The organism is Micromonospora alfalfae, from assembly GCF_022230925.1.
GTDB classification, from domain to species: domain Bacteria; phylum Actinomycetota; class Actinomycetes; order Mycobacteriales; family Micromonosporaceae; genus Micromonospora; species Micromonospora alfalfae.
On record NZ_JAKKFH010000011.1, the window covers coordinates 284,999 to 342,669 of the forward strand.

Sequence of the window (57,671 nt, forward strand, 5' to 3'; positions counted from 1 at the left end):
CGGAAGCCGACACCGCGTTGGCCACGTGGTCGGCTGGGCATCCAGGCACCCAGGTTCTCGACGCCGCCACCCGTACCCGCCTGATCGGCACCGATCTGGCGCTCGGCGCCTGGCTGAACCGGCTGCTGATCGGCGTGATGGTGGGCTACGCGGCCCTGGCCGCGGCCACCACGATGGTGATGGCCGCACTGGCCCGCCGCCGCGAGTTGGCGTTGCTCCAACTGGTCGGTGTCACCCGCCGTCAGATCCGGCGGATGGTCCAGGCCGAACAGGCCGGATTGCTCGGCACCGCTGTGCTGATCGGCGCGACGATCGCCGCGCTGACCCTGAGCGCGATCGTCAACGGACTGACCGGAAGCCCGATCCCGTACGTCCCGCCGCTCGGTTGGATAGCGGTGCTCGGCGGCACGACACTGCTGGCGCTGGCAACCACTGTGTGGCCCGTCCGACGGCTGCTCAGCGCACCTCCGATCGACAACATCGGTGTGAAGGAGTAGGCGTCGAGGCTCGAATCTCGGAGACCGTGCCGCCTCCGCGGACATCGCTGAGGCGGCACGGTCTCCCTGGTGTCTCAGCTACGGACCGGCCCAGGGCTGCGGCGAAGTCGCGGCGGCGGCTTTGGCCGACGCCTGGGTGACAGGCCGGGCACCGGTCCACGGCGCGTACCCGGCGTGAGTCGCGGCTGTCGGGGTGGCAGGACCTTTTCGAGTACGCCGACTCAGATCGTCTACGCCTTCCTGCGGAGACGGTGACGATTGCTTTCGGCCCCTGTTGGACCTGACGCGGCTGGGCAGGCGGCCACCATCGGACCGCGGCGTCGAGTCGGCACAACCGTCGAAACCTCGCGCGACGGTGGCCTCTCGATGCTGTCCCGCAACGACCGGTAACAGCTGACCAACTAACCAGAGTCTGCTCGTGCCGCGCCTGGCGATCGGGTCACCGCGCCGGCCCGGCCGGGAGCCGATGCCGGCGGATCAGCCGCTGCCCGATGAAGGTCCGCCAGACCCGGTCCGCGACGGTCGGTTCGACGATCCAGAGCCGGCGCTGCGCCTCGGCGAGGGTGAGCGGCGCGCTGAAGAGATCCAGGAACAGCCGGCTGCTGCGATTGAGGGCGAACACCTGACCGTCGACTCGGCGGAACAGGTGCCGGTTCGCCGGCAGGTCGCCCGGGACGCCGTCCTGCTCGTCGGAGCGGATTCGCCGGTACGCCTCCCAGACCTGCTCGTCGTCGCGGTCCACGAAGGAGCCGTTGGCGAGGAACTCGGTCTGGTCGTCGGTGTCGTGTCGTAACCGGTCGTGGGCGAGGACGCCGCGAACAGCGGTGCCGTACCGGTCGTGGTAGAAGAACGTGTGCGGGGTGTCGGTGGCGCCCAACCACGGGCGGTGGTAATGCCCGGGGTTCAGGCCGGCCTTGGCCTGGGCAACCTCGGCCTGCGCCGCCTCGGTGACCGGCTCGTCGTACTTGAGCATCCGGACGATGTCCGATCCCTGCACCGGCCGCACGTTGGTGATGCCGAACCGGTCCGGCTCCTTGGCGACGATGGCGCCCGGCGTCAGCATGAAGTCGCCGAGCCCGCCGAGGGTCCACAGGTCCGGGTTGTCACGCAGGAAGTTGACGCTGTCCAGCGCCTCTTCGCGGGTCTCGGTGGGGAAGCCGGTGAAGCCCATCATCTGCACACCGATGTTCGCCTTGGTCATCGCCATCATGGTGCGTCGTGCCTGTTCCGGCTTCGTGCCCTTGTCGATCAGGTCGAGGACGCGCTGGTTACCGGACTCGAAACCGACCGAGATGGCCACGCAGCCGCTGCGCCTCAGCAGGTCGCAGCGCTCGTCCGACCAGTACTTCTCCAGCCGGATCTCGGCACCCCAACGGAAGTCCAGCCCTCGCTCGACGACCTGCTCGGCGAAGCGCAGGATGGTAGCGGGAGCGAGCACGTCGACCGAGAAGTAGATGAACTTGGCGAACTTCGACAGCTCGGTGACGTCCGCGATCATGGTGCTCACCGTGTCCTGCCGCCATGGGCTGGTGGGACCGTCGGTGTTCAGTCCGTAGTCGCAGAACGTGCACTTGTTCCAGTAGCAGCCTCGGGTCGGCGAATAGTAGACGAACCGCTCCGGGCTGAGGTAGAGATCCCAGGGCAGGCCGGAGAAGTCCGGGACCGGCACCTGCGCCAGGCGTTCATAGCGCAGGGGCAGTTGACGCTGGCGGCCGTACTTGGGGTGCAGCCGGACGTTGGGATGCCCGGCCGGCAGCGTGCCCGCCGCCACCGCGTCCAGGATCTCCGTGTACGCGCTCTCCCCCTCCCCGACCACTATCGCGTCGAAGTCGGCCAGCACCTGGAAGACGTACTCGGGTTTGCTGGCGCACTTCCAGACGTCGGAGATCTCCGTGCCACCCGCGATGAGGAAGACGTCCGGGCACGCCTTCCGGACGAGTCGGGCGATCCAGAGGGCGAACGGCAACTGCCACTGGTAGGTGGCGCTGATGCCGATCACCTGGTGCCCGCCAGCGGCCAGCCGTGGAATCAGCACATCCTCGTAGTAGGGCAGGAAAGGCCGGTTGAGCCGAGCGAGCAGCGCCTCGTCGGTCAGCGCGGCCACCGAGCCGATTGAGATCATCGGCGGCGGGTGCAGCCGGAAGCCGGCGTGGAACTGCCCGGGGAACCCGACAGTGCCGAGCGCGTCCATCCAGGAGATCACGCCCTCGACGGCGTCCTGGTAGTGCCGGTAGTCGTAGAACAGGGTCGGATCCTGCAGCACCCCGATCGACCGACGCAGCCGCTCCGGATCCGGGTCGGGCACGCCGAGCTGGTTCGCCCGGGCCATCAGCGCGTCCGGGCCGCTGAGATCCTCGGTCGAAAGCCGGGACAGCTCCCGCCGCAGCCACTCGTACGCCGACGGGGTGTACGAGTGGTGGAACGCCTCGATGTTGGCGTCGATGATCTCCGCCGGCCGGTGCCCCTGTGCCCGGGCGTACGAGTCGAGGTAGTTCAGGGAGTGGTATCCCGAGGTGGGATCGGTCAGCGGGGGGTAGATCAGTGCTGCCTTCACGGTGCCGCTCATCGACTCCTCCTCAACCGACCCGGGCCGCTGAAACGGCCAGGGTGTCCTCCTGCGCGCGCGTGCCCACCGCGGGCAGTCGCGGGGCACCGAACGCCTTGACGTAGGCGACAAACGGTTCGGCGGCGTACCGGAACGCCGCGAGGTCGACGAAGCCCCGGTCCCACGCCGCCGCTTCCAGCCCGTCGGCGGCACAGCCCCACAGCCTCGCGAAGCACGCGTCGACGATCTCGGTGCGGAAGTGCAGCCGGGCACCCGGGCGGCGACGCCCCGTCGTACGCGGGACGAGCGTTTCGTTCAGCGACGCCGCTGTCGCCGCGACCTGCCGCGCGGCGGTGAGTAACGCGGGAGTTCGCAGCGGTGCCGCGACCATCCACAGCGCCAGGCTGCGGTACGGCGTGGTGCCGAACGCCCGCACCAGCACCCGCAGCACCGCCTCGTGGTCGTCGAGACCCCGTTCCCGGTCGGTCAGCCAGTCCCACCCGCTCGGCGGCGCACCGGTCAGCCCGCGTCGGCGGGCCACCTCGCTGGCGCGTTCCTCAACCATCGGGTCGCCGATGTCGACCTCGGCCAGCCCGGCCAGCACCGACCGCCGGTGCCAGGTTGCCGACTCGGGATGCAGCAGCATCAGCACCGCGGCGGCCTCCCGGTCGCTGGCCCAGTGCCCGCCGACCGACTCTCCGGCGAACCGCGAGCGCCAGCTGTCGAGGAAGCGGGTGTGCAGGTTGTCGAGCGGCTGGTCGCCGGCGTTCGCCGGGCACAGCTCGGGCGCGTTGTCCGCCGCCATCGACAGCAGCATCCGTGCGTCGGCGCCCTTGGCGTCGTGGGGGTCCCGCCGGTGCCAGGTCAGGAACCGGCCCATCAGGGCCGCGGCCTCGGGTGGCGCGGTGCGCTCCAACGCCTGGTACGACCGCCGCCGGAAGGGCAGGTCCCGGCCGATGTCCAGCAGCAGCACAGCCTCGGTGTCGCTGAGCACACCGGCCGCGACGGCGCGGCGCAGCGCGACCCGGATGTTCACCAGCGGGACGCTCAACGCACGGTGGTCTTCCTCGGCGGGCCCGTGCACGACTGCCACCTCGTCGTCGCCGGTGACGATCCCGTCGCGGTAGAGCCGGAACACCTCCCCCACGCCACGCATACCGAACGGCCACAGCTCGGCGGCGCGCAGCGCGCCCATGCTGGCGGCGCCGGCCACTGTCACGCCGCGGTCGAGCAGGTCGAGGATCTCCCGGTGGCGGACCGGCGGGTGTTGCAGGAAGAACCCGTCGATGATGAGGACCCGGTCGCCGGGGACGACGTCCAGGCGGAGCAGGTCGCCGTGCGCGACGGGCGGCAGCACCACAGCGTCGGGCAGCAAACGACCGACCTCGTCGGCCGGGAGGCTCGGACCTATGAAGACGACGTCAGTCACGGGGCACTCCCGGTCGGGTACTGAGGGCACGCTCGTCGAACATCCGCAGCCCGGGGGCGAACACCTTGCTCACCGCAATGCCGATGTCGTCGTGCGTCAGGTCGACGCTGAACGGCTCGACGCCGGTGACCCGCTGCACCCGCGACGCCAGCTCGCGCAGCACCTGGGTCACGTCCCCCGCCGGTGGCGAATCCCGGCGGACCGGCCGGACGGGCCGGTCGACGGTGGGCGGCGGCACCGGCGGTCCGCCCACGTCCTGGTACGCGGTGGCGTCGATGTCGTCCCGGGCTCCGGAGACCATGACCAGCCGCGATTGCGCTGCCTCCGCCATGGCCCGACCGACGGCGATCTCAGGGTCCACGTGGCAACCGAAGCCGCCGAAGGTGACCGGCATGTCCTCCGACCAGATCGAGGCGGCGTAGCAGGGGACGTCGACAGCGTTGGTGATGTCGCAGACCTCCACCCAGCAACCGGCCCGCACCAGCGCCTCGTACACCGTGCGGGTCATCACGTTGGTGGCGGTGCCCGGGTCGGCGTAGGTGCGCTCGGCCAACGGTGCGGTGCAGTACGGGGCGATGCAGTCACGTTCGATGACCTCCAGCAGAGCGTGCAGGCTGGCCTCGGCGAAGGTGTTCCCGGTGGCCAGCCCGTTGCTGCTGGGTGTGAACAGGGCGCGGTCCCAGCCACGCCGGATGGTGAAGTCGAGTTCGATGGTGGCGCGGGGCACCAGGCATTCCGCACCGGTCACCAGCCCACGGCCAGCAACCCAGTCGAGCTCGACGGCAGGGGTCAGTGGTGACCGTTCCGCCAGGTGCAGCCACCGGACGTCGTACGGCAGGTCGAGCGCCTCGGCCGGGGACCGGACGACGGTCCCCGGCCGGAGGTTCTCGGCATGCCAGGACTCGATGCTCTCCATGACCGCGCTGACCCGGGCCTGCGTCGCCGTGGCGCCGGTGCCGACGCTCACCGCCATGGTGGCGCCCACCGGCCGGTAGGCGACGTGCACCGGCAGGCCGATCTCGTCGAGCCGGGTGATGTCGGCGACCCGGGTGATCCGGAAGCGGTCGAGCAGACCCCCGATCCGTTCCCAGGTCTGCTCCACGGTGGCCGTCCGGTAGGTGCCGGATCGGAACGCGATGGTCTCGGTCGTGTCAGTCATCGAGGCTCCCGGCTGCGGGTCAGGAACTCAGAGGATGAGGACGGCGATGATGTTGACGTTGTTGTCGGCGATCGGGGCCACGCCGCCGGCGACCGTCTCCAACTCGGCCTCGGTCAGCTCGTTGAGGTCGACCAGCGGCACCTCGGGCACGTGCAGCACGTGCAGGCCGGGCGTGCCGGCCCAGTCGGCGACGATCTGGTCCTTGGTGTAGAGCGTGGCGGGCTGGGCGCGGTCGACCTCGACCCGGGAGCCGGCGGCGACCGGCAGGCCGGCCGCCGTCGCGTAGCCGGTCGGGTCGGCGAGCAGGCGCTGCAGTTCCTCGTCGCTGCGCCACACCGCGGTGACCAGTTCCGAGTACTTGGTCACGAACCTCGCGCCATATTCCTGGTCGTCGTTGCTCATCGTTCGGTCCTTTCCTCGGGGGTCGCTGCAAGACGGGGGTGATCGTCGTGGCGAGAACGCTACGAAAATTGAGGTTCGACAATCAATGATTCCGTCTGACTGCCATCAGAATCTGCCGCGCCAGCTAATGGGTGGCTGACTTCGGTGTCAGGTGCAGCAGCACGGGCAGCAGCAGGCACAGCTGGGGTCCAGGCCAGCGACGACGCTGTCCAGTTCGTCCTCGGCCAGTTCCGTCTGAGCCACCGGCAGCAGCGACGGCACGAAGAGCACGAAAGTGCCGGTGGTGCCCGCCTGCTGCCACGACTCGACCTGCGCCTCGAGATCCGGATCGGCGTCGGCGACGTCCCGAACCACCCGGACCTGCACGTCCTCGGACAGTTGGAGCCCGTAGCCGGCGAGGAACCCTCGCGGGTCCCGGTCGAGCGCCTGTTCCTTGGCCGGGTCGGCCCAGACTTCGGCGACCAGTCGGCTGTACGCGGCCACGAAGACCGCTCGATCGACAGGTGTCACACCCTGCTCCCTTCGATGGTCGGCCGCCGGCGGCGGGCGACAGGCAGCGCGGGAAGTTCCGGGCCACCGGTTTCGCTTCATCGTGGGTCACCGGTGGACCCGGTCCGCCCAGAGAGCGGGAATTTCATCGAATGTGGCCGCGAAAAGGTCGCGCTGCGGCGAAAGCCGGGTAATTGGGAATCAGCAACTTGCGGCGGACGGCGATTTTAATCAGTTTCACCACTGTGGACAAGTAGCAATTCCCCGCCTGTCACCCGCCCGGTCCCCACACCTACGCTGCGATCGGCGGACCGTTCAGCGTGACAGCGGTTCGACGGGGTTGCCGTGTTCCGCCACCGAGTGCTGCCGGAGGCCACCGTGACCATCGACGAGGTGACGACGACGCCCGGCGCCCCGGTCGGGTACAGCGTGGACGAGCTCGCCCGCAAGGTGGGGATGTCGCCGCGCAACATCCGAGCCCACCAGGCCCGGCGGCTGCTGCCCCCGCCGGTGCGGCGCGGTCGGGCCGCGCTCTACGACGACTCCCACGTCCGCCGACTGGACGCGATCCTCGCCCTGCAACGACAGGGTTTCAACCTGGTGTCCATCGAGGCGATGCTCGGGGTCCGGGCCAGTGACGAGGCGCCCGACGGGCTCACCGCGATGCTGCAACGCCTGACCGCCGACCGTCCGGCGCTGGCCCACGCGCTGACCCGCCACGGCGTGATCGGCCGGACCACCGACGGCACCGTCCGCACCGTCCGGCCACGCCCGCTGCGCGCCGCCCTGGACCTGCATCGGGTACGAGTGGGCACGGTGCCGGCACTGCAGACCCTCAGCGAGGTGCTGGACAGCCTCCGGCCGGTGGCTGACGAGCTGGTCGCCGCCGTCACCGCCCGGCTGCTGACCCTCGCTCCGGAGCTGGTGCGCAGCGGCGCCCGGTCGTCCTGGGCCGACCTCGACCGGGAAACCCTGTTGCTGACCCAGGGCGTGGTCAACGTGCTCACCGAGGCGTTCCGGCTCGCCGTGGAGAACCAGTCGGAGGCGCACATCGCCGAGCTGCTGGAGAACCACCTCGACGCGGACGTGTGCCTGGAGGACAGCACTGTCATCGACAACGGGTGACCGGGTCGTCAGCCTGTCGCGGGCTGCCCGTCCGCCTGTCGGCTCTCCGGCACGGTGTCGGACCGTTCCGGTTCAGTGAGCAGTTGCCGCCGCGCCAACCGGTGGAACAGCCCGTCGGTGTCGTCCATCAACTCGTCGAAGCTGCCCCGCTGGACGATCCGCCCTGCCTCAAGGACCACGATGGTGTCCGCCGCACGCACCGTGGACAGCCGGTGGGCGATGACCACCCGGGTCGCGGCCAGGGCCGCGGTGCTGCGGCTGACCACCTCCTGCGTCCGGTTGTCCAGAGCGCTCGTCGCCTCGTCGAGGAAGATGATCCGGGGCAGCGGGGCCAGCGCGCGGGCGATCAGCACCCGCTGCCGCTGCCCGACGGAGAGCGTCCCGCCGCCGAACGGCACCATCGTGCTCATCCCCATCGGCAGCGCCTCCAGGTCATCGGCGAGGCCGGCCATCCGCGCCGCCTCCCAGACCTGGTCCAGTGGGAAGCTGCCGGCGCCGCAGATGTTGTCGCGTACCGAGCCAGCGAAGAGCTGGCCATCCTGCAGGACCACTCCGCACTGCCGGCGGACCGCGTGTACGTCAAGTTCGGAGAGGTCCTGGCCGTCGTAGAGCACTGCGCCCTGCTGCTGGCGTTCAAAGCCGAGCAGCAACCGGAGCAGTGTGGACTTCCCGCAGCCGCTCGGTCCGACGATGGCGACGAACTCACCCGGTCGGACGTGCAGGTCGATGTCGACGAGCACCGGCGGCTCGTCCGGCTGGTAGGCGAAGGTGAGCCGGTGCAGCGCGATCTCGCCGCGCAGCTCCCCCGGGTCCACCCGGTCCGGCCGCGCCTCGGGGTCGGCGCGCAGGATCTCCCGCAGGCTGCCCAGCCGGGGCACCGCCGCGATCACTTCGACCCCGGCCGACACCAGCACCAGCAGCGCGCCCAGTAGCATCGCGAAACCGACGTTGAGGATGAAGAAGTCGGCCGGCGCGACCCGGCCGGCCATCGGCCCCATCAGCACGGCGAACAGGACCAGTTGGCCGGCGACCGGCAGCACGGTGCCGAAGGCGACCAGGCCCGCCTGACTCTGGCGGACCCGTTGCAGCGCCGCTCGGGCCGTCGCGGCGACCTCCGACCAGCGCGCGTGGGCACGGGTTTCGGCGGCCGCCAGTTTGATCTTGATGATGCCGCCGAGCAGTTGGTTGGTCATCGCAGCCGCCCGGTGCTCGGCCGGCAGCGCGGCCCGTTGCTGACTGACGATCAGCCCGGCGAACGCGCCGAAGGTCAACATGGTGACGACGACGATCCCCACTCCCCACAGCCCGAGCACGGGCTCGACCACCAGGAGCATGCCGAGGGTCACCGCGACGGTCGCGGCCGCCGAGACGAGCTGCGGCAGCAACGCGCTCAGCGCCTCACCGACGAACGAGATCCCCAACATCGAGTTGGCGATCTCCCCGCTGCTGCGACCGGCGAAGAACCGGGCCGGCAACCGCATCAGGCGGTCCCAGATCGCCAGCTGCGCGCCGGACTGCATCCGGCCGTCCAACCGCAGCAGACGCAGGTTCTGCACCACCCCCACCAGACCCGCGACCACCGCGGCGCTGAGCATCAGCGCGAGGAAACCGCCAAGGCCGTTCACCTCGCCCTGCCGGGCCAGCTGGCCGAGCACCTCGCCGGTGGCCAGCGGCACGCCCAGGCCCAGCAGTGCCACGCAGGTGGCGGCGAACAGCAGACCCCGCACGTCGCGGGACGCACCGACCAGCCCGGCCCGCAGCAGGTGACGCATCCGAGCGGTCGGCGGCAGCGGCGCCTGCACCTCGGTCGCCTCGGCAGCGAACGTCGCGGCCACCGTCGCGTCGATCGGACCGTACGCCCGGGTGTCCGGGTCGACGTGGTGGTAGCGGCCTCGACGGAACACCAGCGGCACCGCGACGGCGCGCTCCGGATCATCGCCGGCCCGCCACCCCACCAGTGGCCCCAGGTCCCGCCGCCACCAGCGGTCCGGCAGCCGCACCTCACGCAGGAACAGGCTGGACGCTCGGGTCACCGCGTGCACCGCCGCCCGGTCGTCCAGCGGCGCGCGGCTGCGGTCAGCCGGCTCGTTGATCGGGCTGCCCATCCCTTCGGTGACCACCCGGACCACCGAGGCCGCCCGCCCGTACCGGTCGAAGCCGGGCTCGCCGTCGGGAACCGGAACCGCACCGCCCGCGCCGATCACCCCGATCGACCGTCGGGCCGCCGCGGCGAGCACCGCCGCGTCGGTCTCCCGGCGCCGCTGTACGGCGCTCAGCAACGCCTCGTCAGCCTCCTCGATCCGGGTCTCCACCATCCGCAGCAGCCGGGCCACATGCTGGTCGACGGCCGACCGGAGCTGACCGTTGACCAGCAGGTCCCAGCTACCGTGGCTCTCCACAGCGCACGGCGACTCGGCCACCACCCAGTCCCGCTCGGCGACCAGCAGCAGCTCCCGCTCCCCCGACATCTCCGCCGGGCCACCGTCGTTGCGTCGCAGTTGTCCACCGGCGCTGCGCAGCCACCACGCGCCGCCGGTGGAGGTGAGGGCGCTCCCCTGCGCCAGCGAAATGATCTCGCGTCCGCGGAGGGTGGACGCCTCCCGGGGCGCCTGCCCGCGGCGCAGCGCGTCGGCGACGGTGACCAGCACCAGGTCGAGCGCCGCGACCAGCTCCGTCGCGGCAGTCCGCGCCCGCAGCGACGCCCCGTCGTCCGCCACGCGGCCGAGCCGAACATGCCGCTCCAGCAGGGACAGGTGACGCCGGGACAGCCCGCGCAGCTCCGTGCCGGGCAGCGGCACCAGGATCAACTGCCACGCACCGATCGCGGTGGACGTCGGCACCAGGCCACCCGCAGGCAGCCGCGCCACATGGTGACGACGCGAGGGGCTCATCCCGGCCCGGCGCACCGCGAACAGGTCGGCCTCGCCTCCGGTCACCAGCCAGCTGGCCGCCGGGCCGTCCAGGCGGCAAACCTGGCGTACGCCGTCCGAGCAGAAGTCGATCAGGCCGCCGGCCGGGGCATCCTCCACCGCGCCACTCATCAGCGTCTCCTCGGATCGTCGTGGTCAGTGGTCCCGGACCAGGCGCGCGTACGCCCCGTCCCGGGCGACGAGCTGCTCGTGGGTGCCGCGCTCCACCTCCCGGCCGCCGTCCAGCACGACGATCAGGTCGCAGTCGCGGACGGTGGACAGGCGGTGGGCCACGATCAGGCAGGTGGCCCCACGCCTCCGCAGGTGCCTGTCGATCTGACGTTCGGTCTCGGCGTCCAACGCGCTGGTGGCCTCGTCCAGCACCAACACCCGGGGGTTGCGCACGAGCGCCCGGGCGATCTCCAGCCGCTGCCGCTGCCCACCGGAGAAGTTGCGGGCGTTCTCCCGCACCGGGCTGCCGAGGCCACCCGGACGGGCCGCGACCTCGTCGTAGAGGCACGCGTCGGTCAGCGCGCCGGCGACGTCCTCGTCGGCGACCGTGAGGTCCCACATGGTGACGTTGTCCCGGACCGTCCCCTCGAACAGCCGTTGGTCCTGGTCCACCATGGCGACGGTGGCCGTCCAGAGCCCGTCGTCGGCTGCGGCCCGCTCGAGCCCGTCCACCGTGACCTGACCGGTCCAGGGACGGTAGAGCCCGGCGACCAGCCGGCCGACAGTCGACTTGCCACTGCCCGAGCGACCGACGAGGGCCACCCGGGCGCCCGGTGGCAGGTCAAGGCTGAAGTTCTCCAGCAGTGGACGGCCCAACGGGTTGTAGCCGAAGGTGACCTCCTCGATGCGCAGGTGCCCCTCCATCGGCGTCACCGGGCGGGAGGACCGGTGCTGGGCCGACGGCAACGGGTACCGCTCCACGTCCCGCAGCCGGTTGAGGTCGGCGCTCATGTCCTGCAACCGCGAGCCCAGCGCGGTCAGGTTGCCCAGCGGGCGGTTCATCGCGACGGCCAGGCTCTGCATGCCGACCAGCACCCCGACGCTCATCGCCTCCGCCACGACCTGCCGGCTGCCCAACCACAGCAGCACCCCGGTGGTCACCGAGGCGAGGAGCACCGGCAGGACGGAGAGCACCGCGCTGGGCACCCCCAGCCGCTGCTGACGGCTGGCGACGGTGGCGTGGCGCGCCGCGAACCGGGCCACCGCGCGTTCCTCCTCACCGCCGGCCTTCACCGTCTCGATCATCTGGACGGTGGTGTACACAGTGGTCACCAGCTTGCTGCGGTCCGCCTGAAGACCGGCGACAGCGGTGGATCGGGTCGAGGCGACATAGCGCAGCACGCTGACGTTCAGCCCGGCGAGGACCACCGCGCACAGTCCGAGCAGCAGGTCGTAATGGCAGAGCAGAGCCCCGTACGCCAGCACGAGGCCGGTGTCCACCACTGTGGTGGCCGTCCGGCGGGTGAGCACCTCGGCGACCACCTCGTTGCCGCGGACCCGCTGGCCGAGGTCGGCGGCCTGCCGCTGGTCGAAGAAGGTCGGTGGCAGCCGCAGCAGATGTCGGAAGAACCTGGCGGCGCTGGCGAGGGCGAGCGCCGTCTCCGCGCGTACGGTCAGGCGTTGCTGAAGCAGGCTGGCCAGGAAGGTGAGCACGGTGGCCACCGCCACCGCCGCCACCAGGCCGGCGAACGCGGCCCGATCCTCCTGCAACAGCACCCGGTCGACGAAGACCTTGGCCATCACCGGAATGGTCAGACCGACCACGGCGATCAGCAGGCCGAGCAGCAGCATCTGCGCGATCGCCGAGCCCGGGCCGCGCCACCGCTCGGCCAGCGCCCGCACCAACCGGTAGCGGGTGCCGCCGGGCCGGAACTCCGGGCCGGGCTCCATGGTGAGCACGATGCCGGTGAAGGCGCCGTCGAACTCCTCCCAGCTCACCGCACGGGGACCGGTGGCCGGATCGTTGATGAAGACCTTACGGCCGAGCCCTTCCAGCACCACGAAGTGCTCGAACCGCCAGAACAGCACCGCCGGCAGCGCCACTGTGGCCAGGCCCGCCAGGTCCATCTGGAAACCCTTGGCCACCATGCCGTAGCGGCGGGCGCCCTTGAGCACGGTGGCGGCTGTGGAGCCGTCCCTGCTCACTCCGCACACCCGGCGCAACTCCTCAAGGGGCACGTGCCGACCGTGGTGCGCGAGCAGGATCCCCAGCGCGGCGGCGCCGCACTCCACCGCCTCCATCTGGATCAGGGTGGGCGTACGGACCCGTCGACGCCGGATCCTGGGCAGCTCCGGCGCACCGCCTACGGCGGTCGTCGGCGCGCTCATCGCCGCAGCAACCAGTCGATCGGGTGTTCCCGGTCCACTGTGAACCAGGCGGTGACCTCGCTGGCCGAGTTGAGCTGGAACGGCGGCGGAGACCTGGTCCAGCGCAGGCCGCCCGGGGCGGCAGGGTCGGGCTCCAGGGCGACAGTCACCCGCACCACGCTGCCGCGGGCGAGCAGACGCCGGACGTCCGGCCCGGTGCCCAGGAAGGCGCGCAGCGACGCCTCGGTCTCCGGGAACGCGCCGACAGTGGTCACCTGGCCGGCCAGGGTGCCGAACACGTTGCGCGGCGCGGCAGCGGCGGCCACCTCGACGGACACGCCGGGTTGCAGCAGCGGGGCGGCGACGGCGGGGGCGTAGACGACTGCCTGCAACGCGTCCCCTGCGGCGTCGAGCCGTTCCAGGTCGGCCAGGTGGGTGCCCGGGGTGACGATCTCGCCCTCCGAGACCAGCCAGGCGACGACGTACGCGTCACCCGGCGCGGTCTCCACCCGTACCTTGCCGTCGGCCGTGCGAAGGCTGTAGAGGGGGGTTCCCTTCGGCACCCGCTGGTGCGGTGACGCCCACACCTTGGTGACCTGGCCGCTGTCGAGCGCGTCGAGGGCCGAGATCCCGTTCGAGTGGATCAGCACTCCGGCGGCCTCGACGGTCCGGGGCACCACAGTGCGCACCGACCACACACCCGCGGCGACGACGACGATGACCAGCGCGGTGGTGGCCAGCCAGTTCGGCACCGTGGTCAGCCGGACCGCCCGGTCCAGTTGCTCGGGCGCCTCCAACTGGCGCAGCGCCTGCCGCCGGAACTTCATGGCCGGGCCTCCGCTGCGGCCGGACCGGTGGCGCGGCGCGAGCCGAGCAGGAAGTCGGCCACGCTCGGCTCGACCAGCGGGTCGAGCCCGGACAACTCGGCGAAGGCCTGCGAGTCCCCGGCGCCGAGGGCGCACGGCGCCAACCCCATGGCGGTGGCGACGAGATACATCTGCTGGGTCAGCACACCCGCGTCCTTGAGAATCATGGCGTAGCTCATCCCTTCGTACTTCCACATGAGCCGCTGGACCCGGGCGGTGACCACCAGGACCGTCTGCGGCGGCCGAGGCAGAGCGCCGGCCGCCCGGGCGTACGCCAACAGCCGGTCGGCGGCCGGTCCCCAGCCGGCGACCGGTTCCAGCCGGTGCCCGACGGCGTCGTAGTGGTAGAGCCCGGGGTCGAGCCCGACGCAGCGCGCGACCAGTGGGTAGATCTCCAGCTCGTAGACGCCGCCGCCGCCCGGGTAGGGCCGGTGACCGATCTCCTGCCCGCCGGCCTCGCCGACGGCGCTGGTGTGCTGCGACCGGTGCAGGAACTCCGCCAGCCGCTCCAGCGGCAGCGGCGCGGCGTCGTCGTGTTCGCGCACGCTGCGCCGGTCCGAGACGACCTGGCTGAACGCGGGATCCGCCTTGGCGATCATCGCCAGGTCCGGCAGTGGCAGGTCCACCGCCCGGCCCCCGTCGTACGGGCGGCGCAGCGGAAGCGGTGCGAAGCTCCCCCGCATCCGGTAGGTGCCGCCCACCGGCAGCGCGTGTCGCCCGGCCCGGGATCGATGATGCAGCCGTAGCTCCTCCGGTGACCAGTAGGCCAGCGGCGCCTCGTCGCACTCCGCCTCGAACTCGGCGTCGGTGACCAGGATCCGGGCGGTGGCCAGCTCGTCGAGCACCCGTCCGGCGACGTCCGGCGGCACGCCGAGCATGCGGGCCACCGCCTCGGGTCCGACGCCCGGGGCGGCGGCGGCCAGTACCGCGCCGAGGGCGGCGTCGGCGCAGCCGACAACGAGGGTGCTCAGTGGTGATGCGGCCACCAGCATGCCCCGTTCGTGCTGGAGGGCGGCGAAGCGGGAGAGCCGGTAGCGGACCCCGGGGGTGTGCAGGCGACTCTCCGGCAGACTGCCTCGCCCCAGGCCGGTGGGCACCAGGTCGAGCAGCGGCCGATCGTCGACCTGGACGCGCCGCTCCAGCCAGGAGTGGGCGAGCAGCCGGCGCAGCAGCAACTGCGCGGGCAACACCCGGCTCTCCCCCTCCAGGCCGCTGATCAGCCGGCCGACCTCGACGTCGTTGACCCAGTCGGCGGCGAGCCGCAGCAGCAGCGCCCGCCGGCCCATGCCAGGTTGCTCCAGGATGAGCTGGAAGCGGGTCTGCCGCAGCGTCAGCGAGCCGTCCTCGCCAAGCCGCAGCTCCGCGTCACGGCGCAGCCGGTACGACTCCTGAATCGGCGGACCGCCGACGGAGCCGCTCACGACGACCGCCGACCGACCGGGTCCACCACGGTGGTCATCCCCACATCCTTCCCACGGTCCCGGTGCCCCGGGAGCGCCGGCTAGAAGAAGACGTTCAGCGGGTTGGCCGACGTCTCGTCGACCGCCAGCGGGTCCCGACCGAGCCGGGCCGGCACGTCCCACAGTCGGCCGGGACCGAGCCGGCGCCAGAAGTGCCGCAGGCCCGGCACGACGACCTTCACCACCGCCAGATCGACATCCGGACGGGACTGGTCGACGACGATCACCTCCAGGCCGGCCCGCTCCGCCCGGTGTACGCAACGGCGCACGTCGTCCCCGACGTCGCCGGTGGTCAGTGGCGGGTGGTCAGTGGCGGTGCGCTGCGGCCGGGTGGGATCCGGGGTCAGCCAGGGCTGGGCGGCCACCCGCACGGTGCCGAACCAGCGCGCCGTGTCCGGATCGTCGACCCCGTACCGGTTGCCGGCGGAGGTGGGACCGGCGACGGCGGGCAGGAACTGGTTCACCTCGGTGAGCGCCCGGGTCAGCGCGACCCGCGCGTCCAGGTGCGCGCCGAAACCGACCAGGACGTCCTCCGGCCCCCGGTCGACCCGCCGGGACACCGCGGCGAACGTGGGCACACCCAGGTCGGCGGTCAGGTCGAGGGCCCACAGTTCACGGCCCAGCGCGGTGGCGTGATGGTCGACGCAGGCGGCCGTCCACGGCTCGCCGAACGAGGCGAGGTCCACCCCGGGCATCCGGGATCGGTGGTACCACCACAGGGCCACGCTGTCGCGCTCCACCAGTTCGCAGAAGCCCTGCAGGATCGCCTCGGACAGGTTGCCGCCGGCCGCGCAGCCGTTCGAGTCGGCCGAACACACCCCCAGCCCGGTCAGCTCCGGATGCCCGTACCAGCAGTGCGCGGCGGGCAGCTCGCGCGATGTCTGCCGGGTCAGCGACCAACCCGTGGTCCAGTCCAGCTCCACGTCGTCGGGCAGCGGGCGGGGAATGCGGTGCAGGTGGCCCAGGTCGCGGTTGAGCCGGTCCCGGTCGGCGTACTGGCGTTCCGAGAACAGCAGCAGCTCCCGCAGGTGTACCGCGCGGTCCGGACCGAGCTGCCGGTAGGTCGCCCGGTGGACAGGGCGATCGCCGCGCCACACCCCGCAGTAGCGTTCCACCGCCTCCCCGACCGCGCTCATCCGGGCCTGCAGGTCGGTGCGGCCCTTGCCGCCGCTCTGCCCGCGCAGATTGCGGCGCAGCGCGGCGACCTGACGGGGCTGGGCGAAGTTGTGCCCGGCCGAGTACGTGTGGGTGACGCCGTTGTCGGTCGCCTCCAGCGGGGTCAGCCGACTCACCACGCCCAGATACCGGCTGACATGGTGAACGAGCGAGGCGTACGCCTCGGCGGGTTCCCGGATGCGGGAGTCCCCGCCACGACTGGGCTGGGTGCCGCTGGGTGGCAGGTCGATCCGGGGTTCGGCCTTGCGGACGAGGTCCGGGTCACCGCAGGCGGGGCACTGCGGCTGGCGTACCAGTTGGTGGCTCTCCGTGCTCAGGTCCCTGGTGTCCAGGGCGACCATCCGGCCGGTGAGGCGGGGCGACGCGCCCCGGACGGCGAGCACGGCGAGCTCCGCGGCCAGCAGCCCGGCCGCCATGGTGGCCAGTCCGGGCAGGACCGCGTGACCGGGCTGCGGCAGCGGACCGGCCAGGTCCTGCCCGTCGAGAAAGGCGTTCACCTGTTCGTTCTCCTGCCAGCGTTGGCGCAGGCAGACCCAGCAGCCGGTGCGACCCGGCACGAGGTGCGGGCCGAGGAAGACGACGTTGCCGTGCGGCCGGGCCAGCGTCCACGCGCGACCGGCGGCCAGGTGGCGGTCGTTGAGCAACGCCAGCCGGGGGTCGAGCATCGACGACGGCAGCACCAGCACCTGGGCGGTGCCCGGGCCGGGGTCCGGTGCGTCCGGCCCGACCACTGTCGGGGCGAGCCCGAGGGCGCGCAGCGCGTCGGCGGTCTCGGCCACCCGGGGCGCCCCCAGGTCCACGATGGTGACAGTTCCCCCGGCCATCCACCGCCGCCCGGCGTCGGGCGGCACACCCCGGGCGTCCCAGCCGGCGGCCTCGGCTGGCGAGGTGTGCGTCGGACCGGACACCAGAAGGCCGTGGTCGCGCAGCCGGGCGAGGGCTGCGGCGACGGCGGCGACCGGGTGTCGGGTGGCCAGCCGGGCCACCACGTCGGCCAACGGGGCGGCACCGTCGAGCTGGTCGGCCAGGTCCGCGGCGACCGGGTCGTCGATGAGCAGGCTGCGGGTCTCCCCCAGCACCACGAGCGGACCGTCGGGCAGCCGCACCGGCACGTAGTCCGATCGGAAGCGCGGACGCCACATGGGTTCCTCCCGAGCTTCGTGGTCGGACCGCGGTACCGCCGGCCCCGCCGGCGATCACGGCTGCTGTCATCGTCGCGGTCCGGTGGCGTCCGATCCGAGTGATGCCACCGGTTTCTGCCGTCGCCGACGCCGAGGACGCTCAGCGGCAGGGTCAGCCGGCGGTGACGGTCAGCGCGGTGTCGTTGAGCCCCAGCACCGATGTGCCGACGCTCTGTGCCGGCACGAGCAGCACGAAGGTCTCCACCCGGGTGACCCGGATCGACTTTCCGCTGACCGCCTTGAGGTGACCGGTGGCGATCAGATCCGGGCTCTGCGGCTCCAACCGGACGGTGGCCGGGCCGCCGGGCGCCGGGCGCAGCGTGTCGGTGGCGTGGATCGTCAGAAAGGTGAGCGTGCCGGTCGGCACCGCGACCGCGCAGTCGGACCATTCCGCCCGGTCCATCGTCCGCTGCACCGCCCCGCCGACGCCGGCGAGCTGCTGCCCGTAGACCTCCCAACCGCCGGCGAACTGGCCGTCGAGCAGCGGGCTCGACACGACGAGGGACCGGTTGCCCGTCGTGGACCCGATGCTGCGGGAGAACACCTCGGCGGCGAGGGCCCGACGGCTGGTCTCGTCCAGGGCGGCGCCGCCCGCGGTTGCCGGCCGGCCGTCGATGCTCCGGGCGACCACCAGCGACGGTTGGGTGACCTGAACGTTGTGGCTGAGCTTCCACTGGCCGTCGGCACCCAGCACGAACTGGCTGACGTCGGTGGGCGCCAGCTCCGAGCCGGTCAACCGGAGAGTCGCCGTGGCGAGGAAACAGGACGGTTCCCCGGGCGGCACCGCGAAGACCGGGTTGATGTGCTGGAAGGACGGTTGCGGACGCTGGTTGTACGCGGCCCGACGCACTGCGGCGATGCTGAGGTCCAGCGAGGGCGACACCTCCTGCGCCCGCAGCGCCTCCACGTCGCCGGCCACCGAGGCGGCCGAGTCGGCCTGGTCGAAGGCGGTGAGCACGAGCGCCGCCCGGTCCCGACCGAAAGTGGCCGAACCGTGCGGCGCCGGGGTGGCAGCGTCCACCGGCTCACCACCACAGCCGGTCAGCATGAGCAGCGCCACCGTGGCGGCGGCGAACGGCATGGCCGGCACCGGCGCGGCGAGGGTACGCGGGCTCCTGACGGATCTTCTGCCCAGCATCTCGTCCTCCATCCACCACCGGTGCACGGGAATCGCGCCCGACGCAGTCGAGTATGTGAGCGGCTGTCGGGCTACGACGGTGGCGGCGCGGCCTCGTGCTGCCCGGCCTGTCGACCTTGCACCGAACGACGTCATCCGGCCTGGAACGCAGTCATCGATCGGTGTCATCGAGCCGAGCCACCCAGGCGACCAGGCCCGACCGGGAAGCGACGCCCGTCTTGCGGTAGAGGCGGGTCAGGTGCGCCTCCACAGTCCGGGGGCTGATGTTCAGCTGCCGCCCGATCAGTCGGCTGGTGGCCCCGGTCGCCGCCAACCGCGCGATGTGCCACTCCCGGTCGGTCAGGGCGGCGACCCCGATCGGGCCGACCGGACGGGCCAGTCGCAGGCCGACCCGCTCCGTTCCGCACCACCCGGCCAGTTCCAGCGCCCGACGGCGGGCCCGTGCCGCCAGGCCAGCCTGGTCGGCGGCTTCGGCCGCCCGGGCCAGGGAGGCCAGGACAAGACTGCGCCGTAGCACCATCCCGCCGGCGCGGAACAGGTCGGCCGCGGTCTCCAGGTGCGGCAGCGCCGCCCGGACCTCGCCGCGGGCGAGCAGCACCTCGCCGTACGCCGACTCGGCGAACCCCCGCTGCCCGGGCAGCCCGACCTGATCCGCCTCGGCCAGTGCCAGTCGCGCCTGCCGCTCGGCGTCGGCCACGTCGCCCGCGACGAGCGCGGCGGCGCAGAGCAGCTCGTACCACCTGGGTCGGAGGGACGCCTGAAGACGGCTCAGCCGGCTGTCACCGCCAGCCGAGCGCACCAGGTCGGCGCAGGTCGCCGGATCACCCGACAGCAGCGCCGCGGTCGCCAGCGCCGTCGCGGCGGTACGACCGCACCAGGTGGCGAGGTCGGTGGCGATTCCGGCGGCGCTGCGGGCCAGCGCCACCGCCCGTTCGTCGTCGCGGAGGCCACCACGCCACGCCGTCGCCTCCGCCTCGAACGCCAGGGCGAAGCTCAGCAGGTGGTGACTGCCGATGCGCCGGGCGACGATGCCCGCCTCGGTGGCCAACCCGATGGCGGTGTTCAGCTGCCCGCCGTGGTAGGCCACCTGACTGCGACCGAGCAGCAGTTGGCACAGTCCGTCGTCGCGGTGTGCGGCACGGCCGAGCGTCAGCCCTCGGTCGAGGTGCCGCACCGCGTCGGCCTGCCGTTCGAGGTACAACTCGCTCAGGCCGAGTGCGGTGAAGCAGTCGGGATGGTCCCGCAGGTCCCGGTCCGGCAGCGAGTCGACGATCCGCGCGCCGGCATCGAGCAAGCCCCGGGCGTCGTCTAGTGCGCCGTCGAGTGCGGCGGCCAAACTACGCACCGCCAGCAGGCTGGCCCGGTCCGCGCCGGAGCCGCCGAGATCTCCGCTGAGCACGTCGGGCAGCCCGGTCACGGGGCGGCCGGCCAGGATGCCGGCGACGCCGATCTCGGTGGCGAGGCGGTAGCCGTCGCTGGGTCCGGCATCGGGTGGCAGGACGGACAACTCCCGCCGGCTGATGGCCGCCGCCTCCGCGTAGTTGCCGAGCAGACGTTCCACGCGCGCCCACAGAGCTACTGCCTGCGCCCGCCGTCCCTCCGGGTCGGCGGGGAAGAGCGGCACGATCTCCTGGAGCAGGGCCCTGCTCTCGGCCAGATCCCCCGCCTCCCCGGTGATCTCGGCCAACGCGAGCGACACGTCCTGGCGACGTTGCGTCAGACCGGCCGTCGGCCGCAGCGCACGCAACGCCAGCCGCAGCCAGCGGATGGCCAGGTCCGGCGTCTCGCGTCGGACCTCCTGCGCCGCCCGGCAGAGCACATTGACGCAGCGGTCGACCCAGCCGCCGTTGGGCAGGGCGAGCAGGCGCTCCGCGTAGCGGGCCCGATCCGCTGGTGGCGCGCCCAGATCGACCAGCGCCGTGAGCGCCCGCGCGCACGCCTCCACCTGCCACTGCGTGTCGGTGTCCTGAGCGACCGCCATCCGCAGCACCGGGTGCCGGAAGGCGAAACGTCCAGTGCCGGGGACGCGGCGGATCAGGTCGAGTCGGGCCAGCCGCCAGCAGGCCTCGACCGCCGGTGACGTCGGGACCTGCGCAACCTCGGCGAGCAGGTCCGCGGTGAAGGGCGCATCGACGATCGCCCCGGCCCGCAGACAGGCCAGCTCGACCGGCGGTAGGTCCGTCCACTCGCGGCGAAGCACGGCCACCGCCGCGTCGGACAGCCGGCCACCAGGTGCCTCACGGATCGGGTCTGCGCTGTTCGAGGTGCTGTCGCTCGGCAGCACCGCCAGATAACCGGGGTTGCCGCCGGTCAGGTCGTACCGGGCGCGCAGCTCCACCTGGTCGGTGTCGGGGTGCAGGAGCGCGACCTCGGCAAGGCTGAGAGGGCCGAGTTCGATCCGGTCGTGTGACGTCGGCTCCGCATCGGCGTGCTTGTCGGGATCTGGTAGCCCGAACGGCATCGGGGTCGCCATCTGCCGCGGACGGTAGACGAGCACGAGCAGCAGCGGGGCGGGCACCGGATACCGCAGTAGGTGGGCGATCAGACCGGTGGAGGAGGCATCCGCCCAGTGCAGGTCGTCGAGAACCAGCACCAGACCGTCCCGGGCCGCCAGGGCGATCAGCCGGCGAGCCAGCTGGTAGGTCCGGAACCGCCGGGCGTCCGACGCCCGCGCCGGCTCCGCTGGCACCGCCGCGACGGACTCCGCCCAGCTCTCCGCGATGGGCCGCCCGGCGCGCACCCCGCGTCGGAGTGACTGCCCCTTCGTGAAGGCGTGTCGAAACACATGGAAGGGGACTCCTCGCTCATCCGGCGAGCAGGTCCCGACGGCCCAGGGGACTGTGGAGTCGCACCGCGCCAGGGCCTCGCGGACGAACCGGGTCTTGCCGATGCCCGGCTCTCCGACGACCTCGCAAACCATTTGCCAGCCACGGCTCAGCACGGTGGCCTGGGCAGTCCCGATACGTGCCAACTGTGGTCGTCGCCCAACGAAGCGCAAGCTCGATGATGCGCTTTCCAGCCCAGGTGTCATCACGCAGACCAGACGCCTTCCGGCACAGTCAATGGAATTGGTCGCACTCTACCGGAGCACTGCCGAGTGTCGAAACATACCCGCGCGGCCAACCCATATTTGACAGGTGGCGTCGAGATGCAGTTCTTTCCGACATCGCACCACAACCCGCAGAAAAAGACCGGTAGCCAGAAGTGCGGAATGATGTCCCGGAAGCCCAATAAATCACCCGGCACGTGCCGGACCCTGCTATCGCCAACGATCCCCAGGCCACTGCCGGGCTACGAGGGCGTACGGCCGGCCCATCCGGACAATCATCGGAGGACCGCACCTAATTCAATACCGTCACGATCATGGCCGTCTATAGTGAATCGCCCGAAGCGGTCATATTCCTACCGCGACCCTTCAGCCGCGACGTTCATCCCACCTGATGAGCCGACGGCACGGGATTCCCACGGCAAAAATGGCTGGAATCCCACCGCCAGCGCCTGTCGCCTGTCACCTGTCGCCTGTCGCCTGTCGCCAATATTCAACATGCGAACAGCAACATGCAGACGTAACAAGCACATTAGAGACGCGCGCAGAAAAGCCGCAGGCATCCGGCCGACGGAAACGGGCCGAGCGCCCGCCCCTGCGCTACCCGGCGCAAGGTCCCGGCGAAGAACCAGACGTTGAACCGACCGGCTACAGCGTCCAGTCTCGCCGGAGCAGACCGTAGCTCACCATGTCCACGAAGCCGTCGCCGTCGTACTCGCGCTCCCGCTGGGTGCCTTCGTGCGTGAAGCCGCACGTCTCCGCGGTCCGCCGCATGGCCGTGTTGCTGGCCAGCGTCTCCAATTCCAGGCGGCGTAGGTTGCGGTTGCGGAAGCCGTACCGGCAGAGCAGCCGGATCACCTCGGCCCCATACCCCTGGCCGCGCGCCTCAGGTAGCAGGGCGACGCCGAGGTGGGCGTACTGATTGAACGCGTTGATCCCCCACAACGTGCTGCCACCGAGGAAAGCGCCGTCGGCCACGGTTTCGGCCAGCAGCGACACCATCGCCTGAGTGTCGGGCGGCTCGGTGACCTGCTTCTCCAGCCGGGCCCGGACTTGGCCGACGTGACGCGGCAGGAATGGCTCGCCGTCTGTGATCAGGTGCAGCTCGGGGTCACCGAGCAGAAGGAACATGTTCGGCGCGTCGTCGGGCGTGGGCGGGCGCAGTCGAACCCGGTCGGTGGCAAACATTCCACGACGCTAACAGCTGGTACGGCGCTCCACGCTCCGACGTGCTCCCGGCCGGGAAGCCCCTGCAGTCGAGTGTGGACCACCAGGTCGAGCATTCCCGCCGCTACCGCGCCGGTGCCCACCGTGACGCGCAGCGGCTCGACGCCGGCCGCCCTGTCCAACATCGATGAACACCTCGCACGCTGACCACGTTTTCAGAACTGGCCACCCTGCCAGCACGGACGGCGACGTCATCGGGACGTGCCCGAGAGGTAGACCCCGAGACCAGCCAGCAACAGGCTGATCAGGCTGGCGCCGGCGCGTACCGAGTTCCACCACGTCCAGGCCGACGAGTAGGAAGCCCACACCCGGACCGCCTCCGCAGGATCGGCCGGCACGCCTGCGGCGCCGAGGTTCTCGTTCATCGGCACGTTGATGGCCACCGTCGGGATGAACGCGCCCACCAGGTACACCGCCGCGGCCAACAGGAACAGCGCACCCGCCGACCGCTTCCCGAGGGTCAACAGGAACACTCCGGTCACCGTGGCGGCGACGAGCGGGCCGAAGAACGTGACGAAGAACAGCGGATTCTGGATCCTCTGGTTGATGCTCGTCATGGCCCGGATCGCGGTGCCGGCGTCGGCGGCGTTCAACCCGGGCATCACCGCCACCGAAAATGCGTAGTAGACACCGGTGATCGCACCCGTGACCGCCAGGGTCACCGCCGCCGACCAGGCAGCCACTGTGGCGTTCATGCCCGGACTCCACCGGGTGACGTGTTCCATGCACCAGCGGCGGCGGCGTCCCGGGCATAGTCGGTGAAGTCGCGCGGGCTGCGGCCCAGGGCCCGTTGCACACCATCGGCGAGCTGCGCGTTGCGGCCGTCCAACACCTTGCCGAACAGCTCGGTCAGCACCGCCGCGAGCTCCGCCGGCACGTCGTACCCGGCCATCACGGCGGCGTACTCCTCGGGCGAGACCGATCGGTACCGGATCTTCCGCCCGAGCGCGTCGCCGATCTCCGAGGTCGCCTCGGCGAAGGTGAGCAGCCGCGGGCCGGTCACCTCGTAGAGCTGCCCCGCGTGCCCGTCGTCGGTCAGCGCCGCGACCACGATGTCGGCGATGTCGAGGGCGTCGACGAACGGCTCCGGCACGTTCCCGGCCGGGAGGGTCACCTCGCCGCCGCGTATCGAGTCGGTCAGGAAGTCCTCGCTGAAGTTCTGGCTGAACCAGCTCGCCCGCACGATCGTCCAGGCCACACCGGAGTCCTGGACCACCTGCTCGCTGAGTTTGGCCTCCTCCTCGCCCCGGCCGGAAAGCAGAACCAACCGTTCGATGCCGCCGGACACCGCCTGTTCGGTGAACGAGCGGATCGTCGCGAGGGCGTCCGGCGCGGCCAGGTCCGGGTAGTACACCAGGTAGACCGACGAAACCCCGTCGAGTACGGGTGCCCAGGTGCGTTGGTCGGTCCAGTCGAACGGCGGCTCACCGGAGCGGGAGCCGACCCGCACCGGCCGGTCGAGTGTGGCGAGCCGATCCACCACCCGGCGGCCGGTCTTGCCGGTGCCGCCCAGTACGAGGATTGGCTGCTCATCAACGGTCTTCGTCATGTCAGCCAGTCAAGTCGAGGGCGAGCGCACCGGGAATGGGCGAGACTCTCGATCGCATGTCCCGGCGTCTCGGCCGCCCACGTCACAGGGCTAACCTGAGCGCATGGATGCGCTCGCGGGGCTGCTGGACGGGCCCAGGGCGCGCGGTGCGTTCCTGATGCGGTCGGTGTTCGACCCGCCCTGGTCGGTACGGATCCAGGATCGCGCGCCCCTCACCCTTGTCACCATGCTGCGCGGCACAGCGTGGGTGGTGCCGGACCGGGGAGCTCCGGTGCCACTACGCCCCGGCGATGTCGCGATCATCCGTGGCCCGGAGCCGTACACGATCGCCGACGACCCGGCCACAGCGCCGCAGGCAGTGATTCATCCCGGTGAGCACAGCACCACGCCCACCGGGGACGAGTTGTGCGAAGTGATGGACCTGGGTATGCGGACCTGGGGCGAACGCGCTGACGGGGCGGCGGTGCTGCTCAGTGGCACATACCAGTTGCAGGGCGAGGTCAGTCAACGGCTGCTGAGGGTCCTGCCCCATCTCCTGGTGCTGCCGGCCGGGGCACTGGACAGCCCGCTCATCCCGTTGCTCGGCGACGAGATGACCAAGGACGAGCCGGGGCAGGATGTGGTCCTGGACCGGCTGCTCGACCTACTGCTCATCGCCGTACTCCGGGCCTGGTTCTCCCGGCCGGACGCGGCGGCGCCCGCCTGGTATCGAGCGCACGGCGACCCGGTGGTCGGCAGGGCGTTGCGGCTGCTGCACGACCACCCGGCGAAGTCCTGGACGGTGGCCACCCTCGCGGCCGAAACCGGTACCTCGCGGGCGGTGCTGGCCCGCCGGTTCACCGAACTGGTCGGCGAGCCACCGATGGCGTACCTCACCAACTGGCGGCTCGCGCTGGCCGCCGACCTGTTGCGCGAGCCGGACGCCACCGTCGCCGCGGTGGCCCGCCAGGTCGGCTACGGCAGCTCATTCGCACTGAGCGCGGCCTTCAAACGGGTACGCGGTCTCAGCCCGGCCGAACACCGGCAGGCCGTCGGGTCGCCTGACCTCACTCCAGTGGGATGACCGTGCCGAGCCTGGCCGGGCACTGCCGTCGCAGGTCGACGACCCGCAGCGCGGTTGCCGTGTCATGTGCCGAGGTACGACCCTTGGTCCCCACCTGGTCCCCGGGTCGCTGCCACCCTTGACGGTTGCGGCACGCGGTTCCGCTCGGTCGGAGGGGTGGCCACGTCGCCGATGTTAGCCTCGCCAGCATGACTGGGCAGATCACCGCCGGGCAGTTCCACGAGGCCGACGGTGTCGAGGACTGGCGGTCCCTGTACCACGTGGTCTCGGCCTATTTCCGGACCGGTTCGCTGGCCGAGGGCATCGCGCTCGTCGATGAGATCGGTGAGCTCGCCAGCGAAACCGAGCAGCCGTACCTCAACATCGACCTGCGCCACGCCGGCGTCACAGTGTCCCTGTCTCGGCGCGACATCGGGCTGGCCCGGCAGATCTCGGCCGCCGCCAGGGCACTGAACATTCCCGCCGACCCGACCGCCGTGCAGCTCATCAACGTCACCCTCGACGTACTCGTCAGCGCGAAGGTGCTGCCATTCTGGCGGGCGCTGCTCGGTTACCGCGAGGTCGGCGACAACTACCTGGCCGACCCGGCACGCCGCGGCCCAGGCTTCGGGTTGCAGAAGATGGAAGCGGCGCGTCCACAACGCAACCGCATGCACCTCGACATCGCCGTCCCGCACGATCAAGCCGAGGCCCGCATCGCCGCAGCCTTGGCCGCAGGCGGCCACCTCGTCTCCGAGGCGCACGCGCCGATGTGGTGGGTACTGGCTGACGCCGAGGGCAACGAGGCTTGCGTCGCTACCTGGGTGGGCCGCGAATAGCGCCGTTTCAGCCTGCCTGGTCCGCCCGCCGAGAGCTTGACACTCAACAGGAGCATCCACTTCGGCCAGCGTGTCGTACTCCGCATGATGCGGCACGCCTTGGCTTCACCAGAAGAGCAGCTACGTCCTCGCCTGAGTCAGGAAGGATCGGGCGGCCAGCTCGCCGGCATGGTCGCGGGCCCACACTGCCCACCGCGCACCAGCGCCGGGGAACACGGCGGCGAACGTTCTCCAGACGTGCAGCCGGAAACCGTCCTGCTCCCACCAGCGCTCGGTGTACCCGCACGCCTCCCGCATCAAGGTGAGGCGGGCCGCGTGTGCTTCGACCGCCGCCAGGCCAGGCGCATCATCGAGCGACACCGGAATCCACGTGGCGCAATCGTGGTAGAGCGCCCCGGCTTCGAGCAGTGCGTCGACGCCAGGGAAGACGGGCACCACCGGCGACGAGCCGGGGCCCGTGAAGCAGTAGACCACGGCGCCGTCGCCGGCTAGGAGCTCGTCGGCTGTGGGCCCATCCGAAAGCTCGAACGACGTTCGCTCCGCGACTTGGCGGAGGAAGTGGGCAGCTCTCGGCGACAAGCCCGAAGGGTCGTCCAGGATGTGACGCACAGCCTCAACGATCAGTAGAGCCACCGGTCGAGCACCCCGGGCCAGAAGTGAGTTGCATGGTCGCCGTCCCCGAACGCGGGCGGGTCAAGGTCCCTGATGCGTCCCAACAGGTCGGTGAGCTCCGCGAGCGCTCGCTCCTCGGCCTGTCCGTCATCGTCCCAGCGGTCGATGACGGTTGAGCTGGTCAGCCAGCTACCAACCATGTGCAGCGACCACAGCCACTGGATGATCGTCGAGTTGACGAACGCGGCGCTGCCGTCCGGCGACCATATCCGCACCTCACCTGTCCCCGGCGCGGCACCGTACACCCAGCGCGCGTCGTCGGAGTTCGCCAACCGGTACGTCGTTGGCTCTGCGTCGAATGACACCGCACTGACGAGGTCATCGATCAGCGGCACGCCACAGGAGACCAGTGCGGTCTTCTGCTGCTCGGGAAGCCGCCACGTCGCCACGTCCAGCTCGGTAGCACGCACCACCCGCCCGGTGCCAGCCCAGGCCGTGACCGCTTCGAACGCAGGAGGCAACGGAAGGTCATCGACAGGCACGCCGATGAGGGTAGTCCGGGCAAGCTCTCGAGCACCCCGGGATCGTCGCGGCCAGGTATCCCATCTTCGACCTGACAGGGCGCTTCGTCGTCGGCAACCTGCCGCCTAGCTGCCGACACCTGTCGCACATCACCTGGCGGATCACATGCCGGGCAGCCGGCGGCCCTGCTCGTCGATGGGCTGCTCCCGCAGCCGGCACCCTGGCGGTCCCCCGCGCCGCCGTCGCGAGCCCGTTGACCTCCGCGGGCTGCCCGGCCACGATCATTCGTACCACCACCGCGTACGCCGACAGACCGCACCGAATCGTCTACCCGTCAGCCCGGCATGCGACGCTCAAGCTCCGTCACCAACGGGCCACGCCGCGTGGCCCCCGGACACGAACGCCAGAGCCCGCACAATCCCTGCACGACAGCACAGCCCCAAAGCCCACACCCCTTGTGCCCGGAGGAACGCAGACCATGGACCACGCATCTCAGCTCATCCAGGAGCGGAGTGCCCCGCCGGCCACACTGGTGATCTTCGGTGCCTCCGGTGACCTGACCCGGCGTAAACTGCTGCCCGCAATCGAGAGCCTGGCTCGGCACGAGCGGCTCCCGGACCAGTTCGCGCTGGTCGGTGTCGCCCGTACGTCGATGACCGACGAGCAGTTCGCCGAGAGCGCCCTCGGCGAACGCACCCTCGCCAGCAAGCGCCAGCTCCAGGGGGGCGTACGGTACGTGGCCGGCGGCTACGACGACCCGGAGACCTACAAGCGGCTCGTGGAGACCCTCGACGAGTTGGACGCACAGCGGGGCACGTCCGGCAACCGGCTCTTCTACCTGTCCACCCCGGCCGGGGCCTTCGAGCCGGTGATCAACGGACTGGCCGGTGTCGGGCTCAACCAGGCACGCGAAGGCTCCTTCTCCCGCCTGGTCATCGAGAAGCCATACGGGCGCGACCTGGTCACGGCCCGCGAACTCGACGGCGTGGTGCACAACGCGTTCGACGAGCACCAGGTCTTCCGTATCGATCACTACCTGGGCAAGGACACCGTCCAGAACGTGCTGGCGCTGCGCTTCGCGAACTCAATCTTCCAGCCCATCTGGGATCGCTCCTGGGTCGACCACGTGCAGATCACCGTTGCCGAGACGCTCGGCGTCGGCAGCCGCGGCGGCTTCTACGAGGACGCCGGCGCGATGCGGGACATCGTGCAGAACCACGTGCTTCAGGTTCTCGCGCTGGCACTGATGGAGCCACCGGCCTCATTCGAGGCTGAGGGCCTCCGCAACGAGAAGGTCAAGCTGCTGCAGGCGATCCGGCTCCCCACCGACCGGGACATCGCCGAGGCCGCGGTCCGGGGACAGTACACCCGGGGCGGCACCCGCGAGGAGCTGATGGCCGGCTACCGCGAGGAGGCCGGCGTCGACCCCCTGTCGCGGACCGAGACCTACGCCGCGATGCGGCTCAACGTGGACAACTGGCGCTGGGCCGGGGTGCCTTTCTACGTACGCACCGGCAAGCGCCTGCCGGCGCGGCTCACCGAGGTGGCACTGCAGTTCCAGCGGCCGCCGCACCTGCCGATCCCGACCGACCAGCTCACCGGCCTCGATGCTGACGCGCTGATCCTGCGGATCCAGCCGAACGAGGGCATCTCGCTGCGGTTCGGTGCCAAAGTGCCGGGCCACTCCTTCCGGGTCCGCACCGCCACGATGGAGTTCTCCTACGACCAGACGTTCGTCGAGGAGTCCCCGGAGGCGTACGAGCGTCTGCTCCTGGACGCGCTGATCGGTGACGCGTCGCTGTTCATCCGCAGCGACGAGGTGCAGCAGTGCTGGCGCATCGTCGACCCGATCATCGACAACTGGAAGAAGGACAACTCTCCGATCCCCACCTACGAGGCCGCCTCCTGGGGCCCGACCGACGCCGACCGGCTCATCGGCCGGAACGGCCGCAAGTGGCGCAACTCCGCGTGACCCTGCCGGAACGAGTGTGACCGCGCTGCTGAGCCCGATCGCTTGGTCTCACCTTTGACGCGCAGCGCGGTCCATTCAGTGAGCCGGTCATCGACGTTGATGACCGGCTCTCCTGCCCGGGGCAGCGATCAGGAGCCCGAGCCGGGCACCTGTCGACGTCTGTGCGCTCCGCGGCGAGGCCGGCGCTGGAGCCGCCAAAGCGCTGAGCCGGCAGACCACCTCAGGGTTCCAGCAGCGCCTCACACGGCGAGAGATTGCGCCAGACGAACACAAAGAGGGTTTCCGCAAGTCGATGACCTGTGGAAACCCTCTTGGACTGCGTCGCCCTACTGTCCGGCACGTCCAGGAGGTGACCGCTGTTGACCGTCGCCTTCCTCATTTGCTCGACGGCATCGGCTCGCCGGACAGAACCCCATGAACGAGAACGATCAAGAACATGACGCTGGCCGCAGCGAAGATCACGCCAATTGCCCGCTCCAGCAGAACGAAACGCGCCAAACGCTCGTCGTACTGGGCATTCTGACGCCAGCGCCACGGCGGAACTCGCCGTAACACACTCGCGGTCGCCATCGACCGGCGCATGTGCCACTCAGTCACGCCTCGAAAGTTGGTCGCTAGGGCGACACCGATGAGGCCCATGGCCAGAATCATCGTGACAGCGGCCACGAAGCGCCATGTCTCCATCTGACCTCCTTGACGTGGGCCACCGATCATATTGCCCTCGTCCTGAAGAGATCATGACTGCTGGCGGCTGGTGTGGGGCAAAGGGCTGCTCCTGCTCTTCAAGCCCATCTCCGCGCCGTGAGTCCGCACATCGTGGAACAGACCTGCTCCGCGGTATGGGTTCAATCCACGCGGCGGCCAATGTGCAAGGTTGCGACATCACCGGCTGCGCGCGGTGCCCGTCGGGTCCGCTGTGGACCGGGCACACACCTTCGGTGTGAAGGAACGATCACCAGTCGATTAGCTGCGGAGGCGGACTGACTGAGCTGCCGAACGATCCGCCAGCGTTCACCGGCGTCCGCCTTTGCCCGTGTCGATCGTCACCGAGGTGGTAACCAGCCGCCAGCGCCATCGCTCACCGGCACCACGGTGGCCTACATCCTTGTCTCGCCGTCACGGGTGTGGGCCCCGACTTCGCCCTCACGTCGTCGCCAAACGGCACGGGCAGCCGTCGAAGGCGGAGAACAGTATGCTGCGGCCCGAATGGAATCGGGTGATCCATGAGTGTGGGTGATCGAATGCGCGGAAAACCGCTCATCGCGAGCGTGCTGGTATTGGCGGGACTTGCCGGCTGCGTGGAACAGCCAGTCCCGTCGGCACCGCCGCCGTCAGTGACCCCCACGCGCTCGGCTCTACCCAACGAGCCGCAGGCGCTGATGGCGACCATCGGCGGGCTGGTCCAGCAGGCCGGTGTAGGCAACAACATCCGGCAGGGAGAGATCGAGACCGGCGAGGCGCAGTACGAACCCTGCGACTTGCTGATCGCCGATCCGGACCGGGCAAAGGGGGCCGGGTTGCAGCTTGATGCAGTTTGGGCCGCTGGCCTTGAGGTCAACCCCGTCGCGTCTTTCCAGAACATCCAGCGCCCGATGACCCTCTTGGACGTCAGGGTGGTCCATCTGCCCGATGCGTCTGCGGCCGTCGCCGCCGCGACCAGGGCGCGAACTGCACGCTGCCCGAGCGACGAGTTCCGCCTCAACATCGGCCAAGCGACTGCCCGGTGGGGGTCACGCGCGCTGACCATCGAGTCGACGAGCGCGCGGCTAACCACGGCGACGGTGAAACGAGTAAACCCGGAAATCGATGCAGGCGTGGACTATCTGCCTGGCGACGCCCGGCTGGTCTTCGCACATGGATCATTGCTGATCAGCATCGAAGCGCTCACGCTCTGGCCTCGCAAGCAGAACTCTGCCTCCGAAATCACCGCCATGGCTCAAGAGAAGGCGACGACCTTGGCAGGGACGATCGTGAAGACCCTCCCAACGTCAAGCGGGGATTGACGACGCACGCCCCGACGAGGCCGTGGTGGGGATGCGGCGCGTGCACCACCGGCAGACCCCTGGCTTGCCGGCAATAGCCGGCCCGAGGGTCGCAGAGGCTCCGGGGTCAAGGGCGGCCCGCAGGGCCCGTCGCGTAGTCATTCCGGCACGACGGTCACCGGCCAGTACTCGCTGGGCGGCGCTGTCGCCGTGCACCGGATCTTCGACGCTGAGGCGTAGTCACTCAGTTGGTCAGCCAGGTACGACAAAGGGGCCGTCTCGATCTTCCGAGATGCCACGCGACGGTGCGCTCTCGATGCTGTCCCGCAACGACCCGTGCACAGGGCACTCACACGACGGCTGCAGCGGTTCCGGACACCGGACGCCGCCGTCAGCTCGTCAGCGGCAGGCCAGGGTTGACAGTGGTCGGGGCCACCGGCCGGCCCTACCCACCTTTCGCCGGATTTCCATAGTTCCCAGGACCCGTGGCGATTCGCTAATCTCAATGACCTCGGCACGCTGCGAGATTGGTCAGCCCCGGAGGACCCTGGCGGAAGGCAATGATGGCCGGCTTGTTCGACGGATTCGAGGGCTACCGGGTAGTGACCACTGCGGAGAAGCGCCAAGCGCTCACCGCAGCGCTGGTTGCAGTCGACGCCAACGTGCTTCTCAACCTGTACCGCTACAACCCGCGGACAACGAACGATCTACTGGCGGTTCTCGACAAGCTCGGCGATCGACTCGTCGTACCCCATCAGGCAATTCTAGAGTTTCACCGCAACCGTCTCAAAGCGATCGGCAACCCGGAACAAGCAAACAACGATGCACGTACCGCGCTCGACAAGAGCCAGCAGGCAGCCCTGCGCGCCCTCGACAGCTGGTCCAAACAGGTCGCACTGGATGAATCCCAGCTGCAGCACCTACACGCCGACGTGGGACAAATCTTCGACAAGCTGCGGACCGCCGTCGACGGCGCCGCGCCAGATCGCGTTCACCCATCCACACCGACCGACGAGGACCCTGTCCTGCACAGGCTGACAGACCTTCTCGACGGCAAGGTGCTTCCGCGCCCCGACGACGGCCGCTGGTCTGCCCTCATCGACGAGGGGAAGCAGCGGGTAGCCGACGTGGTGCCGCCCGGTTACCTGGATGCGGAGAAAAGCGATCAGAATCCGGAGGGCGCCGCAGGCGACTTCCTCGTATACATCCAGGCATGCGAAGAGGCCAAGACCCGTCAGCTAGACCTGGTTATCGTCACCAACGACGAGAAGGAAGACTGGTGGTGGCGACGGGGCGGAGACTTGATCGGACCGCGCCAGGAGATGACGAGAGAGTTCTTCGACCTCACGGGACACAGGCTGTTTCTGATGCGTCCCAGTGACCTACTCGACCACTCGGACGCCCTCAACGTGCAGGTGAACCCGAACTCCGCGAAGGACGCCGGCACCAGCCGCTCTGACATCGATGACGTCATAGATGCGGGTGCGGACGAGGTAAGCGTCGGAGAGTGGACCGCCGAGACCGTGGACGACCTGCTGGATCGGCTTCGCATTGAGAGCCGACGAGATCTGGCCGAGGTTATCCTTGAGGCCGCTCGCCAGGGTGGCACCATCAGCCGCGATGCCGTCTACGCGATATGCGGCTACAGCAACGACCGACTGTTGGTTGGCTTCACCCGCCCAACCGCCCGCATCACCGCCAGCCTGCAGGCCGAACAGCGTCTGCCTGAAGCGGTAACTCCCATGCTGACGGCGCTGTACCGCGGCCCCGGACGGCTTTACGCGGTACGGATCCCCCCAGAGGTCACGGAGATCCTTGGCCCGAGATTGCCACGATCAGACACGGAAGTGGAGTTCGAGCCAGCCGGCAAGTACAGGCCGCTCGCCGACTACCTCAGCGCGATCAGGGCCGACTCGACCTCGATGACCTTCGCTGAAATCGAAGACATCCTCGGAGACACCTTGGCACCCTCCGCCAGAAAGCACCTCCCCTACTGGTACTCATCGCAGAACTCTCTCGGCAAGGCGATCGCTGCCGCCGGCTTCAGGCCGCGCGGTGTACGCATCGATGCTGAGACGGTCGATTTTCACCGGCGGGGCTGAGACCTGCGGGTGCAGTAGCGCTTCGAGCGATCTGTTTTGCGTGGTCCAGTGCGGCCAGCAGGTGCACCTGGGCCCCGGTCGGCCCACTGCCGCGCAGTGTCCTGCCGTCGACCGCGATCACTCGTCTGCCGGCCCCGGTCAGACCCGCCCGGCTGAGCAGCCAGCAGCACCCGCAGCATCGAGGCGTCCGCGTCGACACCAGTCAGTACCCGGGACAGGGTGCTGTCGTCAGGTACCCGCAGGTCCGGAACCCGGGCGAGGGCCCGCAGCAACGTGGTGCGTCCTGTTCCGACAGCGGCAAGATTCGCCGCCGCACCGATCGCGACTCCCGCCTGACAAGACGCCGTTGACAAACAGCGTAAGGCCTGGCCACCTGAACGACATCGATCAATGCCTTGACTCTATGCGCCGCCCTGCTCATGATTTACTGCGGCGGCTCAAAAGTGGGGGTAGATGCGATGACGCAGGTAGAGCCACCGGCAGGAGGCCCCACATCAGCCGTCACCCTCAGCGAGCTTGGACAACCTGGCCGACTCGCGCGCGCCGGCCGAGGCACGAGGGACTGGCTGACACGTGGGGACCATCGGCGGGAACTGAGTAACGCGAGCCTTGGTTCGGTGCTCCTCGCTGTCGCGATGATCTGGCTGATTCCGCCGTACGCGATTCGCATCGTCACTGCCGGCGCCAAGACTGTGCCGATCGCCGACCCGGCCCACACCATCGTCGGTGACGTGGGTGACCCGACGGCCCAAGCATGGCTGGTGGGATGGGGTGGCCACGCTCTTACCCACGGCCTGCGTGGCCTGTGGGATACCAACGCTTTCTATCCCGACACGTACGGCCTGGCCCTGAACGACAGCCTGCTCGGCTATGCCCCGGCAGGGCTGATAGGCAGCGGTGTAGTCGGTGCCGTGCTGCGCTACAACATCCTGTTCGTGCTGGCTTTCGCGCTCGCCTTCCTCGGCGGCTACGCGCTCCTGCGCCAGCTCGGCGCGAACAAGGTCGCCGCCGCGGTAGCCGGGGCCGCTCTCGCCTACGCGCCCTGGCGCTACGGCCACGACGGCCATTTGAATATTCTCTCCACTGGCGGAATCACTCTGGCCCTGGCGATGCTGGCGCGCGGCCACGGACTCTCGTTCACCCGCGGCTACCTTGCCGAACGAGTCCGGCCGGGTTGGGCGTTCGCTGGCTGGCTGGTCGCGGCCTGGCAGGTCAGCCTAGGCTTCGGCGTGGGGCTGGGATTCGTATACGTCCTCGCCGCCCTCTGCCTGATCACACTGATAGCTTGGCTGATCCACCGCCCACGCCTTAGCCGCCGGCTGATCGTCAGTGATCTGATCGGCGGGTTGGTCTTTACCGCAGTGACCGGATACTTCGCGTACGCGTACCAACACGTGCGCGAGCTCAACCCAAATGTCACCCGGGACTGGGACTACGTCGCGTTCTTCTCCCCGACACTGCGCGGGCTTCTCGTGGCGCCGCAGTCCTCGCTGCCCTGGGGCACCCTGCACAACAACGCCCGCACCGCTCTTGGTGACGTACCGACTGAGAAAGTGCTGCTATGCGGGTATGCACTGTATCTACTGGCCTTCGTCGGCCTGTTCCTATCCCGCTGGTCACCGGTGCAACGGCTTCTGCTGCTGTTGGGGACGGTCGTCGGAGTGCTGTTCGCGCTGGGCACGAACGGGCCGATCTACCGCCTGCTCTATCTCTACGTGCCTGGGTTCGATGGATCCCGTACACCAGGCCGGTTGATCTTGTGGCCCACTCTCTGCCTGGCCATCCTCGCGGCCGGCCTGGTTACCCACCTGGCCGAGGTGGCTCGCAGGGACGCCAAGCCGAAATGGTCGGTGAGCGCGGCGCGGCTGCTGACCGTTCCGTTGCTGGTCCTCGTGCTAGCTGAGGGCCTGCCTGACCTGGGCCACCCCCGAACCCCAGCCGCACCGGCCGCGATGGCGCTAGCCTCCGCGCACGCTCCGATCATGGTATTGCCGTCCAACGACGGCATCGACCTCCACGTTCTACTCTGGTCGACCGACGGGTTTCCCACCATGGTCAACGGTGCGGCCAGCTACACCACACCCAACCGTCAGGCGATCCGCGACGTTATGGCGACCTTCCCCAGCCAGCCGGCCTTGGATCGGTTGCACGAGCTCGGCATCCGCAGCGTCGTCCTGCTGCGCGACCGGGTCCAAGGCACCCCGTACGAACCACTGCTTTACGCCCCGGACGTACCCGGCATCACCCGCCATGACGTCGGGCCAGACGTGGTTTACACCATCGACACCAACACCAAGAACCCCTAACGCCTCAGTTGACGGTGCCCGCCCGAATTCCACTCCTCGTGCCCGGCTTCAGTTCAACAGGGAAGCCGTTGTCGGTAAGGACCGATCGCTGACACACGCGTTGCCAGGGTCCTGGTGGGCTACGACGGATCATTTCCGGCCAGCGCGGCGATGGCGGTCACAAAAGCCCGCAGGCCTCCAGAGCACAAAGCAACCGGTCGAGCGAGGAACCTGATGTCAGCCGAGCTGCTCAACCGCGCTTTGAAGCGGCGTCGGTCACAATCTGCCACATCTCGTAGTTCCCGCATTCTGCAGTGATCCCAGCCGTCGCCTGAGCCGCGGCGAAGAAGTCGTCGGCCATCGGCGAGGTGCGTGACGCCGCCATCGCGATGAATACCTGGTCGGGCGCCAAGTCCGAGACGGGCACGTAGCTGATGTCCGGCCGTGAGTAGAACACGGTCTCCGAACGCCCCACGAACGAGATGCCGCGGCCGGCCGCGACGTGCTCGAGCTTTTCCTCCACCCCGCGCACCCGGAGCCCGGAGTCGGGGTGCGGGCGCCTGGTGGGCTGCGTGCTCGCGTCGGCATGCCAGATCAGCGGCTCACCGGCCAGGTCGTCCTCGGTGACCTCCTCCTTTCCGGCCAACCGGTGATCGGCGGGCAGCGCCACCATGAGCGGCTCGGTGTAGAGGGGAGTCAGGCGCAGGCCGGTCTCGTCGATGGGCAGCCGTACATAGCCGACGTCGACGCGGCCGTCGAGCAGCATCGGGACCTGGTCGTCCCATTCCATGCGCTGCACGTCCACGACCACGTCCGGATGGCGGCCACCGAACTCCCGCGCCGCGGGAATGACCGGGATGCCGGCCCGAAAACCGATCACCAGCCGCTGGCCGCCACGGGCGGTCTCAGACACCCGGCGCCGGACCGCGTGCGCGGAGGCGAGCAGCGGACCGGCGTCGTCTAGGAGTTGTCGGCCCGCGTCGGTCAGCGTGACGCCGTGGCTGTCCCTGATGAACAGGGAGGCGCCGAGATCCTGTTCGAGCGCGCGGATCTGCCGGCTAAGCGCCGGCTGCGCGATGTGCAGCTCGTCGGCGGCGCGGCCGAAGTGCAGCCTGTTGGCGACGGCGACGAAGTAGCGCAGCTTGCGCAGGTCCAGATCCATAGCGCCTCCAGGTCCGGCAATGCCTCGAGGGTATCACCACGGCTGAAACAGGTATTGGACAGCCGTTCCGGCCAATGGCATCGTTCATGACAGCCGAGAGAAATCGGTACAAGAATTCGGGATCGACATTTGATGGCAGGCCTAAAACCAGGATGAGCACATCAATAATTGGGCCTCTTCCGTTCCCGTTTCGGAAACCCATCAATTCAAAGGAGTGACCGTGGGAAAGCTCGATGGCAAGGTCGCGGTGATCACCGGTGGATCCACCGGCCTGGCGCTGGCCGGAGCCAAGCTGTTCGTCGAGGAAGGAGCATATGTCTTCATCCAGGCCCGGCGGCAGGCAGCGCTGGACGACGCCGTCAGGCTGATCGGCCGCAACGTGACCGCCGTCCAGGGTGACGCGTCCGACCTGGACGACCTGGAGCGCTTGTACGACACCGTCAAGCGGGAAAAGGGCTCGATCGACGTGCTGTGGGCCAGCGCCGGATTCGGCGAACCTGGTGTCCTCGGCGAGATCACCGAGGAACAGTTCGAACGCGCCTTCTCGCTCAACGCACGCGGAACCCTGTTCACCGTGCAGAAGGCCCTGCCACTGATCAACAACCACGGCTCGATCCTCATGACCGGTTCCAACGCGTCCCTCGGCGCCTTCCCCGGCTGGAGCCTCTACGCGGGAAGCAAAGCCGTCCAGCAGGCCTGGGCCCGTGTCTGGCTCAACGAGCTGCGCGACCGCAAGATCCGGGTGAACGTCCTGACCCCCGGCCAGGTCGGCACCGCCAAGCAGGAAGAGCTGTTCGACGAGGCGACGAGGGCCGCATTCGAGTCCCTCATCCCCCGCGGAACGATGGGCCGTCCCGAAGAGATAGCCAGCATCGCCCTGTTCCTCGCCTCCGACGACTCCAGCTACGTCAACGGTCTGGAACTGGTCGCCGACGGCGGCACCACCGCTATCTGAACCACGCACCAAGAAGTCAGAGCGGCGCCTGGAGAACAGGCGCCTCGAGCACAGAGAAAGAGGCACACCTCATGAGCAGCGTCACGTTCATCGGTGCGGGGAACATGGCCCGCACGATCGGCACGCTCGCTGTAGCGGGCGGCAACTCCGTCGAGATCATGGCACGTGATCGCTCCAAGGCCGAGGGCCTGGCCAAGGCTCTGGGCGGCGGCACGACAACGGGCGAGTGGGGCGCCGTCCCGTCCGGGGACATCGTCATCACGGCCGTGTTGTACGCCGGTGTCGTTTCGACCGTCGCCCAGTACGGAGACGCCCTCGCGGGCAAGACCATCGTCGACATCAGCAACCCCTTCAACGCCGCGTTCGACGGCCTGGTCCACAGCGAGGCGACCTCGATCGCGCAGGAGGTCGCCAAGGTGGCCCCGGCCAGCGCCAGCGTGTTCAAGGCCTTCAACACCATCTTCCGTGGCGTTCTGGAGAACGGCCGGCCCGACGTTTTCTTCGCCGGTGACGACCCGCGGGCCAAGGCGGACGTGGCGGCATTCATCGAGAGCCTCGGCCTGCGCCCGCTGGACGTCGGCGGCCTGAAGATGGCGCACTGGCTCGAAGGAGCGGGAGTGCTCACGGTAGGCCTCGCCGGCAACGGGATCGGCCACGGGAACTTCGCCCTGGGCGTCAACGAGTTCACGGGCTGACCCAGCTGCCCCCTGGGGGTCACCAAGAAGTCGGCGAACAGAATGCCGTGCGCTCTGGTTGGTTGACGGACCACCGGCTCGCCGCTGTCAGACATCAACAGTGGCGAAGGGATTCGCCCGAGGAGGCTCAACGCAGTGCAGCTCGGTTTCGTGCTTCCTGTTGTCGGGCCCGCTATCAGCGACGCGATGCGCCGGGTCGGCCGCAGCGGGGTGGGCTGGCTCTGGGTCGAAGGGCCGGCGCCCGCTGCGTCGTTCAGTAGTCAGGACGAGGGTGCCGGCCGCCTGTGGTCGATCGCGCGTCGAGCGGCGGAGGACGCCGATCGCGACCCCGACGCACTCAAGACGGCCATGCGGATCAACCTCGATCCGGGCAAGTCCGTGGACTCGGTCGCGGACCAGCTGAAGCGGTACGCCGAGTCCGGTGTTGACGAGGCGCACTTCGATGCCTTGGCGATGTTCACCAGCCTTGACCAGCTGCTCGACTTCACCGCCGAGGTGGTCGCGCGTACCGGCCGGTTGTGACCACCTAAGAAGCGACCAGCCAGTAAACGACCACCTAAGAAACGACGGACGGGCAAGCCGTTCGATTCAGACCAGAGGAAAGGAGTACTCATCATGAGCAGCATCAGTTTCATCGGCCTGGGGGGCATGGCCCACGCCATCGCCTCACGCGCGGTATCGGGCGGCCACTCCGTCCAACTCATCGGTCGCGACCCGGCCAAGGCCAAAGGCCTTGCCGCCGAGCTCGGCGTCGGGGCCACGGCGGGGACTTTCGGCGCCGTCCCTGTGGGCGACATCGTCGTCCTCGCCGTGCCGTACGCCAGCGCCGTGCCGGTCATCGCCCAGTACGGGGAAGCCTTGGCCGGCAAGGTCATCATCGACATCTCCAACACCTTCAACGCCGACGCCACCGAGCTTGTCACTCCTGAGGGCACGTCCGGTGCGCAGGAGATCGTCAAGGCGGCCCCGGCGAGCGCGCACGTCGTGAAGGCGTTCAACACCGTCTTCGGCCACGTCCTGGTCCAGGAGCGTCCGTTGGACGTGTTCTTCGCCGGAGACGACGCACGGGCCAAGGCGAGCGTGTCGGCGTTCATCGAGAGCCTCGGGCTGCGTCCCCTCGATGTCGGCGGCCTGGAGATGGCCCGCTGGCTGGAAGGGGTCGGGCCGCTGCTGATGGGCCTGGCCCGGAACGGCGCGGGGACCTTCGACGTCGCTCTCGGCGTCGACTTCCCCCGCTGAGCCACCCCGGCTGAGCCCACCCCGCACCACCAACGCTTCCCCCGCATCACTCACAAGGAGTAGTACCGTGCGCGTCTTCGTCACTGGCGGGACCGGCCATTCCGGTTCGTACATCATCCCGGAGCTCGTCACCGCCGGGCACGAGGTCACCGGCCTGGCCCGCTCGGACACCGCAGCGGCGGCGCTATCCGCGCTCGGCGCGAAGATACGCCGCGGCGACCTCCAGGACCTCGAGGGGCTCAAGGAGGCTGCTGCGGACTCCGACGGCGTCATCCACGTCGCGCACCGGCAGGACCTGCTCCCGTCCGGCGGGGTGGCCGCCGTGGCCGCCGCGGAGCTCCCGATCATGCTCGCGTACGGCGAGGCTCTCGCGGGGACCGGAAAGCCGCTGGTCGCGGCGGGGAGCATCGGCTCGCCCGGCAGCGGGAGGGACCTGGGCCGGCCGGGCACCGAGGACGACCCGGCCCTTCCCGTCGGCGACGAGCACAAGGGCACCCTGCGGGCCCGTAACGTCGTGGAGACCGCCATCATCGGGCTCGCCGAGCAGAACGTGCGGTCCTCGGTCGTGCGGATCGCCAACATCGCGCACAGCACGACCGACCAGGGGGGCTTCCTCCCCGCCCTGATCGCGCTCGCGAAGGAGAAGGGCTTCGCCGGCTACCCCGGAGACGGCGAGAACCGGTGGAACGCCGTGCACGCGCGTGACGCCGCCTCCTTGTTCCGCCTGGCGCTGGAGAAGGGCCCGGCTGGCAGCTACTGGCACGCGGTCGAGGACGGAGGCATCCCGTTCCGCGAGATCGCCGAAGCCATCGCCAGCCGCCTGGGCGTGCCCGCCGTGAGCGTCCCCCTGGACGAGCTGATGCTGCCGGGATACTTCGGGTTCCTCACGAACGTCGCCACGCAGAGCTACCCGACGTCCAACCTCATCACCCGCCGCACCCTCGGCTGGGAACCCGCTCAGCCCCGCCTCCTCGCCGATCTGGACAACGGCCACTACTTCTCCGCTACCTGACAGCAGGAACCCCCATCGCAACGCGTCCGGCATGACAAGGACAAGGCCCTACTGGCAGGACATCGAGAACATGACAACCGTGGGATTCATCGGAAGCGGATCCATCGGCAGCACCATCGCGCGGCTCGCCGTCGCGGCCGGCCACCAGGTCGTGCTCAGCAACTCACGCGGTCCCGAGACGCTCGCGAACACGGTGGCGGAACTGGGGCCGCGGGCCTCCGCGGCGACGCGCGAAGAAGCCGCGGCGGCCGGTGGCATCGTCGTGGTCACGGTGCCGGTTACGGCTTTCCACGACGTCCCCGCCGCGCCGCTGGCGGGGAAGACGGTCATCGACACCTGCAACTACGGCCCCGATCGTGACGGGCACATCCCCGAGCTCGACGGCACGTCGCTCACCTCCAGCGAGCTGCTGCTGCGGTACGCCCCGGACGCCGAGCTCGTGAAGGCGTTCAACACCATCTATTTCAAGCACCTGCTCTCACTCGCCCGCCCGGCGGGGGCGGCCGACCGCTCATACCTGCCGATCGCCGGCGACTCCGCACCCGCGAAGGCAGCGGTGACCGAATTCATCGCCTCCATCGGGTACGGCGTGGTGGACGCGGGACCACTGGCCGACAGCTGGCGGCAGGCGACGGGCACGCCTGTGTGGGGAATCCCGTACGGGCCGGCCTCGAGCGAGAAGGGCCGGCCAGCCGGCGCGGACGCCATCCGCGCGGCACTGGCCACCGCAACGCGATAACCGCAAGCTGGCGGGCCGCGGCCCGCACCTCACCCGTGGCAGCGCTCGGGGCGGAGTGACGACCGCCCGTCGCTGACGCTGACGGCGACGCCCGTGCACAGCCTGTACACGGGCGTCGCCGTGCGAAACCCTCAGGTCACCAGCCCGTTGCGGTAGGCGTAGACCACCGCCTGCACGCGGTCGCGCAGGCCGAGCTTGGCCAGGAGGCGCGACACGTACGTCTTGACCGTCTCCTGGCTGATCACCAGGGCCGCGGCGATCTCGCCGTTCGACAGGCCGTCGGCGATCAGACGCAGCACCTCCAGCTCGCGCCGGGTCAGCGCCGTGTCGCCGGGGGCACCCTCGGTGGGCCGGATCCGCGTCGCGTACCTGCCGACGAGCTGCCTGGTCACCTCGGGCGCCAGCAGCGCCGCCCCGGAGGCGACAGTGCGGATGCCGTTCAGCAGCTGCGCCGCCGGGGCGTCCTTGAGCAGGAACCCGCTCGCCCCGGCGCGCAGCGCCTCGTAGACGTACTCGTCCAGGTTGAACGTGGTCACCACGAGCACCTTGACGGGACGCGCCACCCCGGCGCCGGCCAGCAGGCGGGTCGCCTCGATACCGTCGAGCACCGGCATCCGGACATCCATCACCACGACGTCCGGGTTCAGTCGCCCAGCGAGGTCGACGGCGGCCCGCCCGTCCTCGCACTCGCCGACCACCTCGAGGTCGGGCTGGGCGTCGATGATCGTCGCGAACCCGGTGCGGATCAGCGCCTGGTCGTCGCACACCAGGACCCGGATCGGCGCACTCACGACCGGCTCCCGGTGGGGATGCGCGCCAGGACGACGAATCCGCCGTCGGCCCCGCGGTCCGCGCTGAACTCGCCACCCAGGGCTTCCACCCTTCCCCGTAGCCCGGCGAGCCCTCGACCGCTCCCGCCGGGAGACCTCGGGCGGGCGCCGACGGGGGCCTGCTCAGATCCGGTCCCGGCAGTGCTGATCTGCACGGTGATCTCCCGTTCGTCGTAGCGCACGCCGACCGTCGTCGGGCTGCCGTGGGCGTGCTTGAGGGCGTTGGTCAGGGACTCCTGCACCACCCGGTGGGCGACCAGCTCGGCGCTCCCGGCGGATTTCGACTGCGTGCCCTCCTCGGTGAGCTCTACCGGCTGCCCGGCCTGACGGGTCTGCTCGACGAGCGTGTGCAGGTCCCGGAGGAACGGTGCCTGGGCCGCGCCGTCGTGGCCCGGGTCGAGCAGGTCCAGGAGGTTTCGGAGGTCGCCGATCGCCCGCCGGCCCGTGTCGGTGACCGCATTCAGTGTCTCGTCGAGACGATCGGGGGCGTCTGTCAGGTACCTGGCAGCCTCTGTCTGCACGACCATCGCCGTCACGTGGTGCGTCACGACGTCGTGCAGCTCGCGGGCGATCCGCATGCGTTCCGCGGTGCGGGCCTCCTCGGCGACCCGGAGGCGCCGTTCGGTCTCGGCGACCCGGGTGGAGCGCAGCCAGGAGCCGACGGCCCACACGAGGACCAGCGCCAGGTAGAACGCCAGGTACCCGTCCGCCCGCTCGGTCCCGCCGACCAGGTCGATCGCGAGCGCCAGCACCACATAGGCACCCGAGAGGAGGATCATGACCGTGCGGCGACGGCGTTCCAGGTGGGCACCCGCGCTCAGCAGCGCGATAGCGAGCCCGGCGCCCGCGAGCGTGTGGTAACCCCGGAGCTGGTCGAGGGCGAAGCCGAGGAACACCAGGACGAGGCAGGCGGCCGGCCACCGCCGGCGAACGGCGAGCGGGAAGCACTGGACGACGATCGCCACGACGGCCAGCGCGTCGAAGGGACGGGTCGGCAGCGCGCCGACCTCCGTCCCCACCCCGTGCAACGCCGGCACGAGCGATGCGACCGCCGGCAGCAACGCGAGCGGCAGGTCCCGGACCGTGACATCGAGCTGCCGCCACCGGTCCAGGACCCGCCGGAGATCGATCACCGGGAGAGCCTAGCGGCCACGTCCGCTCGGGCCGAGCGACGGACGGGGACCACGTGACCACGCCGGTAGGCGAGCCACATGAACACGCCGGTGGCCAGCACGCCGAACACCACCGCGTAGACACTGGCCTCCGGGCCGAAGTCGCCGCCCGTGACCAGCGCGGGACCCGAGATCGTCGCGTCCAGCAGGCCCTGGGCGGTGTTGCTGCCGGACACCTCGGTGCTGAAGATGGCGCTCGCGGCGATGTTCCAGCCGAAGTGCAGACCGATCGGCACCCACAGCTTGCGGGTGGCGATGTACGCGGCGGTCAGCATCCCGCCTGCCTCGATGGCGATAGCGACGGCGCCCAACAGGGTCGCGTTCGCGTTGGCCAGGTGGATCAGGCCGAACAGCGAGCCGGTCAGCGCGAGCGCGATCCAGGTTCCGGTCCAGCGCTCGATGTTGCGGAACAGGACACCGCGGAAGACCAGCTCCTCGGCCACAGCAGCACCCGCCATGATCCCGAGCAGGCTGACGGCGCTCGCCGGCGAGCCCAGGCCGTTGATCGTGTAGTCACCGAAGAAGGCGATGTTCGCGATGACTGCCCCGAACAGCGCAATGCCGAGCAGCGTGCCCCTGCTGATCCCGGCACCTGCTCCCTTCGGCGACACCTCGAGGGGGACCCGGTGCTCGGTTCGCCGCACCACCCAGCCGTAGACCAGGACCCCGACGACGGCCGTCAGCAGGCCGGCGACGAGCGCCAGCCAGGGGGTGTCCTTCACCGCCGCCGTGCCCAGATTGCCGAGGATCCAGACCGCCGCAACCGCCAAGAGCTGCCATACCAGACGCACGATGACTCCTTTGAGAAGCCGCGGCGGGAGCGTCGCGGGATACCCCAAACGCTATGGATTTGCCCGCCCAAAGTAGTCACCGCACGGTGGACATTCGCAGGTAGCTCGCACGGGGGACAGACTCGGCAGCACCGGGCAGCACCACTCGAACGTCAGCAGACGTACTGGCGCGCGACAAGTCTTGTCGCGTGGCTCTTATCCAACGACCGCCAGAAAATCCGAGTACAACATGCCCAGGCCGACGGCCACGCACACGCCGGCCACGATCCAAAACCGGACCCGCGGTCCAGGTCGCACAGGCCGTGGAGCAGCGCGTCGCCAAATCCCTCGGACCCGTTGCGGACTCCTCCGCTCCCGACGCCCTATGCCGAGGGTGACCCGACCCGTACCGGCCGGCGGATCCGGGCCGGCGGGGCGGGCAGAGCCCTGCGGTCGACCTTGCCGTTGGCGGTGGCGGGCAACTCGGGCAGCACCACGTGGCGCAGCGGCACCATGTGGTCGGGAAGCTGCTCGGCCAGGAACGCCCGCAGCGCCGCCTCGCTCACGTCGCCCGCGTCGGCGTGCCGCTCGGTCACCACGTACGCCACCAGGGTCGGGGCCGCACCCAGGTCGTCGCGGAGCAGCACCACGCTGTTCGCGACGAGCGGGTGACTGTTCAGCACCGACTCGATCTCGCCGAGTTCCACCCGCTGCCCACGGATCTTCACCTGCGTGTCGATGCGCCCGCCGTAGTTCAGGTACCCCTGTGGTGACCACCAGGCCAGGTCGCCGGTGCGGTAAACCCGCTGGGGACGCCCGGCGACTTGCACGGTGCCGAACCGTTCGGCGGTCAGGTCGGGCCGTCCGGCGTACCCCCGGGCCAGGCAGTCGCCGCCGACCACCAGTTCCCCGGGTACGCCCAGCGGGGCCAGCGCACCGTCGTCGTCCAGCACGTATGCCGTGACGTTGGTGATCGGCCTGCCGATCGGGACGGTGGGGTCCGGTTCGGGTCGGCGGCACGGCCAGGCGGTGACGTCGATGGCGGCCTCGGTGGGGCCGTACAGGTTGTCCACCCGCACCGTCGGCAGGGTGGCGGTGAGCTTGTTGACGAGCTTCGGCGGCAGGGCCTCCCCGCTACAGATCACCCGGCGCAGGGCTGCGCACGCGGCGACCCCGGGCTCCTCGACGAACAGGGCGAGCATCGACGGCACGAAGTGCACTGTGGTCACCGCCTCGCGCGCGATGACGGCGGCCATCTCCTGCGGGTCGCGGTGCGCCTGGGCTTCGGCCGTGACCAGCGTCGCGCCGGCCAGGAAGGCCCAGAGCAGTTCCCACACCGACACGTCGAAGGTGTACGGCGTCTTCTGCAGCACCACGTCGCCGGGCCCGATGCGGTACTCCTCCTGCATCCACGCCAGCCGGTTCGCCAGCGACAGATGGGTCATCTGCACACCCTTCGGCGCCCCGGTCGACCCGGAGGTGAAGATGACGTACGACAGCCCGTCCACCACCTCCTCCGGCGCGCGGTAGCCACGCCAGTCGACGGGCAGGGCGGGCAGGTCGGCGCCGGCCAGTGGTCGCACCGGAACGGCCGGGGCTCCGCCGGTGCCGAGCGCTGCCCGTCCCTCGTCGTCGGCGAGCGCCAGCGCGGCGTCGGCGGTGGTGAGCATCAGGTCCAGCCGGACCCTCGGGTGGGACGGGTCCAGTGGCAGGTACGCCGCTCCGGCCAGCAGGACACCGAGCACCGCGACGACCATCTCCGGGCTCCGCTCGGTGCACAGGGCGACGACCGAGCCGGGGCCCACGCCCTCGGCGCGCAGTCGCCCGGCCAGCGCCGCTGCCTCGTCGAGCAGGTCCCGGTAGCTGCGGTCGCGTCCCCCGCCGCGCAGCGCGACGGCGTCCGGGGTGCGCTCCGCCTGCCGGCAGATCGCCTCGTGCACGGGTGTCCGGGGGGCCGGGGTCGGCGCGGGGTTGAAGCCGAGCAGCGTGGCCCGCTCCCGGGGACCGACGAGCACCGCCTCGCGCACCGGGCGGTCGGGATGGGCGGTGAGCCATCCGCTCAGGGTGTCCAGTCGTTCCTGGAGATGGGTGGGATGACAGTGGTCGCCGGCGAGCCAGACCGGCACCGGGCCCACCGTTCCCGCCGCCCCGCCCGGTGGGCCGGGTGTCACCAGCACCACGTCCACCGGGGACAGCTCGGGTGACGGTGTCCGCGTCTGCGCGCGTACCTCTGTCGGTGTGGTGTCCGGGTGCACGCGCAGCGTGTGGTCGCCGTGCGGGCCGCGCACCGTTACCGACGTCGCGCCGGAGAGGCGGTGGGCGAGCACGGCCGCCACCGCTGCCGCGTGTGCCAGGTCGGTGGGGTCGGTCATGCGGTCACCAGCTCGGCCAGGACGCGCGGCGTGGGTCGCGCGGACAGTTTCTCCATCGGGATGCGGACGGCGAAGCGGCGCTGCACCTGGTTGACCATGCGGATGAACAGCAGGGACTCACCGCCGACGGTGAAGAAGTCGGTGTCCGGCCCGATGTCGGGCGAGCCGAGCAACCGGCCCCACAGCTCCACGATCTCGCCCACCACCGTGCTCTCCCCGGTAGCCGCGGGAGGCGGCGACGGTTCGGCGGTGTCCGGGGCCGGTGGCGGTGTCGCCTCCAGCCAGTGGCGGGTACGGGCGAACGGGTACGTGGGCAGCGCCACCCGTCGCGCCGGGGTGTCGCCGCGCACCGCCGGCCAGTCCACCGTCACCCCGGCCGTCCACAGTCCACCTAGCCCGGCGAGGACGTCGGCGGCGTCGGCCCGCGTCGTCGGTCGCGGCTGTATGGCGAACCCGGGCACCCCCCGTCCCTGCGGTGTCTGCCGGGCCATGCTGGTCAGCGCGGTGCCGGGACCGACCTCGACGAGCACGGGGTCGGGTAGCTCCAGCGCGGTCAGCAGGGCGTCGTGGTAGCGCACCGGGCTGCGCAACTGTGCCGCCCAGTAGCCCTCGGCACGCGCCCGGCCGGCGTCGAGCAGCGCGCCGTCGACGCTGCTGACCACCGGGATGGTCCGGGGTCGGTGGGGCACCCGGTCGGCCTCGACTCCGAGCAGCCGGGCCGCGTCGGTCATCATCCGGGTGTGGAAGGCGCGCTGCGCGGGCAGCGCCCGACAGGGCACGCCGGCCGCGTCCAGGCGTTCGCGGAACGCGGCGAGCGGGGCCGGCGGTCCGGCCACGACGGTGACCTCCGGCGCGTTGCGGGCGGCGATGTCGAGGGCGTCCAGGCCCGCGAGGTGTTCCTCCACGGTGCGCGGCCCGGCCAGCACGACCAGCAGGTGACCCTCCGGGGCGTCCTGCATGAGCCGGCCCCGGCTGGCGACCAGACGCAGCATGTCGTCGTCGGCCAGCTCACCGGCGAGCGCGGCGGCCGGGAACTCACCAACCGAGTGGCCGATCATCGCCGCCGGACGGACGCCCCACGACAGCAGCAGCCGGCCGAGCGCCACCTCGTACAGCGCCAGGGCCGGCTGGGTGACGTCCGTACGGTGTACGACACCGTGCGGGTCGTCGTCGACGAGAACGTCCCGCAGGTCCAGCCCGAGGACCGGGGCCAGCAGCTCCGCCCCGTGGTCGAGGTCGGCCCGCACCGACGGGTAGTGGTCGTAGAGGCCCCGCGCCATGGCGGGAAACTCGGCGCCCTGCCCGGGGAACAGGAACACCACCCGGGGTCGGCGGGCCGCCGCGCGCACCCGCGCCCGGCGCAGCCCGGCGAGCGCCGCCGGGACGTCCCGCGCGGCCACCGCCAACCGGTGCGGGAAGTGCCGGCGGTACGTCTGCGCCGTCACCGCGACGTCCCGCAGGGACAGGTCGGGGCGCTGCCGGACGTACTCGTGCACCTGATCGGCGGCCTCGCGGACCGCCTCCGGGGTCCGCGCGGACAGCACGATCAGCTCGGCGGGGCCGTCGGCGGCCGATGGCTCCGGCGGGATCGGGCCGTCGGCCTCCTCCAGCACCACGTGCGCGTTGGTGCCACCCAGACCGAAGGCGCTGACCGCCGCGCGGCGCGGACCACCGGCGGCCTCCCAGGGGCGGGCGACGGTGTCCACAGTGAACGGCGTCGACCCGTCCAGCAGCTCGGGCCGGGCCTGCTTCAGGCCGGCAAGCGGCGGGATCTGCCGGAAGTACAGGGCCAGCGCTGCCTTGATGAGACCGGCGACACCGGCGGCGGCGTCGAGGTGCCCGACATTGGCCTTGACCGAGCCGATCGAGCACTGTCGCTCGCCGCGACGGAACACCTCGGTCAGCGCGGCCAGCTCGATGGCGTCGCCGACCTCGGTCGCGGTGCCGTGCGCCTCGAGGTAGCCCACTGTCGCCGGGTCGACGGCGGCGGAGGCGTACGCGCGTGTCAGCACGTCGACCTGCCCGGCGATGCCCGGCGCGGTGTAGCCGACCTTCATCCCACCGTCGTTGTTCACCGCCGACCCCTTGATCACCGCGTACACGGTGTCCCCGTCCCGGCGGGCGTCCGCGACGCGTTTGAGCACCACCAGGGCGACCCCGTTGCCGGGCACGGTGCCGTCGGCCGCGGCGTCGAAGGGCCGGCACGTGCCGTCCGGCGACATGATGCCCTTCGTCTCGTAGAGGTACCCGGCCTGCTGCGGCACGGCCACGCAGGCGCCACCGGCGAGCGCCACGTCCGAGTCGCCGCCGCGCAGGCTCTGGCAGGCCAGGTGCACCGCCACCAGCGACGTCGAGCAGGCGGTCTGCACGGTGATGGCGGGTCCGCCCAGGTCCAGCCGGTACGCGATCTTCGCGGCCAGGTGGTCCTTCTCGTTGCCCAGCACGACCGACAGCAGCCCCTGCGACTCGACGACGTCGGGCTGGGCGAACACGTGGTGCAGCGCGTAGTAGTTGAACCCGGCCCCGGCGAAGACGCCGACCCGACCAAACGGCCGCTCGGTGGCGAGCCCCGCCGACTCCAGCGCGGCCCACGCCGTCTGCATCAGCAGCCGGTGCTGCGGGTCCATCGTCTGCGCCTCCCTCGGAGTGATGCCGAAGAAGGCCGCGTCGAACAGGTCCGGGTCGGCCAGGACGCCGCGCGCCGGCACGTACGCCGGGTCGTCGAGCCGGTCGGCGGGCACCCCGGCGGCCAGGAGTTCACCTCGGGTCAGCGCACTGACAGTGGTCTTCCCGGCGACCAGGTTCGACCAGTACTCCCAGACGTCGACGGCGCCGGGGAACCGACCGGCCAGGCCGACGATCGCGATGTCGTCGTTCATGAGGGTGCGCCTGCTCTCTCGGTCTGTGCGTGCAGATGCCGGGCCAGGGTCTGGACGGTCGGGAAGCGGTAGAGGTCGGTGAGCGGGATGGTCCGGCCGGCCAGCCGCTCCTGGAGCAGCCGGCGCACGATCGCCAGGCGCAGCGACTCACCGCCGACGTCGAAGAACGCCTCGTCGACGTCGAAGTCGTCGGTGCCCAGCGCCTCCACCCAGGCGCCCGTCACCAGCTCCTCGAACTCGGCCAGCGACGCCGAGCGCTGGGCGGGAACCCGGGCCGGCGCGGCCGAGGTCTCCGGCGGCGCGGCCGGTTGGGCCAGCGCTCCCAGCGCCCGTAGGTCGACCTTGCCGTTGCGGTCCAGCGGGAACTCCGCCACCGTCACCCACTGCTGCGGCCGGGCGTACGGGGCGAGGTCGGGCTCCACCGCGCGGCGCACGGCGGCCACGTCGACGCCGTCCGGGTCGGGTTTGAGCGCCGCGCAGAGGCGTACCCCGCTCGCCGGGTCACCGGTGGGGAAGACCACGGCGTCGCGGACGCCCGGCTGCGCCCGCAACCGGCGCTCGACGTCGACCGGCTCCACCCGGTGTCCGGCGATCTTCACCTGGCGGTCGTTGCGGCCCAGGAAGCGCAGTTGGCCGTCGGTGCCCCAGCGCACCAGGTCCCCGGTGCGGTAACGGCGTTCCCCGTCGTGGCGCACGAAGGAGGCTTCCGTCCTCGTCGGGTCGCCCAGGTACCCGTCGGCCAGACCGGTGCCGCCGGCCAGCAGTTCGCCGACGGCGCCCGGTGGGACGAGACGACCCGACGCGTCGACGACGGACAGGTCGGTGCCGTGCACCGGAGCACCGATCGGCAGCGGGTCGGGCGTCGCGTCGGCGTGCTCGACGGAGTACGTGGTGGTGAAGGTGGTGTTCTCGGTGGGGCCGTACCCGTTGGTCAGGCGCAGGCCCCGGCAGGCCCGCAACACCTGGCGCACGTGCGGCGGTGACACCACTCCCCCGCCGGTGAACAGCTGCCGCAACCCGGCGAACGCGTCCGGACGGTGGTCGGCGACCAGGTGGAACACGCCCGAGGTGAGCCAGGCGTGGGTGACCCCGGCGGTGCTCAGGACGTCGGCCAGCCCGCGTGGCGTCGGGTCCTCCGGCGGGAAGACCACCACCGTGTCACCGGTGGCCAGGGGCACCAGCAGCTCCAGGGTGGACGCGTCGAACGCCAGCGGGGACAGCCGCAGTATCCGCATACCCGGCCGCTCGGCGAACATCCCCGGGTCGTCGGCCAGTCGCAGCACCGCCCGGTGCGGCACGACGACGCCCTTGGGCACGCCCGTCGAACCGGATGTGAAGGAGACGTACGCGGTGCGCGCCGGGTCGGTCGGCGCCGCCTCGACCGGGTCTGCCCCGACGGGCGTCCGCGGATCGACGAGCGGGCAGTCGACGACTCCCGGCCAGGACTCGCCCACACCGAGGCGGGCCCGCGCCGCGACGGTCGCCGCCAGATGGGTACGCCACTCGGCGGTTGCGTGCTGGTCCACGGCCACGTAGTGCGCGCCGAGTCGCAGCACGCCCAGCACCGCAACCGCCTCGGCGGCCGAGCGGGGCACCTCCAGGAGAACCGCGTCGCCGGCACGCACCCCGTGGCCGTGCAGGAGACGGGACTGCTCGACCGCGGCGTCGTGCAGGTCCCGGTAGGTGAGCGTCAGCCCGGTGTGCGCGTCGACGAGCGCGAACCGCTCGCCCGCCGACTCCGCGTACGCCGCGAACCGGTGCCACACGTCGTCGGCGGTGTCGTACGTCCCGCCCGAGCCCAGCTCGCGCAACCGGGCGCGCTGACCCGCCGAGAGCGTGGTGACGTCCCGCACCCTCGCGTCCGGGTCGGCGGTCAACTCCCGCACCGTCGCCTGGAACGACTCGACCAGTTCCCCGGCGTCGGCGGCGGTCAGCAGGGCTGTCGCGTATTCCAGCGCGAACCGGGGGCGATCCGACCACGACTGGAGGTAGAGCAGGGCGTCGAACACCGCGCCGCCGCAGTGGCTCTCGTGCACCCGCCAGGTACGGTCGCCCACCACCAGCTCGTCGGGCACCAGCTCGTGGTGGGCGGCGAAGCCGAGCTGGGCCAGGGGGTTCCGTCCCGGGTCGGTGCCGGCGCCCAGCGCGGAGACGACAGTCTCGAACGGCACGTCGGCGTCGGCGACCGCCGCGGCCAGGGCGTCGGCGATCCCGCGGACGAACTCCCGGACGGTGCTGTCGTCGGTCGCCGCGCAGCGGACCGGGACGACCCGGGTGCAGAGGCCCACCAGGCGATCCATGCCCGCCTCGAACCGGCCTGCCGCCGGCACCCCGAGCACCAGGTCGTCCAGACCGGCGCGGCGGGACACTGTCAACGCCCAGGCTGCCAGGGCCACCGACGTGACGGTCACCCCGCACTCCCGGGCCAACCCGGTCGTCGCCTCCGCCGCCGTCTCGTCCAGGTGGAAGCGCAGTCGGGCGCCCCGCCCGTCGGCCTCGGCGACCGGCGGCAGGTCGGTGGGGAGCGTCACCGTCCACGGTGCCCCGTCCAGCCGCGCGGTGACCCGGGTCAGGGCGGACTCCAGCGCGCCGGACGACTCCTGCGCGGCGAGCCGGGTGCCGACCCAGTCCGGCGACGGGGCCGCCTCGGCCGGGCCGTCCCCGGCGTAGAACTCGGCGAACTCCCGCGCGAACAGTCCGACGCTCCAGCCGTCGCTGACCGTGTGGTGCACCAGCATGGTGAGCAGGTCGCGCCGGCCGGTTCGGGTCAGGACGAACACCACGGGTGGCTGCGCGAAGGGGCGCAGCAGACGGGCGGCGGCCGGGCCGTACAGGTCGTGCACGGCGCGTACCGCGTCGTCGTCGGGCAGCGTCTGGTGCAGCAGGCGCGGCTCGTAGGGCGCGGGCAGCACGATCCGGGCCTGGCGGGGGTCGCGCACGAAGCGTGTTCGCAGCGCCTCGTGTCGGGTGGCCAGCTCGCGCAGCGCCCACCGGACCCGGGCCGGGTCGAGGGGCCCGTCCGCCTCCACCGTGAACATCAGGTGGTACGGCGCGTCCTGGTCCAGCAGGTGCGCGGCCAGCATGGACCGCTGACCCGGCAGCAGCTCCCGCTCTGCCGGCCGCCGCGCGACGACGGGTGGCGCGGTGTCGACGAAGTCCACGGCGCCGGCGAGGGCCTGGGCCAGTGGCAGCGCCGACAGCAGGCGGGCGCTGTCCACGTCCGCCCGCAGCTCGCGTTGGCCCAGCGCGACGAGGGCGATGGCCTGGAGCGAGGTGCCGCCCAGGGCGACGAACGACTCGGTGGCGGCCACCGCGCTCACCTGTTCGGGGGTGCCGCCGAGCACCCGTGCGGCGAGCGGCGCCCAGGCGGCGAGGTCGGGGGCGAGCATCAGGCGGTCTCCGCCGGGGTCCGCTCCAGCGGCACCTCGCTCGCGACCTTGCGCAGGTCGGCGAAGCGGGGGTTCTCCAGCACGTGGCCGAACATCACCGCGAGGTTGAGTTCCTGGCGGATCAGGGTGCTCAGCCGCAGCGCGCTGAGCGAATGGCCGCCGAGGTCGAAGAAGTCGTCGTCGTCGTCGACGGTGTCGACGCCGAGCACCTCCATCCACAGCTCCTCGAACTCGGCCACCCAGGTCCGGTCGTGTACGTCGCGCATCAGTGTCGCCTCTCTGTGGTCGGGTCGGCTCCGGGTGCGTCCAGGTAGTGCCGGGTGGCCGCGAAGGGGTAGGTGGGGGCGGGCAGCCGGCGGCGGCCGGTGTCGTGCACGGGATCCCAGGCGTCGGTGAGACCCAGCTGCCACAGCGCGCCGACGGTCGCCAGCAGGCGGGCGTGCCGGTTGGCGGGAAGTGCCGGCTGGTCGGCGTCCAGGTGCGGGGTGACGGTGGTGCCGACCTCGATCCAGAGCACCGGGTCGGGCGCGTCGGGGGGCGGCGTCGACGTCGGGGGACGAAGGGCGGCGGCCCGCCAGAAGGCGCTGTCGTCGGGGCGCCCGTCGATGAGCAGGGGCAGAGCGGCGGGGTGCAGGCGTACCCCGGGGTCGTCGGTGTGGCGCAGCAGCGCCAGCGCGTCCGCGAGCGACATCACCCCGGCCACGACGGCGGCGGCCAGCGCGCCGACGCCGTCGCCGGCCAGGGCGCGCGGGGTGACGCCCCGGCTGCGCAGCGACCGGGTCAGGCCGACGCAGGCCAGCAGCCGGTCGCCGCGTTCCCGGACCGAATCGTCCAGGTCGTGGCCACGCAGCAGCGCGACGCCCTCGTCGACGGTCCGCCGGTACACCGGGTCGGCGTCGTAGTTGGGTCGGTTGCCGGTCACCGCACCGGCCCCGGTGAGGTGCAGCGCCACCCCGCGCGCCCGAGCCGTCGCGTCGACCTTTCGCAGCCGGGCGACCCCGTCGGTCACGCCGGTCAGGACGGCGGCCCGCCAGGGCAGCTCGGCGCGGCCGGTCCGCAGTGTGTACGCGAGGTCGGCCAGGTCCCCGGGGGCGGTTCCCGCCGCGAACGCGGTCACCCGGTCCAGGCTCTCCTGCGCCACCGCGGCGGTCTTCGCGGAGACCAGGACGAGCTGCGGGACGTGCCGGCGAGGTCGGGCCGCGATTGGCGGGGCCTCCTCCAGCACTACGTGGGCGTTGGTGCCGCCGATGCCGAAGGCGCTCACCCCGGCGCGGCGTACGCCGTCGACAGGCGCCCAGGGTCGGGCGGTCGTCGGCAGCTCGAACACCGAGCCGTCCAGTTGGATCGCCGGGTTGGGCGTACGGAGGTGGGCGATCGGAGGAATCGTCCGGTGCGTCAGGGCCAGGACCGTCTTGATCATGCCGACCACCCCGGCGGCGGTGTCCAGGTGTCCGACGACCGACTTGACGGCGCCCAGCGCGCAGGGCGCCCGGTCGGGCCGGGCGGAGTCGAACACCTGCCGCAGCGCCGCCACCTCGATCGGATCGCCGAGCGCGGTGCCGGTGCCGTGCGTCTCGACCAGGCCCACGGTGTCCGGGTCGACGTCGGCCACCTCCAACGCCGCCGCGATGACGGCGGCCTGACCGGTCGGACCGGGCGCGGTGAAGCCGGCCTTGCGGGCGCCGTCGTTGTTGACCGCGGAGCCACGGATCACCGCGTGCACCGTGTCGCCGTCACGCAGCGCGTCGGTGAGGCGCTTGAGCACCACCACGCCCGCTCCGTCGCCCGGTACCGTCCCGTCGGCGGCGGCGTCGAAGGCGCGGCAGCGACCGTCGGCGGAGAAGATGCCGCCGGGCTCGTGCAGGTGTCCGCGCCGGGTCGGCGGGGCGACGGTGGCCGCGCCGGCCAGCGCCACGTCGGCGTCGTAGGTGAGCAGCGCCTGCGTCGCCTGGTGCACCGCGACGAGCGACGTCGAGCAGGCGGTCTGCACTGTCAGCGCCGGCCCCTGAAGGTTCAGCTTGTAGGCGATCCGGGTGGCGGCGAAGTCCTTGTCGCTGCCGATGATCACGCCCAGGCCACCGGCCGCCTCGACCGCGCGCTCGTTGGGCCACACGTTGTCCAGCAGGTAGACGTTGAGTCCGGTGCCGACGTACACCCCGACCCGGTTGCCGTCGGCGGCGACCGGCGGGTGGCCGGCGTGCTCCAGGGCCGCCCAGGCGCACTCCAGCAGAATCCGCTGCTGGGGGTCCATCAGGGCGCTGTCCGACGGTGAGTAGCTGAACAGCCGGTGGTCGAAGCGGTCCGCGTCGGTGAGCACCGCGCGGGCCGGCACGAAGCCCGACCGTTCCACCAGATCCTTGGGTACGCCCCAACCGACGAGCTGCTCGGGCGTGAAGACGCTGACGGCGTCGACGCCGTCGTGGACGTGTCGCCAGAACCGGTCCAGGTCGCGTTCGGCGCCGGGGACCCGGATGGCCATGCCGACCACCGCCACCGCGGCGTTGTCGTCCAGCTCAGCCACGGCCGGCTCCCACGCTGCGCCGCCGGTCGGCCAGCAGGGCGCGGCCCTGGCGGCGCTGCGCCGCGTTGGGGTCCGCGACGACGGGCGCGGTGTGCTGGAGCGCCGCCGCGCAGCCGGCGATCGTGCCGCAGCGGAAGAGGTCGGTCACCGAGACGTCCAGACCCTCCTCGGACATCCGCTGCTGGAGCGCGATCAGCGCGAAACTGTGGCCGCCCAGGTCGAAGAAGTTGTCGTACAGCCCGACGTCGGGCCGCCGCAGCACCTCGACCCAGCAGGCCCGGATCCGTTCCTCCAACCCGGTGCCGACCACTGCGGCCGGTGGCCGCGACCGCGCGTTGGCCGTCCGTGCCGCGCGGCTGTCGGCCAGCAGGCGGGGAAGGTCCACCTTGCCGTGCGCGGTGAGCGGGATGGTCGCCACGGTCAGGATCCGCGACGGCACCATGTACGCCGGCAGTGTCTCGCGCAGGCGCGCCCGCAGGTCGTGCTCGGCGTCCGGGCCGATCCCGTGGACCACGAACGCGACGAGTTCGTCGTCCTCGGCGGCCACGGCGCACGACCGCACCGCGGGGTGGGTGAGCAGGGCGCCCTCCACCTCGGCCAGCTCGACGCGGTAGCCGCGCAACTGCACCTGCGTGTCGTTGCGGCCGAGATACACCATGCTCCCGTCGAGACCCCACTTCACCACGTCGCCGGTGCGGTACATGACCCCGCCCCCGTACGGGTCGGGCGGGAACCGCGCCTCGGTCAGCTCCGGGTTGTCCAGGTAGCCGTGCGCAACGAGCGCGCCGCCGCAAAACAGCTCGCCGGGCACGTTGAGGCCGGTCGGCCGCAGGTCCTCGTCGAGGACGTAGCAGCGCGCCGACGGCAACGGCACACCGATGGCGCCCTCGGGGACCCGGGGCACGTCGGCGGCCGACGCCTGGAAGATCGTGACGTGGATGGTGCCCTCGGTGATGCCGTACATGTTGACGAACACCGTTTGCAGACCCGGCGCGTCCGCGATCAGCGACGCCAGCCGCGACCAGCTCAGCGCCTCACCGCCGAGGACGACGTAGCGGATGCGGGAGGTCTCGTCGGGGTCGAGGGCCCGCAGGTACGGCGGCAGCAACCGGTAGAGCGCGCCCGGGGTCTGGAACAGCACGGTGACGGCCTCGCGACGCACCAGCCGGGCCAGCCGTTCCCGGTCCACCAGGTCGACCCGGTCGGCGATGACCAGCCGGGCGCCGGTGGTCAGCGCGCCCCACATCTCCCACACCGACGCGTCGAACGAGAACGAGCTGGCCGCCAGCCACACGTCGGCGGCCGTGACGTCCAGGCCCGCCGGGGTCGGGCTGTTCAGCGCGTCCAGGCCGCCGTGCCCGACCAGGACCCCCTTCGGTACGCCGGTCGAGCCGGAGGTGTAGATGACGTACGCCGGGTCGTCCGGCCCGGGAAAGGTCTCCTCGAGCACGGAGATTCCGTCGAGGGTGTCCGCGTCGGCCAGAGGGGTCCCGCTGTCGCGGGTGAGCGCCGCGGCCGCCTCTGCGGTCTCCGGGTCCACCACGAGCACCGCCATCCCGGCGTTCGCGGCGATCAGTTCGAGGCGCTGGCGCGGGTACTCCGGGTCCAGCGGCACGTAGACGCCGCCGAGCTTCCACACGCCCAGGATCGCCGCGACGACCGCCGGTGAACGGCCGAGCAGCAGCCCCACCCGGACACCGGGGCGGACACCGCGGTCGGCCAGGCCCGCCGCGATCCGCCCGGCCCACCGGTCCAGCTCGGCGTAGGTGATCTCGACGTCCCGGTGGCGTACGGCCACCGCGTCCGGGGTCGCCGCCGCGTGGTCGGCGAAGCGACGCAGCACCGACGGGTGCGTGACCGGCGCCGACGCGAGCGGCGGGTTCACCCCCTCGGTGAGCTGCGCCCGCTCAGCCTCGTCCACCATGGACGGCTCCCGCTGCTCCTCGTCGACGATCGACCGCAGGAACGTCAGGTAGTGCGTGAGCAGCGTGCCGACGGTCTCCGCCGTGAACAGCTCGGTGCTGTACTCGGCGCGCAGGAACGGCACGTCGGTGGAGACGTCG

General features: G+C 70.9%; 42 protein-coding genes (2 of these 42 running past the window's edge). 14 read left to right on the forward strand and 28 right to left on the reverse strand.

All coding sequences use genetic code 11. The features are described 5' to 3' along the window. Positions 1-497, forward strand: the 3' portion of a protein-coding gene (locus MED01_RS12045) for an FtsX-like permease family protein (protein ID WP_238668600.1). 1,972 nt of this gene lie to the left of the window's left edge; 497 of the gene's 2,469 nt are visible here — the last part of the coding sequence; its start codon lies off the left edge, out of view; it ends in the stop codon at positions 495-497. Between the two features lie 439 nt (positions 498-936). On the opposite strand, the gene MED01_RS12050 is transcribed toward MED01_RS12045, so the two are convergent. The 5 genes from MED01_RS12050 to MED01_RS12070 all read right to left on the reverse strand — a co-directional run bounded on the left by MED01_RS12050 (position 937) and on the right by MED01_RS12070 (position 6,542). Further along, positions 937-3,063, reverse strand: coding sequence for a B12-binding domain-containing radical SAM protein (locus MED01_RS12050; RefSeq protein WP_238668601.1), 2,127 nt, complete (start codon positions 3,061-3,063; stop codon positions 937-939). A gap of 10 nt (positions 3,064-3,073) precedes the next feature. Continuing rightward, complete coding sequence (locus MED01_RS12055; protein ID WP_238668602.1) at positions 3,074-4,471, reverse strand: TfuA-like protein; 1,398 nt, start codon at positions 4,469-4,471, stop codon at positions 3,074-3,076. Next, positions 4,464-5,630, reverse strand: coding sequence for a YcaO-like family protein (locus MED01_RS12060; protein WP_238668603.1), 1,167 nt, complete (start codon positions 5,628-5,630; stop codon positions 4,464-4,466). Before MED01_RS12060 ends, MED01_RS12055 begins: the two co-directional genes overlap by 8 nt. Positions 5,631-5,657: 27 nt before the next feature. Beyond that, positions 5,658-6,032: a class IIb bacteriocin, lactobin A/cerein 7B family gene (locus MED01_RS12065; protein ID WP_238668604.1), complete on the reverse strand. Its 375-nt coding sequence runs from the start codon at positions 6,030-6,032 to the stop codon at positions 5,658-5,660. 147 nt (positions 6,033-6,179) lie between these two features. Continuing rightward, positions 6,180-6,542 carry a hypothetical protein gene (locus tag MED01_RS12070; RefSeq protein ID WP_238668605.1) on the reverse strand — a complete coding sequence of 121 codons (363 nt, stop codon included), beginning with the start codon at positions 6,540-6,542 and terminating at the stop codon, positions 6,180-6,182. A gap of 324 nt (positions 6,543-6,866) precedes the next feature. Between MED01_RS12070 and MED01_RS12075 the strand changes: the two genes are divergently transcribed. After that, complete coding sequence (locus MED01_RS12075; RefSeq protein ID WP_238668606.1) at positions 6,867-7,646, forward strand: MerR family transcriptional regulator; 780 nt, start codon at positions 6,867-6,869, stop codon at positions 7,644-7,646. An 8-nt stretch (positions 7,647-7,654) separates the two neighbouring features. On the opposite strand, the gene MED01_RS12080 is transcribed toward MED01_RS12075, so the two are convergent. The 10 genes from MED01_RS12080 to MED01_RS12125 all read right to left on the reverse strand — a co-directional run bounded on the left by MED01_RS12080 (position 7,655) and on the right by MED01_RS12125 (position 24,517). Beyond that, positions 7,655-10,687: an ATP-binding cassette domain-containing protein gene (locus MED01_RS12080; protein ID WP_238668607.1), complete on the reverse strand. Its 3,033-nt coding sequence runs from the start codon at positions 10,685-10,687 to the stop codon at positions 7,655-7,657. A 24-nt stretch (positions 10,688-10,711) separates the two neighbouring features. Beyond that, complete coding sequence (locus MED01_RS12085) at positions 10,712-12,895, reverse strand: NHLP family bacteriocin export ABC transporter peptidase/permease/ATPase subunit (protein WP_238668608.1); 2,184 nt, start codon at positions 12,893-12,895, stop codon at positions 10,712-10,714. Beyond that, a complete protein-coding gene (locus tag MED01_RS12090; protein WP_238643770.1) occupies positions 12,892-13,701 on the reverse strand; it encodes an HlyD family efflux transporter periplasmic adaptor subunit in 810 nt (269 codons plus the stop codon). The genes MED01_RS12085 and MED01_RS12090 overlap by 4 nt, the downstream gene beginning before the upstream one ends. Next, positions 13,698-15,161 carry a SagB/ThcOx family dehydrogenase gene (locus MED01_RS36075; RefSeq protein WP_238668609.1) on the reverse strand — a complete coding sequence of 488 codons (1,464 nt, stop codon included), beginning with the start codon at positions 15,159-15,161 and terminating at the stop codon, positions 13,698-13,700. The genes MED01_RS12090 and MED01_RS36075 overlap by 4 nt, the downstream gene beginning before the upstream one ends. An 80-nt stretch (positions 15,162-15,241) precedes the next feature. Further along, positions 15,242-17,518 (reverse strand): TOMM precursor leader peptide-binding protein, encoded by a 2,277-nt coding sequence (locus MED01_RS12100; protein ID WP_238668610.1) that lies wholly within the window; start codon positions 17,516-17,518, stop codon positions 15,242-15,244. Between the two features lie 151 nt (positions 17,519-17,669). Continuing rightward, on the reverse strand, positions 17,670-18,695 hold the full coding sequence (locus MED01_RS12105; RefSeq protein WP_238668611.1) for a hypothetical protein: 1,026 nt from the start codon (positions 18,693-18,695) through the stop codon (positions 17,670-17,672). A gap of 151 nt (positions 18,696-18,846) precedes the next feature. Next, complete coding sequence (locus MED01_RS12110; RefSeq protein WP_238668612.1) at positions 18,847-21,726, reverse strand: ATP-binding protein; 2,880 nt, start codon at positions 21,724-21,726, stop codon at positions 18,847-18,849. Between the two features lie 663 nt (positions 21,727-22,389). Next, positions 22,390-22,929 (reverse strand): GNAT family N-acetyltransferase, encoded by a 540-nt coding sequence (locus tag MED01_RS12115; protein ID WP_238668613.1) that lies wholly within the window; start codon positions 22,927-22,929, stop codon positions 22,390-22,392. A gap of 230 nt (positions 22,930-23,159) precedes the next feature. After that, positions 23,160-23,663 carry an anthrone oxygenase family protein gene (locus MED01_RS12120; protein ID WP_238668614.1) on the reverse strand — a complete coding sequence of 168 codons (504 nt, stop codon included), beginning with the start codon at positions 23,661-23,663 and terminating at the stop codon, positions 23,160-23,162. Next, positions 23,660-24,517: a Rossmann-fold NAD(P)-binding domain-containing protein gene (locus MED01_RS12125; protein WP_238668615.1), complete on the reverse strand. Its 858-nt coding sequence runs from the start codon at positions 24,515-24,517 to the stop codon at positions 23,660-23,662. Before MED01_RS12125 ends, MED01_RS12120 begins: the two co-directional genes overlap by 4 nt. Before the next feature lie 103 nt (positions 24,518-24,620). Here MED01_RS12125 and MED01_RS12130 point away from each other — a divergent pair, with 103 nt between their 5' ends. Both MED01_RS12130 and MED01_RS12135 read left to right on the forward strand, forming a co-directional pair. After that, complete coding sequence (locus MED01_RS12130; protein ID WP_238668616.1) at positions 24,621-25,580, forward strand: AraC family transcriptional regulator; 960 nt, start codon at positions 24,621-24,623, stop codon at positions 25,578-25,580. A gap of 188 nt (positions 25,581-25,768) precedes the next feature. Next, complete coding sequence (locus MED01_RS12135) at positions 25,769-26,398, forward strand: 4a-hydroxytetrahydrobiopterin dehydratase family protein (RefSeq protein ID WP_238668617.1); 630 nt, start codon at positions 25,769-25,771, stop codon at positions 26,396-26,398. A gap of 120 nt (positions 26,399-26,518) precedes the next feature. On the opposite strand, the gene MED01_RS12140 is transcribed toward MED01_RS12135, so the two are convergent. Both MED01_RS12140 and MED01_RS12145 read right to left on the reverse strand, forming a co-directional pair. Beyond that, a complete protein-coding gene (locus MED01_RS12140) occupies positions 26,519-27,007 on the reverse strand; it encodes a hypothetical protein (protein ID WP_238668618.1) in 489 nt (162 codons plus the stop codon). 11 nt (positions 27,008-27,018) lie between these two features. Next, on the reverse strand, positions 27,019-27,552 hold the full coding sequence (locus MED01_RS12145; protein WP_238668619.1) for an SUKH-4 family immunity protein: 534 nt from the start codon (positions 27,550-27,552) through the stop codon (positions 27,019-27,021). 458 nt (positions 27,553-28,010) lie between these two features. Between MED01_RS12145 and zwf the strand changes: the two genes are divergently transcribed. Beyond that, on the forward strand, positions 28,011-29,504 hold the full coding sequence (zwf, locus tag MED01_RS12150; protein ID WP_238668620.1) for a glucose-6-phosphate dehydrogenase: 1,494 nt from the start codon (positions 28,011-28,013) through the stop codon (positions 29,502-29,504). Between the two features lie 375 nt (positions 29,505-29,879). Here the strand turns inward: zwf and MED01_RS12155 are convergent, their stop codons facing one another. Further along, positions 29,880-30,188 (reverse strand): hypothetical protein, encoded by a 309-nt coding sequence (locus MED01_RS12155; protein WP_238668621.1) that lies wholly within the window; start codon positions 30,186-30,188, stop codon positions 29,880-29,882. Positions 30,189-30,745: 557 nt separating this feature from the next. Between MED01_RS12155 and MED01_RS12160 the strand changes: the two genes are divergently transcribed. The 3 genes from MED01_RS12160 (at position 30,746) to MED01_RS12170 (ending at position 35,894) form a co-directional block, all read left to right on the forward strand. Then, positions 30,746-31,507, forward strand: coding sequence for a hypothetical protein (locus tag MED01_RS12160; protein ID WP_238668622.1), 762 nt, complete (start codon positions 30,746-30,748; stop codon positions 31,505-31,507). A 551-nt stretch (positions 31,508-32,058) separates the two neighbouring features. Beyond that, the gene (locus tag MED01_RS12165) at positions 32,059-33,588 is read left to right on the forward strand and encodes a PIN-like domain-containing protein (protein ID WP_238668623.1); all 1,530 of its coding nucleotides are present in this window, start codon (positions 32,059-32,061) and stop codon (positions 33,586-33,588) included. Between the two features lie 617 nt (positions 33,589-34,205). Beyond that, a complete protein-coding gene (locus MED01_RS12170; RefSeq protein ID WP_238668624.1) occupies positions 34,206-35,894 on the forward strand; it encodes a hypothetical protein in 1,689 nt (562 codons plus the stop codon). A gap of 229 nt (positions 35,895-36,123) precedes the next feature. Here MED01_RS12170 and MED01_RS12175 read toward each other — a convergent pair whose 3' ends face one another. Next, the gene (locus MED01_RS12175) at positions 36,124-37,035 is read right to left on the reverse strand and encodes a LysR family transcriptional regulator (RefSeq protein ID WP_238668625.1); all 912 of its coding nucleotides are present in this window, start codon (positions 37,033-37,035) and stop codon (positions 36,124-36,126) included. A gap of 220 nt (positions 37,036-37,255) precedes the next feature. On the opposite strand from MED01_RS12175, the gene MED01_RS12180 reads away from it, so the two are divergent. The 6 genes from MED01_RS12180 to MED01_RS12205 all read left to right on the forward strand — a co-directional run bounded on the left by MED01_RS12180 (position 37,256) and on the right by MED01_RS12205 (position 41,675). Further along, complete coding sequence (locus MED01_RS12180; protein ID WP_238668626.1) at positions 37,256-37,990, forward strand: SDR family NAD(P)-dependent oxidoreductase; 735 nt, start codon at positions 37,256-37,258, stop codon at positions 37,988-37,990. A gap of 71 nt (positions 37,991-38,061) precedes the next feature. Further along, the gene (locus MED01_RS12185) at positions 38,062-38,685 is read left to right on the forward strand and encodes an NADPH-dependent F420 reductase (protein ID WP_274525568.1); all 624 of its coding nucleotides are present in this window, start codon (positions 38,062-38,064) and stop codon (positions 38,683-38,685) included. A 135-nt stretch (positions 38,686-38,820) separates the two neighbouring features. After that, positions 38,821-39,207: a hypothetical protein gene (locus MED01_RS12190; protein WP_238668628.1), complete on the forward strand. Its 387-nt coding sequence runs from the start codon at positions 38,821-38,823 to the stop codon at positions 39,205-39,207. Positions 39,208-39,300: 93 nt separating this feature from the next. Continuing rightward, a complete protein-coding gene (locus tag MED01_RS12195; RefSeq protein WP_238668629.1) occupies positions 39,301-39,924 on the forward strand; it encodes an NADPH-dependent F420 reductase in 624 nt (207 codons plus the stop codon). A 67-nt stretch (positions 39,925-39,991) separates the two neighbouring features. Further along, positions 39,992-40,936 carry an SDR family oxidoreductase gene (locus MED01_RS12200; protein WP_238668630.1) on the forward strand — a complete coding sequence of 315 codons (945 nt, stop codon included), beginning with the start codon at positions 39,992-39,994 and terminating at the stop codon, positions 40,934-40,936. 31 nt (positions 40,937-40,967) lie between these two features. Beyond that, positions 40,968-41,675 (forward strand): NADPH-dependent F420 reductase, encoded by a 708-nt coding sequence (locus MED01_RS12205; protein WP_372493647.1) that lies wholly within the window; start codon positions 40,968-40,970, stop codon positions 41,673-41,675. Between the two features lie 131 nt (positions 41,676-41,806). On the opposite strand, the gene MED01_RS12210 is transcribed toward MED01_RS12205, so the two are convergent. The 9 genes from MED01_RS12210 to MED01_RS12250 all read right to left on the reverse strand — a co-directional run. Further along, complete coding sequence (locus tag MED01_RS12210) at positions 41,807-42,466, reverse strand: response regulator (RefSeq protein WP_238668632.1); 660 nt, start codon at positions 42,464-42,466, stop codon at positions 41,807-41,809. Continuing rightward, entirely contained in the window at positions 42,463-43,638 is a 1,176-nt protein-coding gene (locus MED01_RS12215) for a sensor histidine kinase (protein WP_238668633.1), read from the reverse strand. The genes MED01_RS12210 and MED01_RS12215 overlap by 4 nt, the downstream gene beginning before the upstream one ends. Further along, entirely contained in the window at positions 43,635-44,468 is an 834-nt protein-coding gene (locus tag MED01_RS12220; RefSeq protein ID WP_238668634.1) for a CPBP family intramembrane glutamic endopeptidase, read from the reverse strand. Before MED01_RS12220 ends, MED01_RS12215 begins: the two co-directional genes overlap by 4 nt. Positions 44,469-44,830: 362 nt before the next feature. Then, the gene (locus MED01_RS12225; RefSeq protein ID WP_238668635.1) at positions 44,831-46,819 is read right to left on the reverse strand and encodes an amino acid adenylation domain-containing protein; all 1,989 of its coding nucleotides are present in this window, start codon (positions 46,817-46,819) and stop codon (positions 44,831-44,833) included. After that, positions 46,816-49,698 carry a type I polyketide synthase gene (locus MED01_RS12230; protein ID WP_238668636.1) on the reverse strand — a complete coding sequence of 961 codons (2,883 nt, stop codon included), beginning with the start codon at positions 49,696-49,698 and terminating at the stop codon, positions 46,816-46,818. Before MED01_RS12230 ends, MED01_RS12225 begins: the two co-directional genes overlap by 4 nt. Beyond that, on the reverse strand, positions 49,695-53,087 hold the full coding sequence (locus MED01_RS12235; protein WP_238668637.1) for a non-ribosomal peptide synthetase: 3,393 nt from the start codon (positions 53,085-53,087) through the stop codon (positions 49,695-49,697). The genes MED01_RS12230 and MED01_RS12235 overlap by 4 nt, the downstream gene beginning before the upstream one ends. Next, on the reverse strand, positions 53,087-53,353 hold the full coding sequence (locus MED01_RS12240; RefSeq protein ID WP_238668638.1) for a phosphopantetheine-binding protein: 267 nt from the start codon (positions 53,351-53,353) through the stop codon (positions 53,087-53,089). Before MED01_RS12240 ends, MED01_RS12235 begins: the two co-directional genes overlap by 1 nt. Next, entirely contained in the window at positions 53,353-55,608 is a 2,256-nt protein-coding gene (locus MED01_RS12245) for a beta-ketoacyl synthase N-terminal-like domain-containing protein (RefSeq protein ID WP_238668639.1), read from the reverse strand. Before MED01_RS12245 ends, MED01_RS12240 begins: the two co-directional genes overlap by 1 nt. After that, a protein-coding gene (locus MED01_RS12250; RefSeq protein WP_238668640.1) for a non-ribosomal peptide synthetase crosses the window boundary here: on the reverse strand, positions 55,601-57,671 show its 3' portion. The gene runs 1,157 nt beyond the window's last position; only the last 2,071 of its 3,228 coding nucleotides appear in the window; its start codon lies off the right edge, out of view — the gene reads right to left on this strand; the stop codon is at positions 55,601-55,603. Before MED01_RS12250 ends, MED01_RS12245 begins: the two co-directional genes overlap by 8 nt.

Bases quoted from the DNA above. Each gene is read 5' to 3' on its own strand.
- MED01_RS12235 (WP_238668637.1), bottom strand. From the start codon at position 53,087: ATGCTCGCCCCCGACCTCGCCGCCTGGGCGCCGCTCGCCGCACGGGTG.
- MED01_RS12185 (WP_274525568.1), top strand. From the start codon at position 38,062: ATGAGCAGCGTCACGTTCATCGGTGCGGGGAACATGGCCCGCACGATC.
- MED01_RS12115 (WP_238668613.1), bottom strand. From the start codon at position 22,929: ATGTTTGCCACCGACCGGGTTCGACTGCGCCCGCCCACGCCCGACGAC.
- MED01_RS12205 (WP_372493647.1), top strand. From the start codon at position 40,968: ATGACAAGGACAAGGCCCTACTGGCAGGACATCGAGAACATGACAACC.
- MED01_RS12105 (WP_238668611.1), bottom strand. From the start codon at position 18,695: ATGCTGGGCAGAAGATCCGTCAGGAGCCCGCGTACCCTCGCCGCGCCG.
- MED01_RS12130 (WP_238668616.1), top strand. From the start codon at position 24,621: ATGGATGCGCTCGCGGGGCTGCTGGACGGGCCCAGGGCGCGCGGTGCG.
- MED01_RS12050 (WP_238668601.1), bottom strand. From the start codon at position 3,063: ATGAGCGGCACCGTGAAGGCAGCACTGATCTACCCCCCGCTGACCGAT.
- MED01_RS12240 (WP_238668638.1), bottom strand. From the start codon at position 53,353: ATGCGCGACGTACACGACCGGACCTGGGTGGCCGAGTTCGAGGAGCTG.
- MED01_RS12085 (WP_238668608.1), bottom strand. From the start codon at position 12,895: ATGAGCGCGCCGACGACCGCCGTAGGCGGTGCGCCGGAGCTGCCCAGG.
- MED01_RS12110 (WP_238668612.1), bottom strand. From the start codon at position 21,726: ATGACACCTGGGCTGGAAAGCGCATCATCGAGCTTGCGCTTCGTTGGG.
- zwf (WP_238668620.1), top strand. From the start codon at position 28,011: ATGGACCACGCATCTCAGCTCATCCAGGAGCGGAGTGCCCCGCCGGCC.
- MED01_RS12080 (WP_238668607.1), bottom strand. From the start codon at position 10,687: ATGAGTGGCGCGGTGGAGGATGCCCCGGCCGGCGGCCTGATCGACTTC.
- MED01_RS12090 (WP_238643770.1), bottom strand. From the start codon at position 13,701: ATGAAGTTCCGGCGGCAGGCGCTGCGCCAGTTGGAGGCGCCCGAGCAA.
- MED01_RS12175 (WP_238668625.1), bottom strand. From the start codon at position 37,035: ATGGATCTGGACCTGCGCAAGCTGCGCTACTTCGTCGCCGTCGCCAAC.
- MED01_RS12160 (WP_238668622.1), top strand. From the start codon at position 30,746: ATGCGCGGAAAACCGCTCATCGCGAGCGTGCTGGTATTGGCGGGACTT.
- MED01_RS12135 (WP_238668617.1), top strand. From the start codon at position 25,769: ATGACTGGGCAGATCACCGCCGGGCAGTTCCACGAGGCCGACGGTGTC.
- MED01_RS12155 (WP_238668621.1), bottom strand. From the start codon at position 30,188: ATGGAGACATGGCGCTTCGTGGCCGCTGTCACGATGATTCTGGCCATG.
- MED01_RS12100 (WP_238668610.1), bottom strand. From the start codon at position 17,518: ATGTGGCGTCCGCGCTTCCGATCGGACTACGTGCCGGTGCGGCTGCCC.
- MED01_RS12225 (WP_238668635.1), bottom strand. From the start codon at position 46,819: ATGACCGACCCCACCGACCTGGCACACGCGGCAGCGGTGGCGGCCGTG.
- MED01_RS12060 (WP_238668603.1), bottom strand. From the start codon at position 5,630: ATGACTGACACGACCGAGACCATCGCGTTCCGATCCGGCACCTACCGG.
- MED01_RS12065 (WP_238668604.1), bottom strand. From the start codon at position 6,032: ATGAGCAACGACGACCAGGAATATGGCGCGAGGTTCGTGACCAAGTAC.
- MED01_RS12125 (WP_238668615.1), bottom strand. From the start codon at position 24,517: ATGACGAAGACCGTTGATGAGCAGCCAATCCTCGTACTGGGCGGCACC.
- MED01_RS12230 (WP_238668636.1), bottom strand. From the start codon at position 49,698: ATGAACGACGACATCGCGATCGTCGGCCTGGCCGGTCGGTTCCCCGGC.
- MED01_RS12195 (WP_238668629.1), top strand. From the start codon at position 39,301: ATGAGCAGCATCAGTTTCATCGGCCTGGGGGGCATGGCCCACGCCATC.
- MED01_RS12120 (WP_238668614.1), bottom strand. From the start codon at position 23,663: ATGAACGCCACAGTGGCTGCCTGGTCGGCGGCGGTGACCCTGGCGGTC.